Origin of the sequence: Pollutibacter soli (assembly GCA_029269725.1) — a bacterium.
Taxonomy (GTDB): Bacteria; Bacteroidota; Bacteroidia; order Chitinophagales; family Chitinophagaceae; genus Pollutibacter; species Pollutibacter soli.
In genome coordinates, this window is sequence record JARJHS010000008.1 from 248487 (window position 1) to 306157 (window position 57671).

The 57671-nt window shown below is 40.7% G+C and carries 43 protein-coding genes, 1 tRNA gene and 1 other RNA gene (1 of these 45 only partly in view); 17 read left to right on the forward strand and 28 right to left on the reverse strand.

Annotation, left to right across the window (positions count from 1 at the left end; translation table 11 throughout):
• Positions 1-533: 533 nt before the first annotated feature.
• From P2W82_RS19150 to P2W82_RS19165, 4 genes are all read right to left on the reverse strand, one after another.
• A complete protein-coding gene (locus tag P2W82_RS19150) occupies positions 534-2921 on the reverse strand; it encodes an ABC transporter permease (RefSeq protein WP_336517542.1) in 2388 nt (795 codons plus the stop codon).
• A gap of 363 nt (positions 2922-3284) precedes the next feature.
• Positions 3285-4037: a DUF481 domain-containing protein gene (locus P2W82_RS19155; RefSeq protein WP_336517543.1), complete on the reverse strand. Its 753-nt coding sequence runs from the start codon at positions 4035-4037 to the stop codon at positions 3285-3287.
• 183 nt (positions 4038-4220) lie between these two features.
• Positions 4221-4745 carry a hypothetical protein gene (locus tag P2W82_RS19160; RefSeq protein ID WP_336517544.1) on the reverse strand — a complete coding sequence of 175 codons (525 nt, stop codon included), beginning with the start codon at positions 4743-4745 and terminating at the stop codon, positions 4221-4223.
• Between the two features lie 322 nt (positions 4746-5067).
• Positions 5068-6255 carry an MFS transporter gene (locus P2W82_RS19165; protein WP_336517545.1) on the reverse strand — a complete coding sequence of 396 codons (1188 nt, stop codon included), beginning with the start codon at positions 6253-6255 and terminating at the stop codon, positions 5068-5070.
• 260 nt (positions 6256-6515) lie between these two features.
• On the opposite strand from P2W82_RS19165, the gene P2W82_RS19170 reads away from it, so the two are divergent.
• The 7 genes from P2W82_RS19170 to P2W82_RS19200 all read left to right on the forward strand — a co-directional run bounded on the left by P2W82_RS19170 (position 6516) and on the right by P2W82_RS19200 (position 14220).
• Complete coding sequence (locus tag P2W82_RS19170; protein WP_336517546.1) at positions 6516-7721, forward strand: MDR family MFS transporter; 1206 nt, start codon at positions 6516-6518, stop codon at positions 7719-7721.
• A 1056-nt stretch (positions 7722-8777) separates the two neighbouring features.
• Positions 8778-9041, forward strand: a complete 264-nt coding sequence (locus P2W82_RS19175; protein WP_336517547.1) for a hypothetical protein — start codon at positions 8778-8780, stop codon at positions 9039-9041.
• Positions 9042-9468: 427 nt separating this feature from the next.
• Positions 9469-10695: a site-specific integrase gene (locus P2W82_RS19180; protein ID WP_336517548.1), complete on the forward strand. Its 1227-nt coding sequence runs from the start codon at positions 9469-9471 to the stop codon at positions 10693-10695.
• A gap of 8 nt (positions 10696-10703) precedes the next feature.
• Positions 10704-11141, forward strand: a complete 438-nt coding sequence (locus P2W82_RS19185) for a hypothetical protein (protein ID WP_336517549.1) — start codon at positions 10704-10706, stop codon at positions 11139-11141.
• 74 nt (positions 11142-11215) lie between these two features.
• Complete coding sequence (locus P2W82_RS19190) at positions 11216-11512, forward strand: helix-turn-helix domain-containing protein (RefSeq protein WP_336517550.1); 297 nt, start codon at positions 11216-11218, stop codon at positions 11510-11512.
• Entirely contained in the window at positions 11509-13074 is a 1566-nt protein-coding gene (locus P2W82_RS19195) for a phage/plasmid replication protein, II/X family (RefSeq protein WP_336517551.1), read from the forward strand. Before P2W82_RS19190 ends, P2W82_RS19195 begins: the two co-directional genes overlap by 4 nt.
• Before the next feature lie 156 nt (positions 13075-13230).
• The gene (locus P2W82_RS19200; RefSeq protein ID WP_336517552.1) at positions 13231-14220 is read left to right on the forward strand and encodes a hypothetical protein; all 990 of its coding nucleotides are present in this window, start codon (positions 13231-13233) and stop codon (positions 14218-14220) included.
• 170 nt (positions 14221-14390) lie between these two features.
• On the opposite strand, the gene P2W82_RS19205 is transcribed toward P2W82_RS19200, so the two are convergent.
• The 7 genes from P2W82_RS19205 to P2W82_RS19235 form a co-directional block, all read right to left on the reverse strand.
• The gene (locus P2W82_RS19205) at positions 14391-15185 is read right to left on the reverse strand and encodes an HNH endonuclease (RefSeq protein WP_336517553.1); all 795 of its coding nucleotides are present in this window, start codon (positions 15183-15185) and stop codon (positions 14391-14393) included.
• A gap of 24 nt (positions 15186-15209) precedes the next feature.
• On the reverse strand, positions 15210-16433 hold the full coding sequence (locus P2W82_RS19210) for a hypothetical protein (RefSeq protein ID WP_336517554.1): 1224 nt from the start codon (positions 16431-16433) through the stop codon (positions 15210-15212).
• Positions 16434-16583: 150 nt separating this feature from the next.
• A complete protein-coding gene (locus tag P2W82_RS19215; protein ID WP_336517555.1) occupies positions 16584-17387 on the reverse strand; it encodes a hypothetical protein in 804 nt (267 codons plus the stop codon).
• A 3-nt stretch (positions 17388-17390) separates the two neighbouring features.
• Entirely contained in the window at positions 17391-18419 is a 1029-nt protein-coding gene (locus P2W82_RS19220) for a ParA family protein (protein WP_336517556.1), read from the reverse strand.
• The gene (locus P2W82_RS19225) at positions 18400-18987 is read right to left on the reverse strand and encodes a hypothetical protein (RefSeq protein ID WP_336517557.1); all 588 of its coding nucleotides are present in this window, start codon (positions 18985-18987) and stop codon (positions 18400-18402) included. Before P2W82_RS19225 ends, P2W82_RS19220 begins: the two co-directional genes overlap by 20 nt.
• Before the next feature lie 160 nt (positions 18988-19147).
• Positions 19148-19231: transfer RNA gene (locus P2W82_RS19230), tRNA-Leu, on the reverse strand.
• An 86-nt stretch (positions 19232-19317) separates the two neighbouring features.
• A complete protein-coding gene (locus P2W82_RS19235) occupies positions 19318-20985 on the reverse strand; it encodes a serine hydrolase domain-containing protein (protein WP_336517558.1) in 1668 nt (555 codons plus the stop codon).
• 486 nt (positions 20986-21471) lie between these two features.
• Between P2W82_RS19235 and P2W82_RS19240 the strand changes: the two genes are divergently transcribed.
• Entirely contained in the window at positions 21472-22461 is a 990-nt protein-coding gene (locus tag P2W82_RS19240; RefSeq protein WP_336517559.1) for a S1C family serine protease, read from the forward strand.
• A 390-nt stretch (positions 22462-22851) separates the two neighbouring features.
• On the opposite strand, the gene P2W82_RS19245 is transcribed toward P2W82_RS19240, so the two are convergent.
• From P2W82_RS19245 to P2W82_RS19270, 6 genes are all read right to left on the reverse strand, one after another.
• Positions 22852-23736 (reverse strand): alpha/beta fold hydrolase, encoded by an 885-nt coding sequence (locus P2W82_RS19245; protein WP_336517560.1) that lies wholly within the window; start codon positions 23734-23736, stop codon positions 22852-22854.
• A 277-nt stretch (positions 23737-24013) separates the two neighbouring features.
• Positions 24014-24601, reverse strand: a complete 588-nt coding sequence (locus tag P2W82_RS19250) for a hypothetical protein (RefSeq protein WP_336517561.1) — start codon at positions 24599-24601, stop codon at positions 24014-24016.
• Between the two features lie 153 nt (positions 24602-24754).
• On the reverse strand, positions 24755-25465 hold the full coding sequence (locus P2W82_RS19255; RefSeq protein ID WP_336517562.1) for a hypothetical protein: 711 nt from the start codon (positions 25463-25465) through the stop codon (positions 24755-24757).
• An 81-nt stretch (positions 25466-25546) separates the two neighbouring features.
• Complete coding sequence (locus P2W82_RS19260; RefSeq protein WP_336517563.1) at positions 25547-26347, reverse strand: hypothetical protein; 801 nt, start codon at positions 26345-26347, stop codon at positions 25547-25549.
• A 188-nt stretch (positions 26348-26535) separates the two neighbouring features.
• Positions 26536-33759: a malectin domain-containing carbohydrate-binding protein gene (locus P2W82_RS19265; protein WP_336517564.1), complete on the reverse strand. Its 7224-nt coding sequence runs from the start codon at positions 33757-33759 to the stop codon at positions 26536-26538.
• Between the two features lie 637 nt (positions 33760-34396).
• Positions 34397-35251: a hypothetical protein gene (locus P2W82_RS19270; RefSeq protein WP_336517565.1), complete on the reverse strand. Its 855-nt coding sequence runs from the start codon at positions 35249-35251 to the stop codon at positions 34397-34399.
• 166 nt (positions 35252-35417) lie between these two features.
• On the opposite strand from P2W82_RS19270, the gene P2W82_RS19275 reads away from it, so the two are divergent.
• From P2W82_RS19275 to P2W82_RS19285, 3 genes are read left to right on the forward strand one after another with little or no spacing between them, the layout of a single operon-like run.
• Entirely contained in the window at positions 35418-36458 is a 1041-nt protein-coding gene (locus P2W82_RS19275; protein ID WP_336517566.1) for a DUF3667 domain-containing protein, read from the forward strand.
• 3 nt (positions 36459-36461) lie between these two features.
• On the forward strand, positions 36462-37268 hold the full coding sequence (gene mazG / locus P2W82_RS19280) for a nucleoside triphosphate pyrophosphohydrolase (RefSeq protein WP_336517567.1): 807 nt from the start codon (positions 36462-36464) through the stop codon (positions 37266-37268).
• Complete coding sequence (locus P2W82_RS19285) at positions 37265-41038, forward strand: sensor histidine kinase (RefSeq protein ID WP_336517568.1); 3774 nt, start codon at positions 37265-37267, stop codon at positions 41036-41038. The genes mazG and P2W82_RS19285 overlap by 4 nt, the downstream gene beginning before the upstream one ends.
• Positions 41039-41147: 109 nt before the next feature.
• On the opposite strand, the gene P2W82_RS19290 is transcribed toward P2W82_RS19285, so the two are convergent.
• The 4 genes from P2W82_RS19290 to rplU all read right to left on the reverse strand — a co-directional run bounded on the left by P2W82_RS19290 (position 41148) and on the right by rplU (position 44171).
• Positions 41148-42824: a helix-hairpin-helix domain-containing protein gene (locus tag P2W82_RS19290; protein ID WP_336517569.1), complete on the reverse strand. Its 1677-nt coding sequence runs from the start codon at positions 42822-42824 to the stop codon at positions 41148-41150.
• 497 nt (positions 42825-43321) lie between these two features.
• Positions 43322-43468 (reverse strand): hypothetical protein, encoded by a 147-nt coding sequence (locus P2W82_RS19295; protein ID WP_336517570.1) that lies wholly within the window; start codon positions 43466-43468, stop codon positions 43322-43324.
• Between the two features lie 99 nt (positions 43469-43567).
• Positions 43568-43834 (reverse strand): 50S ribosomal protein L27, encoded by a 267-nt coding sequence (gene rpmA / locus P2W82_RS19300; RefSeq protein WP_336517571.1) that lies wholly within the window; start codon positions 43832-43834, stop codon positions 43568-43570.
• A gap of 34 nt (positions 43835-43868) precedes the next feature.
• On the reverse strand, positions 43869-44171 hold the full coding sequence (gene rplU / locus P2W82_RS19305; RefSeq protein WP_336517572.1) for a 50S ribosomal protein L21: 303 nt from the start codon (positions 44169-44171) through the stop codon (positions 43869-43871).
• Positions 44172-44311: 140 nt separating this feature from the next.
• Between rplU and P2W82_RS19310 the strand changes: the two genes are divergently transcribed.
• The 5 genes from P2W82_RS19310 to ssrA all read left to right on the forward strand — a co-directional run bounded on the left by P2W82_RS19310 (position 44312) and on the right by ssrA (position 50278).
• A complete protein-coding gene (locus P2W82_RS19310) occupies positions 44312-45811 on the forward strand; it encodes a GH3 auxin-responsive promoter family protein (RefSeq protein ID WP_336517573.1) in 1500 nt (499 codons plus the stop codon).
• Between the two features lie 18 nt (positions 45812-45829).
• Complete coding sequence (locus P2W82_RS19315; protein ID WP_336517574.1) at positions 45830-47038, forward strand: 1-deoxy-D-xylulose-5-phosphate reductoisomerase; 1209 nt, start codon at positions 45830-45832, stop codon at positions 47036-47038.
• Between the two features lie 49 nt (positions 47039-47087).
• Complete coding sequence (gene rseP, locus P2W82_RS19320; protein WP_336517575.1) at positions 47088-48476, forward strand: RIP metalloprotease RseP; 1389 nt, start codon at positions 47088-47090, stop codon at positions 48474-48476.
• A gap of 451 nt (positions 48477-48927) precedes the next feature.
• Positions 48928-49713 (forward strand): hypothetical protein, encoded by a 786-nt coding sequence (locus tag P2W82_RS19325; RefSeq protein ID WP_336517576.1) that lies wholly within the window; start codon positions 48928-48930, stop codon positions 49711-49713.
• 196 nt (positions 49714-49909) lie between these two features.
• Positions 49910-50278, forward strand: a transfer-messenger RNA (tmRNA) gene (gene ssrA, locus P2W82_RS19330).
• 111 nt (positions 50279-50389) lie between these two features.
• On the opposite strand, the gene P2W82_RS19335 is transcribed toward ssrA, so the two are convergent.
• The 3 genes from P2W82_RS19335 to P2W82_RS19345 form a co-directional block, all read right to left on the reverse strand.
• Complete coding sequence (locus tag P2W82_RS19335) at positions 50390-51256, reverse strand: hypothetical protein (protein WP_336517577.1); 867 nt, start codon at positions 51254-51256, stop codon at positions 50390-50392.
• A gap of 94 nt (positions 51257-51350) precedes the next feature.
• The gene (locus P2W82_RS19340) at positions 51351-51647 is read right to left on the reverse strand and encodes an antibiotic biosynthesis monooxygenase family protein (protein ID WP_336517578.1); all 297 of its coding nucleotides are present in this window, start codon (positions 51645-51647) and stop codon (positions 51351-51353) included.
• Positions 51648-51958: 311 nt separating this feature from the next.
• Positions 51959-54016 (reverse strand): sigma-54 interaction domain-containing protein, encoded by a 2058-nt coding sequence (locus P2W82_RS19345; protein ID WP_336517579.1) that lies wholly within the window; start codon positions 54014-54016, stop codon positions 51959-51961.
• A gap of 338 nt (positions 54017-54354) precedes the next feature.
• On the opposite strand from P2W82_RS19345, the gene P2W82_RS19350 reads away from it, so the two are divergent.
• Positions 54355-54606 carry a hypothetical protein gene (locus P2W82_RS19350; protein ID WP_336517580.1) on the forward strand — a complete coding sequence of 84 codons (252 nt, stop codon included), beginning with the start codon at positions 54355-54357 and terminating at the stop codon, positions 54604-54606.
• A 150-nt stretch (positions 54607-54756) separates the two neighbouring features.
• On the opposite strand, the gene P2W82_RS19355 is transcribed toward P2W82_RS19350, so the two are convergent.
• The 4 genes from P2W82_RS19355 to P2W82_RS19370 form a co-directional block, all read right to left on the reverse strand.
• Positions 54757-55368, reverse strand: a complete 612-nt coding sequence (locus P2W82_RS19355; protein ID WP_336517581.1) for a hypothetical protein — start codon at positions 55366-55368, stop codon at positions 54757-54759.
• A gap of 19 nt (positions 55369-55387) precedes the next feature.
• On the reverse strand, positions 55388-56005 hold the full coding sequence (locus P2W82_RS19360; RefSeq protein WP_336517582.1) for a DUF4136 domain-containing protein: 618 nt from the start codon (positions 56003-56005) through the stop codon (positions 55388-55390).
• A gap of 189 nt (positions 56006-56194) precedes the next feature.
• The gene (locus P2W82_RS19365) at positions 56195-57328 is read right to left on the reverse strand and encodes a hypothetical protein (RefSeq protein WP_336517583.1); all 1134 of its coding nucleotides are present in this window, start codon (positions 57326-57328) and stop codon (positions 56195-56197) included.
• A gap of 133 nt (positions 57329-57461) precedes the next feature.
• On the reverse strand, positions 57462-57671 hold the end of the coding sequence (locus P2W82_RS19370) for a DUF481 domain-containing protein (RefSeq protein ID WP_336517584.1). The gene runs 816 nt beyond the window's last position; 210 of the gene's 1026 nt are visible here — the last part of the coding sequence; its start codon lies off the right edge, out of view; it ends in the stop codon at positions 57462-57464.

The following is a 57671-nucleotide window of genomic DNA, read 5'->3' on the forward strand; positions in this document are numbered from 1 at the left end:
TACATGAGCCGAAGTAGAATCGCCTACGGCGAGTTTTACATGCAGAACGCGGAGTTCGCAGAGAAACAGCCCGCAGAGAAGTGCGGAGGAAGTTTTTATATTAGAGTGCTTTTAGAATTTCTGATAATTATTTATTGCTCTTATTTATTAGTTAACGCGAATCTCAATTGCTCAATCCACGATATTGTTTTTCTCCGAAACTCCGCGTGTATTGCTCCGCGTATCTCTGGGTGTATTTCTCCGCGTCCTTTGCGTTCCGGTTGTTCAACTCGCCGCAGGCGATTACATGAGCCGAAGTAGAATCGCCTACGGCGAGTTTTAAATGCAGAACGCGGAGTTCGCAGAGAAACAGCCCGCAGAGAAGTGCGGAGGAAGTTTTTATATTAGAATGTCTTTAGGACTAGGAATTCTTAGTAAATAAAATAATTACTAATCTCGCGAGAGTCGGCTGTTACCACTGCCCGCTACCCACTGCCTTCTGCCCAAAAATTATTTAAAACCCACAAGAGTTGGCTGTTCCTACTGTCTACCGTCTACTCTGTCCTCAACGACTCCACCGGATTCGCTACCGCCGCTCTTATCGCATGAAAACTCACCGTCGCGGCGGCAATAAACAATACCACCAATCCTGACAATATAAACACCCATCCACTCACATTGGTATGAAACGCAAAATCCTGCAGCCATTGATGCGCGAACATCCATGCCAGCGGTATCGCGATGATAATGGAAACAATTACTGGTTTTATAAAACTGACCCCAATCGTAGTAATGATCCCCGATACATCCGCTCCCAGCACTTTTCTTATTCCAATCTCCTTTCTCCTTTGCGATGCAGAAAATGCAGCAAGTCCGAATAAACCAAGACAAGCAATAAAAATGGTGATAGCAGTAAACACCGCAAAAATTTTCGCCATATTGTTTTCTGCACGATACTGTGCATCAAAAGCATCATCGACAAAATGATATTCAAATGGTGTTTGTTTATCCATCTTGTCGTAGATATTCTTTATGTCGCCGAGTAGCGTGGGAATATTTGTATTCGGACTGATCTTCACAAAAAGACAATCGCCATTATCTGCATACCAGATAGGGTTGGTATCGTGCAGAACAGTGAGACATAGCGGTTCGATTTTGTAATGGAGTGAACTGAAATTAAAATCTTTCAATACGCCTGCAACAGTCACCGTGTCTCTGCCAACGATCAATTGTTCTCCGATCGGGTTTACTGGCAATCTCATTCTGCGCGCCATGGATTCGTTGACAACAATGTGGTTCTTTGCAGTGATTTGCTGTTCATCAACGGGAGCTATCTTCCATTTCATATCGAGCATTCGAAGAAAATTATTATCGATGTACATCTGTGAGACAAAGGGATTGTCTCCGGAATTGCCATAATTCGCTGTACTCATATCAATACCGCCGAACAATGGAGCTGCGGCCATGGAAACACTCTGAACGCCCTTTGTATTTTCCACACTTCTTTTGAATGCCAGATAATGTTCACTGATGTTTTTCTGAAAAGGAATCATCACTACACGTTCACGGTTCATGCCCGTGTCCATATGTCGCAGAAAATCCATTTGCCGGTAAATCATTATACTCGAGATGATCAAGGCAACAGCTATTGAGAATTGAAGAACCGTAAAAAATTTCCTGATTATCGCCCCACCTTTTTGTGTGCTCAGCTTTCCATATAAAACCGAAACAGGATTGAACCCTGAAAGTACAAATGAAGGGTAGCTACCTGAAATAATTATCGTCAGAATAAACAGCCCAGCAAAAATGGCTAAAGCGTAAGAGCTCCTTACAAAATTTTCATCGACATTCAACTGAAGAAAATGATAAAATGCAGGTCGAAGTATGACAAAGAGGAAGGCTGCCAGTAAAAAAGCAATCACAGCATACAAAGATGATTCTGTATAAAACTGCTTCACAAAGTTTCCACGATCTGCGCCCATCACTTTTCTTACACCGACTTCCTTTGCACGGACCGTTGCACGTGCTGTTGCCAAACTCATATAATTAACAAGGGCCAGAAACAGGATCAATCCGGCGACCCAGGAAAAAAGCGTTCCATATTTTACACTCGCTTCCATGTTGTAATCGCGATGACGGTTAACGAGTGAGTTCAATGTGAAATTGAATTTTTCAAACTTGCTATCGCCATTTCCTGACAACCGTTGTAAGATGTTTGAGGTAGCTATTTTTTTATCCGTATTCTGTAATAATAGAAAAGTTCTGAACGAACCCGCATCTACTTTGCCGTTAAACAAGTCTTTATTTTCACCATCCATGCCCATGATACTTGACATAGATGCGATGAATTCATAATTCAAACTTGAATTCGATGGCGTATTTTCAACAATGCCGGTTATTTCAAAATTGTATTTATCATCGAATCTTAAAAGCTTACCTATTGGTCTCGGCTCACCGAAAAATTTCATTGCCAGCTGCTCACTGATCACAGCGGTGAAAGGTCGCGTCAGAACACTGCTTTTGTTTCCTTCCAGCAAACGGAAAGAAAAGAATTCAAAATAATTCGAGTCTGCAAGAATGACATTCTGTTGCGTAAATTTTTTCTCCGGGTCGCTTAGATTTTCTACAACCTTTCTTTCATTGAATTCCCGGATGCGTAAAAAACTTTCGACCTCCGGATCGGCTTTTTTCAGCATCGGCCCTGTTTCAAAACTCATCCTGTCCACTGACAGATTTCTATCACCAGCCTGGATATTCATTACGGGGTAAAAAATATGATTGGCCTTTTTATGAAACTGATCAAAACTCATTTCGTGCGCTACATACAACATGATCAGCATGCACATGCTTAAGCCTACAGAAAGTCCACCAATATTTATAAAACTGTACAGCTTGTTTTTTGTCAGGTTGCGCCAGGCGATGGTTAAATAATTTCTGAACATGCAGCGTGTTTTTGTTCGAATTTCTTGTGGAAATAAAAATACTTCAGGATATTAAGCGAAGGAAATGCCACCTTTGCATTAGATTGATAGTCAGCAATATATGATATGTATTGATTTGTAAATGTACGTTTCTAATACAACGAGAGTACGGAATCAGGTTTTAGATTAGAAGTGATTAGGTGATAATTTAAAGGCTGATATTGGAAGTTTAGTTATAGCATTGGGTGTGTAATCCGGTGTTTCTTCGCTAAGATCCTGGCTGTTCGTTTTGCGTTTTGTAGTTGAAAATAACTCATCATGAATCGCAATCGCCGGCTGTTCCCTACTTACCTGCCTGCCGGCAGGCTACTTACTTCTTACTACTTATCGGTACTTCTTCGTCATCCCTTCCATCCTTACCCCATACGTAATCAGCAGATTTTCCTGGTCGGTCTGACTGAACCGATTATAAATTACTGAAGTAGTAATGCTCAGCCATTTTTTCAACTGAAACGATAAAACCGTATTTGATCTGATAATATAGTCATCGCCATACTGCAAGGAATTCTGAAAAAAGTTTGTGCTCTCGAGTTTCAAAGAACTGAATATCGTCCACTTGAAACGGAGACGGAGGGAATTCCGGATTGTACTGTATTTGTCTTCCGGAGTGCCACGAAAAAGATCATCGTATTCGTAAATCAAACCTTCACTGAGATTGAGTGAGTTTTTTTCATTTTCGATAAAATTATAAGCCACGCCAGCGCCGAGCTGTACGAGGTTATTGATTTTTAAAGAAAGACTCTTTGAGTAATTCGCGAGTGCCCAGTAATAAAATTTTGATCTTCGCCTGTTGAAATCGCCATCAACAGAAGTACTGAAATCGTTATTGGTGACTGCAGTCGAAGATTGCCCGTAGACATATACCGCATTAAAATTGACACCAACATACTTGCCCTTGATGGAAAATCTTCCTGAATTATTAAGCAAATAATTTTTGTTGTTGTTAGTCTGGTTGAGAGAACCCATGGCATTGAGACGGAACTCATAAACAGTGGAGTCGAGCCTTGTTGAATCGGCTTGTTGCCCAAGGCAAACCTGTACATATAACAACAGTAAAATGAAAAGAGAAAATTTCAAAACGCAGGTACTTTTTCTTACGGTACTAAAATGATGATTAAAATAATTTGCGAAAATACCGATTGAAAAATAAACTGCAGAAACCTGTAAGAATTATTTAGTATTAGAAATGATTCTTTCTTAATTACTGGGTAATATCAGAATATCAGGTAACCGATCTTATCAAATTGATATGATCCCCGGCTATCTTTCAGGGAACAGGTACAAAAGCTCCTGAACAACCTGTTGAAATTTTTCTTTGATTTCCTGGTCGTCATAGTCATCAGTTCTGTAAATTCTGAATTTTACTATAGGGGCTTTCCGAAGTTTATCGCGCTGATCTTTAGTCAATAAATATTGCACCTGAGTACCAAACAATTTCGGTGCGGCCATTCCCATTTTTACCGCTCCTTTCATCGCGATGGCGGTTTCCATTGCTGTTAACACAACAGTTGTGTCATTGGCCAGTTTGAAAAGAAATTCCGCGCCTTTCGAAATAGAAAATCCTTCCCTGGAATTATACGCAACCTTTGCTTCCAGGTAGTAGGTAGTATCAAGCTTGGCAATCCGGACATAAATTACCGGGCCCTGCATTTTCTCGATGATCTTATTCCAGTCAGTACGCTGTACCTGGATATTTTTAAAATCATCTTTTTTGTCTTCAACGATTTTTTGTGCGGAAGCTGTATTTGCCAATAAGAGGATTAAGAGAAGGAGTGTATTTTTCATATGCTGAAAATTTCGGCTAAACTTGATCGGAAGCAGGTGGATATTTAAAGGCAACCGGTATAAGTCAAACAAGGCCGCCCGCTAACTTTTCCTTTTGTCTTTTGTATTCTGAATGTACAAAAATCCTTTGCTATCCTGGCTGATCCAATTACATATTTATTTTGAATATCTGAGTGATTCCAGGTTCGCCTATCCGATGACGGTATTTGAAAAGCCGGTGTCGTTTTGGAAGCTTTTTTTATATGCCACATGTATTCTGCGCTGTATAAAAGCCGGATGTTGAATGTAAAAAATTTATATGATTACGTATTGCAGAGACCTGTCAGACTTTTAATTGATTTAATCGTTTGGCTGAGTCTGTCTTTCTGTTCAATTCGTACACCATAAAAATTTTTATCAACAGCAAAACCCCGATGAACCAGGTTAACGAGGAATAGCTGAACCAATCGGTAAGTCTGCCAAACAACAGCGGCACAAATGTAATTCCGATATAGGCACAGGCCATCTGCAGGCCCATGATCTTTTGAGAATGCTGTTCTCCAAAATTTCGTGGAGTTTCATGTAACAGCGAGGGAAAAACAGGCGCGCAGCCCAGACCAATGAGGAAGAATGCCGGCGCTAATGTTGATCGGAATGGTATTGCCAGTACGATCAACCCGGCGATAATTAAACTCTGTCCCAAATAAACAAGTTGACGATTACTGAATTTTGCAGTCATGAATCCCGATGCAAAACGCCCGAAAGTTATACCGGCATAGTAAAGCGAAACCAGTTTTGCGGCTTCTTCCGGTGTAAAATCTTTTACGAACACCAGGTAGCTGGCTCCCCATAATCCGAACGTGGCTTCAATACTACAATAGCAAAAGAAAACAACCAATGCTTGTTTTAATCCTGGAATTTTCAAAACTGTCCTTAACGAATGGTCTTTTTCTGAAGGATCATTTGAATCCGGTCCTTTTCTATCGATGATCCATATCGGAATTGAAATTATCAAAATCAGAACGAGACTCAATTGTATCCATGCGATAGTATTGTATCCACTCGTCCAGGACTTGCCCTGGGCCAGGTATCCCGACATGATTACCGGACCTATGGCTGCACCGATGCCCCAAAAGGAGTGTAGCCAGTTCATGTGTCGGGCCTGGTAATGCAGAGCCACGTAATTATTTAAAGCTGCATCAACACAACCTGCGCCTAAGCCAAGTGGTATTGCAAGCAGGCATAGAAAAATAAAATGCGACGAGTATGAAAAACCGAGTAGTGCCAATGCCGTTATAAAAACACTGAGTGTTGTTGCAGCCGGAACTCCGAAACGTTTAATGATCCGGCTGCTGAAGAAACTAGAGACAACTGTGCCACCTGCTATGATCATCGAGATTATTCCAGCATAAAAAACAGGCACAGCCAGGCCCTGGTACATTTCCGGCCATGCTGCACCCAGCAACGAGTCCGGCAATCCGAGACTGATAAAGGCGAGATAGATCACTATCAGCAGGGTGATTTTTTTCATGCCAGGCTATTTACATTTTCGCAGTATAATTTAATTGAAAAAATTTCTTACAGTGTATACCTGTTAGAAAATGGAATAATATCATCATACGCCGGCAAACTTATTCTTTAACTTAGTTCGCATGGTTATTTATTTTTCAATACAATGGATCCGGTTATATTTTTCCAAATCTTTGCCTTCTGCAAACGGATTGCATTAATCAAAGTCAATCGAAATTGAAGTCAGTTATGACAGGACAGGATTAAACGACCAGATGAGCAATGGTTTTAAGAATTATCAATGCATATAAAGAAGCATTCAGCGGTCTGAGCAGAGAAAACTGGCTGCTGAGCCTTGTGATGCTGATCAACAGATCAGGAACTATGGCCGTGGTATTTATGAGTATCTATGTAACGCACATCTTACATAGAAGCATAGCCGATGCTGGTCTCATCATCACGCTGTTTGGTGTAGGGGCGGTGGCAGGATCTGCATCGGGGGGATATTTTACAGACAAGATTGGTTTCAGACCAGTACAGATTATTACTTCACTCATCAGTGGTATTTTATTTATTTTGTTCGGTCTTGTTTCCAGTTTTTATTTGCTTTGCGTAATCGCTGTTTTTGCGGGATGTGTTACTGATGCATTCAGACCGGCTAACTTCACCGCCATCGCGTCTTATTCTAAACCTGAAAATCTTACCAAATCATATTCATTAAATCGCCTTGCTGTTAATATCGGCTTTGGCCTCGGAAGTACAATTGGAGGTATACTTGCTGCTATTGATTATCACCTTTTGTTTTGGGTTGAAGGGATCGTTTATATAACCGTCGGGATATTGATTTTCCTATTGCTTCCCCAGCAAAAAAAATCGCCACTGGAATTCAAACCGGATAAAAATGAATTGCGAAGAATGTCTCCATGGAAAGACATTTTCTTCCTGAAATTTCTTTTCATGGTAACGGTATATATCACCTGTTTCTTCCTCGTATTTCGGTTGTTGCCGTTATTCTGGAAAGAAGTACAACATATCGGCGAGGCCCGCATTGGTTTTATCCTCGGATTGAATGGTATCATCATCGCTGTTTTTGAAATGGTGATGGTGCAGCATTTGCAAAGCAGGAAAACTCTTTCCTTTTATATCGTTGCAGGAATGTTGTTAAGTGCGGGAGGATTTGTATTGCTGCTTGTACCAGGTTTTACGCCAATGGTCATTGCGTTTCTCATCATCATTTTGCTGACCGTCGGTGAAATGCTTACGCTTCCTTTCATAAACACCATCGTTGTACAGCGGGCAAACGAGCATAACCGCGGCCGTTATGCTGCAGCCTATGCTTTAACCTGGGCCGTCGCACAGATTATCGGTCCTGCCGGTGGAGCTTTCATTGCAGAGAAGAGCAGTTATAATGTGTTATGGGTTGTGCTGATCGTGGTTTGCATCGGCGCAGCGCTGGGAGTCAGGACACTTTTCAAGGGGGTAGGGTAGCGATGTATCAAAGAGATAAAGTACCGTCAGTATTTCTGTTAGATTAAAACCGCAGTCAACCATATTATCCCGATACTAAAATGAAAAGGCGGGAATAGAAATTTCCGTCTTTCGCTATCGTGTGAAAATTTAAAGAGAGAGATAAACTTCAGATAAAAATGTAATGCCATTGATGTTAAAAAGGCCAGGTGTAAGCCCGGCCTTTACTTCTATAAGCTTTTCACAGATAATGTGAGAAGTTCTGATTGTGGTATAAAGTTATTCAGGTGCTGATCATCGGGTTTAGGGTAAAAGAAAGCATCAGCCTTGGGCCAATGCTTTCTGTGGTTGGTAGTTTCGTTCTCGGTCGGGCGCGGATCTCATACTAAATTATTACCTATGGTAAGCCGGAATAGACATTCCAGCCGGCTAGGAGTTCCAATTCCTATGAAAAACCGTTAACACTAATGTAAAATTTGTGCCATAGTAACGTAATCATACGATATGACACAAACAGCACATGCGAGTTCTTTCTTACAGATTAAAACTCGCGTAAGAGATCAGGTAGTGAGATTGCTATCCAGATTGTGCATTTGGATTATCAACTGGGGAAGTATGATTGTATAACAGGGATCGGGAAAGATCAAAATTCTTTGATCGCCCTAAATTATTAAGTGGCATACCTAAATATATTTTAGATAATAACATGCGAGGCCTGATCGTGGGAGATGAATTGTCGGACTACATTGAAAGTATTATTCAGGAGATTGAAAAACATTTTTCTTTTATTACCAGATGACGTGGCATTTAAAGATCGTTAGCTGAATTTAATCAGGATCACTTTCCCTGTTATTTTACACCACACCATATCAATTGTAGAGTGATTTCCACATTACGGAATTTTTTTACTTAACGAATGTGGATTTTGTACTTAACCCGAAGGTTCGGTTTAGGGAAGATTTTCAAATTTCTTCGGGCATCATTTTTACCAAATACATGCAGTAGAATGATTTTTCTTCTGAAACACCCCGATGCTCTGTGTTGTCACATGAGCTCGGGGCTATTTAACTTCAGTACATGGACTCGTTTAAAATTGCGGTTTTCGTCGATGGTCGGCAGAATAATTTTTTGGTTGACAGAATTGAGCTGCCGGATGTGGTTTATGTTGTGCGATCAGTAGATGGTGACGAGACTTTCAAACCGCGGAAGTTTTACGCTGACAAGGAGAATTGTACATTAAGATTTCCGATAGATGATTCATTGGATCGGCAAATTGCTTCTGCTATTGAGCACTGGTGTTTGACAAACCAGGTTTCATTGATTGAGACACTTATGAAGTAATTGATTTTTTCCGGACCTTAAAAACTTTGATCTACTCCATGGCAGTAGTAGTTTAGAGATCTGCATCTGAAGTGAAATTTACCGCTACTTTATAGTACAAAAGTTTTTCTCTTTAAGTCAATGTCATAAATAGAATCACAATTTATTTCGGCGGAGATATTAAACAGATGAGATGATCCCGTCGTTATCTACCAATAAAACACCCCGATACAATTTTGTTATATCGGGGTATTGTGCCCAGGACAGAAGTCACCAAGACCTTTTCCGCCTTAATTTCGATTTGCTTGATTTTTCTTAGTTAATTGATTTACAATATAGTTAACTACATATCTAAATTAACTGAGATAAGAATAGATTAAAATAAAACGTCCCCCAGGACGTCCCCTCGTATTGCTTTGACGATTACATTTGCGCACAAACCATCCGTATGCCGAATGCTACTTTTATTTTGAAAGAGCCGACTTCCAACACTCAAACCTTGGTGTATCTCATTTATAGATTTGATGGTCATAAGTTGAAGTATTCAACCCGACAAAAAATTCATCCTAAATTTTGGAATGAGGAGAAGCAAAGAGCAAAGGAGACCAGGCAATTTCCAGGATACGCCGAATTCAATAGTATTTTAATGAACCTTGAGTCACTGGTCAATAATCGCTTTAGAAATTTGATTAATGATAAGACCGTTCCCACACCTGAGAATTTACGGTTGCCTTTAGATGAATTCCTTTGTAAAGACAATACTAAAAGCATTAAAGACGTGGTGACTTTTGCTGAAGACTATGTTATCAATTCAAACAGAAAGCCAGGCACAAAACGTCAATTGAGGCAGGCAATTAGAAATTTAAAGGAATTCAAAAGCTACTCAAAAAGGATTCTTCATTTTGAGTCAATTGACCTGGATTTCTACGATGATTATGTAAAATACTTGATCGAGGTAAAGCAGTACGGTACTAACACCATAGGAACGCTTATCAAAAACCTTAAACTTTTCATGAATGAAGCCGTAGATCGAAAGCTAACGAACAATGTTCAATATAGAAATAGACGATTTAAAACGATGGAGGAAAGCTCTGAGAACATTTATTTAACAACAAATGATATTCAGAGGATATACGCTATCGATTTGCAAACTTTACCACGGCTTGAACGTGTTAGAGATTCTTTCATTATTGCTTGTTATACGGGATTGAGGTTTTCTGACTTGAAGCAACTAAAAACGGAAAATTTAATCGACGATTGGTCAAAAATTAGGATTAAAACAGAGAAGACAGGAGAACTTGTAATAATTCCACTTCACAGCTATGTAAAGGAAATACTCAAAAAATACGATGGTAGTCCGCCACAGATATTGAGTAATCAGAAAATGAATGAATATTTAAAAGAGGTCGGAGAGCGCGCAGGGATTGACGAGAATGTAATGATCAATTCAACTAAAGGAGGTGTCAAGGTCAATGAATCATTTAAAAAATTTGAACTAATTACGACTCATACTGCCAGAAGGTCGTTTGCTACAAATGCATTTCTGAATAATGTGCCAACAATTTCAATAATGAAGATTACTGGTCATAGGACTGAAAAGTCTTTTATGAAATACATCAAGATAAGCCAGGAAGACAACGCCAATAAATTAATTCTACACCCATTTTTTAACTAAAGTACAATATGGAAAATAAAGGAATAGACCCAATTAAACACAAGTACACAGTAGGGGATATAAGGCATTCAACTTTTGAACTCAATTTTTTCCTTAAGGATATAAATATGAGGCTGAATGACCTGGAATTTGCCCAGATAAAACCCGAGGAGAATCGTGAACTTACAAGAGCGGCAAAAATTTTATTACTTAATGAACTGGGTATAATTCAGTTTTTATTTGATAAAAAATATTCACAAAAGAATATTTCAAAGATCCTATCTACATTAATTAATGCGCACAATAGTAACATTGAAACCAATCTGACAGAACGGAATTCATCAAAAGCTTCCTTCAAATCTAGACAGAACTATCAACAAATCGTTGAAAAGATGAACCAGTTAGGTGTCAAGCCTTTGGAGCAACACTTTGAAGAAATATTAAGTTCGATGCCGGAAGATTTTTAAAAATGTAGGCTACTGCGCCCCCCTACATACATTTTTTGTTCACACAATTTTGCTGCATAATTAAAACAAACATTATGCAGCAAATTCTTTTTCTTGGTTTATCTCCAGTTGACTTCCTTTCTCGAATTGAGGAAGTGATTGACGCTCGTCTCAAAGTGCTCCCTAGTCATGCCGCAAATTCACCAGGCTATTTATCCCGGACTGAGGTTGCCGAAATTCTAAAGATTTCTTTGCCAACTTTAGCTGAATGGACAAAACAGGGATTATTGAAATCCTACAAAATTGGGAATAGGGTACTATACAAACTTGACGAGGTTGAAACCCAGGTTCAATCATTAGCTAATAACAAGTTTAAAAAAACTAAAATATGATTGATACTGTAATTCTCCGTATTCATGATATAGCTAAATATTCAACTCTAATCAAAAATCTTGATGTACAGGATAGGAACGGATTTACAACCGAATTAGGAGTTGTTGATCGAGGTGAAATGCTGAGCTTGATAAAATCTGGTTATCGTAAGCCAAAGCAATTTATAAGCATTCTAAGAATGAATAGGACTGAAGATTTCCTGGTAAAATCCAAGGTTGCAAAGCATATGAATTCTTCCAATCACTATGAGTTGACTTATTTTGTTAACTATACAAATAACTATCTCGAATTAAATTTTTCCATTCCTAAATACGTGTTCGGCACAAATATTTTAATGTTTGTGGAGCATTTTGGTGATAAGAATTATTCCTTTCATATGAATGTTAACCTTGAATATAATATTCGTCGATCTTTTAACCTGCTCCAAAAATTTCTGAAGTTTTTTTTCAAAAATGAATTCTTGTTTTGCCCGGTGGATTTTAAAGATGTCGAGATCAATAGAATTGATGTTTGCTTCAACCAAGTGTTTAAAAATCATGACGATGTTATAAAATACCTGGAGTATCAAAAGCGAATTACAAAAAAATACTCCCGAAATGAAGATGGCGAACGCGATGAATATTTTTCTGATGATGATCTTAAAAAATACACGACGACTATCATGTACAAAACGAATAGATATTCAGCAAAGATTTACATGAAGGGTGATGAGTATAAGAAAAATGATCAAAAACAACATAAAAAATACAACGAGAGGGGGAAGTCAAATTATTTTGATACTGAGAAGTTGCAGTCTTTTGCAAATAGAATTTTACGCTACGAAATAACTATTCGTAATGCGCAGCTGAATTTTTTGCATAAAAAGCACCTTTTTAGAAAGAACTGCCGTCACTTTCAACGATATTTCGAGATTTACAACGATGTTTTGAGAAAAGAACAAAGGAATGATCGATTGGCAAAAAAGATAGGCGCGGCAACTACTGATCAGCAGGAGGTAATTAGGAAAAACTACAGCTATGAAAAAATATCTCCGGAGGAACGGAAAATCAAACGCTATGTAAGTAGTCTATTTACTCAGAAAACATTTTTTATGTTGGATGTCGATAATTTGATCAACATTTATAATGAAAAAACGGTCGACTACAAATGTGATAAGGCGCCGTTCACAGAGCCATTATTACTATGGTGTATGGACATGCTTTGCGACTTTATGAGACAATTTCAAGTCAAGGAGCTTCAAACCGATGAGAAAGTCCGCCAGGCCATTCAATTTTACAATGCCAATCATTCGACAAAACTCCCCGAAACGGAAATGATCCGATTTTATCAGGATGTGAGGAGGATTGGGTCTTTTAAAGAGGTTGGTCGATTCAATTCTTTATCAAGGGCAACCTTATTCCGCTACAAAAGCAGATTCAGGAAAATTGGCATTTTTGAGAATAATTTGATTCCGCTAACACCCGATAGTATCCCTGATGCGCCTTTGGATTTACGAGAGTATCATGGGGTAACCACCTTTTCACCCCAGTTTTTAAGAAGAAATACTGTGTTCTTCGGTTAGGGGTAAAATCTCGCGTAATAGCCGATTTTGATTCACGGTGAGACGACTTGTTCTATGTTATACAGAGAACAAGTCGTTTTTTCGTAAATGACGCTATTTATATCACAGTCGTTATTTAAATTCATAACAAGAACCTACATGTAAACATCAAAAGAAATGCAACAAAATCAGAGTAATTCAGCAACGCCGCCTTCAAACACCCCCGCGCCTAGAAACGGTGAGCGACTGGAAAAGTTTAGTTGGATTGCGGGTATTATTTCAGCACCTTTTACAATAATTCTCTCAATAGTAGCTGTGATGCTTACTTGTACCTCTAATAAATTAGCGAGGGAATCAATTACGCTATCTGGTTCTGCAAATAGGCTAAGCGAGGCTTCTATGGTTCAAGCCAGAGCATTAGCTAGTCAGAGTGTGAGAATTGATAGCTTATCTGAGATATTAAAAGAGCTTGTTGAGCATAGGATAAGTCTCGAAAATATCGTGCTTGAAACAAGAGTATTAAATATTAATGCCGGCGATCAAATTTCTCAAAATTCCGATCAAATTGATAAGCTTAAAAAGTTGCTTGCAAATTCTGCGGAAAGTAATAACACATTAACTAAGGTACTTGCTAATTTAAATAAGCAATTACAGGCTGAAATGATCGCCAATCAGCCTCAATTATCTGTAGATAATCCCCAATTTAATGGCACAGATTCACATGATGCGTATTGGCATTTTAACATTATAAATACAGGAGTTCGCTCGGGAATCGTTAAGGATTTTGATTGTGCAGTTTATTATAGGACTGGACTTCCGAAAGATATTATAAAGATCGGTGGAACAAAAATTAGTTTGGGTGACGACCCGATGTCAGATAAAAATTTTGTTGTGCTAAACTCTGTTTTTGCACCAATATTACCTTCTAGGTCGAAGGATTTTAAGCTGTATTTGGACAAGGAAAAACTTCAAAAATACGGTGATATCATTACGATTTTAATAAGATATAAATTTGTCTGTTTTGATAAACCAACTCTAAATAGCATTCCTTTTGAAGAAAATATTAAGTATAAAATAGATAAGAAAAATGGTGAAATTATTGAAGTAAGTAAAATGGAACCTGCAGAATTGCATTATGTTTTAGAAAAAGAAAAACTTGAACAGTAGTTTATCCTTATAAGGTATTTAATAATCTTAGTACCAATTTAAAATGTGGTACATACATTAAAGCTTTTTGTGTTTGTGCCCAAAGTCGGTGAAAAAGACATAACCGACTTTGGTACCCACAAACGGAGGATGATTTGGTAAGATTGAAGGTCCCAGGTTTTAAGAGCTCTCTAAATTTTATTTGCTTTAAGCTTTGCTTTGAGATCTTTAAGCGAAAGAAGACTATCCTTTTTTCTATGAACCATAGAGTGACAATTAGCACAAAGAACAATTAAATCTTCCTTGGCATTAACTTTAGTTTTCTCTTGCACTGTCGATATTGGCTTTGTATGATGTACGTGAATAAATCCTTCACCCCAATCGCCATAGGCATCTTTAAAATTAAATTCACAGGCCATACATGAATATCCGTGGATTTCAACTGCTTGTTGCCTTGCAGCTGAATTTCTTTCATAATAAGACGTATAACGGAGTTTCTTCCCGCCTTCAATGTGATCTGATTGGAAACCATTTAAAAACTCCAAATCATTAAAATTTGTTTCCAGCTTTGCATCGAACTCAGCCAATTTCAAGATGCTGCTATATATTTCCTCTGTTATAGGCCGTACCCCATCTCTCCAATAGTTAGTCGCTCTTGTTGCAGGTATTGATTCGATATATTCATTTTCCTGTTTAGCTGAAACTGCTTTTTCAAATTGCTTGAATCCTAAAATATCTGTGTAGAAATCGTTTTTGTCGCTTTCGTAATCTTTGTAGTTTTTTCCGATTTCTGCAATTCCAAAATAATGGGGTATTGGAGAAAGTCTCTTGTTTTGGAATTTATTGTCTGTAATTCTTCCTTTGTAATAGACAACTTTTGTTCCAGGTTGCAGATATTTTAAGTAGCGAAATGGGAAATGATATTTTACTCCAGTTTCATCTTTCCATTCTGAAATGTCATTTTCTACTATTATTGCATAGGCCATATAAGATATTCGATATTAGAATTATTATGTAGGGAAATGAAATGACATTATTTCAGTTTGGATGTATTTGCCTTTATCATCCGGGAAGTGAAAAAGATATGAAAATGAACTTTCTCCATGGCTTCCATTTTCCCTTACGAAATAGGGATGGGTTTTTACGCTGTTATTTATTGTTGAAAGTACTTTTGAAAATTCTCTATTAGTGACAAAGAAAATAATTGCAACTTTACTGTCTCTCCATGTCAAGTATCGATCAAAAAGCTGATTGATAGTTTCGTGAAAAAGCATTTCTCCTTTCCAAAATTTACATTCAGCCACAAAAAGATTCGTATTGTCTTTGTATTTTACTAAGATATCTGTCTTTCCACCTTTGTTAAATGTTTCACCCGTAATTGTAGAGTTTAGATATCTGGTCTCAAGGATAGGCAACACATAATCACGTAGTGCTTCTTCATCTTTCGTTTTATAGATTGAAGGCTTCTTTTCTACCGATTTAAAGAAAGTATTGATAGTTTCCAGCACATCCTCGTAGAATTTATCGTCAAGTATTGGGTTATTGGCATTGTATTTTTTATTTGTTTTTTTATCAATGATTGGTTCTGGAATTTTTTTCTTTTCATCAAATGAAATTTTCAATATTGTTTCTGTAGTCCTATCTATATCTATATTTAAAGTTTCAAAGAATTTTTGCTCCTGTAAGGCACTTTCTTTTTTTTTAAGAAATTCGTTATCAAAATTTGTTCTTATTCGTAAATTGAATTCGGTAACATCTTTGTTGATATTAGGTATGTTCGCGATGATTGCATTCACTAAATCCTCTCTTAAATATTCAAATTTGTTTGCATCTTGTTCTATCAAATCAATTTTACCTGTAATAAAACCCGAATTTCCGTCGGGAATTTCAACTTGTGGGTAATTCAGATGACAAATTGATGGCTTCAGTAAAAACAAAAAGGACGAGCCAGTAAATGGAATTTTCACTTCAAAATTGTAAACTTCCCTTTCAACTTTTACTCCAAACTGTTGAATAATTGCTTTTGTTTTTCCCTTATAAACGCTATTGATTTGTTCAGGAAAAACTTCGATTGGTGTAAACTCATATTTATCAATAAAATATTTTTTCCATTCTTGCGAATCAACATTAACAACATAGTCATTCGATTTTTCATGAATCTCTGTGGTCATTTTTTGAATGAGCTGGTTAAATGTCAATCGTGCCTCCTGTTGGCCAAATAAATAAACATTCATAATTCTCTGACGCTATTTTTCAGAAGTTTCATGTGGGCTGATACGTTTGGAAAAATAGCCATTTTACATTCTATAATGTCGACGTCTAAGAATTGGGGTGAACGAAATGCTATTGTATCAATCGATTTTCGTATTTAGACTTGATTAAATTTATCGTTTTTTTACAGTTGATTTAGTACTACTTTTAGCCGCTTTGGTTTTCCGGCTAGCAGATTTTTTTGGGTTACTCTGAATGTTGATTTTATCTCCATTTCCCACAAATTCTTTGTGTGTGTTAAATATTGAATCAATCAGCCTACTACAGCTAGATGTTAAACGTGCCAAAACTTTTATTTGATTTTGACATGAAACGCTTGGTGATTTAGAAGGGTAATTTATTTGATGGTCTACTTCACCCCAAACTTCATCTGCCAATGTTCTAACTTGGATTTCACAGGTAATGCCCGTTTTTCGATTGGGTGCAATTATATAATGCACACTTGTATAGAGATTTAAATTAGGTTTACTAGCGACATTTATTCCAATGCTTTGAAAATATCTACTGGTTTCTTCATCCCATGTTTTAGCTTCAACTTCAATTATATTCCATTTTTCTTCTAAAAATATTTTTCTTAATGTCTTGTCGATTTGTTCAAATTGATGAGTAAACAAGTGGATTATTCTAAAGCCAGCAAGATCATTTACTTCTTCAAAGAGTTTTTCCTTTGTAATATTAAATGGTAATTTTTTAGCTTTTGCATCACTTTGCTTTCGAATTAGTTTTTGACGTAAATGCTCAGGATCTTTAACTCTAAATTTATATGAGTGTATTAAGTCGATGAATTGTGGGTATTTTAAAACAAAACCTTCAATTTGAGTTAAAGTCGTTTCAAAAAGGTAAAGATTAGCTTTAAAATGATCGATTAGCGAATCAAATGGTAATTTTGGTGTTGCTTTTTTTTTGCTACTGGACATATTCTAAAAAATGTCAGTTTCAGAAACAATTTTCTTTGCAATTGCAGTGAATTCTATCTTGGCGAGCCGTTTTTGATCTGGATTTCCAATTGAGACTTCGAAAAATGCTTCTCCTTCTTCCTGTGATTGTAATACGAGACTACTAAAATCTTTAACCTGCCCAAGTTTATTTGCCGTCGATGACGCGTTTGCTAAATTCTTGTCTACTTTTCTTAAAACTTGAGAAATATCTGCATATGCACTTTTTTCTAAACGCGAAGCAAAGGTGGAAAACTCACTAGCTATGACGCCGCCGTACATACGGAACCTTTGTAGAATATAACCAAGGAAAAAAGGTTTACCTGGAAGTAGGGGTACATCATCTGGTGCCAACGCAGTTATAATTTGCCACTCCGAAATCCATTTTTGAATTGTGTGACCTAAAGTTTTCAAAGCCCTCGTTGAGAATAAATCACATGCCGCAGGCACAATAAAATAATCGCAATCCATTAATACCACCCTATTAAGAGGACCGATGTTTGGACCAACATCATAGAATATAAAGTCAATCTCGTTTTCCCAAGCTAGCTCATTTACGATTTGACTAATTGCCGCGGCACCCTTAAACCCTTTGACTTTCCTTTGTAGACACTCAATCCATATATCAGATAACTCCTGTTCAAAATCTGAAAGCTTAATATCACCAGGAATTAGAAATACATTTTCTCTTCTCTCGTATGCTTTAATTTTCTTAAAATCAGAGTTGCTTTCGTAAAACGGCTTAATTGCAGACCAAATAGTTGAACCGTTTGGTTTATCTGATTCTTCCAACCATCTGTCGACGACCTCAGAATTGACTAAATAAGAAGTCAGATTACATTGTGGATCCGTATCCACTAATAAAACTTTTTTACCAATTTTTGCTAAAGCTGCAGCGATATTTACTAATAAAGTAGTTTTACCTACACCTCCTTTGTGGTTATACAATGTTAGCCTTGCTGCGGGATGTCGTGTTTCTATTTTAGCTAGCCGACTACTTGGCTTTGGAGACATTTTTGTTTGCGACTTTTTTCGGTTTTTTCCTAAATCTAATGTTAGAAAGTTCAGCCTTGGCTGCTTCCCTATCGGGAAGTGCTCTTACAAAAAGCTCTCCTGCTGCGCTTAATTGTTTACGCCCTTGCGTCGCTTGCACTAAAATTCCAGCCTTAGTTGCATTTTCCATCGAAGCAGCAGCGTTAGAAAATTTAGGTTGCGCTGCTTCTGTATTTAAAGTACTAATATCAATTGTCTTAAAATGAGGAGTGTCCCGAAAATGCGTTAGGTAATAGGCTAAGCAAGCAATTCTTTCGAAATCAGTTTTAGGAGATTTGTCCCTAAGAAACTCCTTCGGTAACGCGGAGCGATTATCAGTAAAATTACTTTCAGATGATTTTGCTATTGCAGTATTGATTGTGTTTATTAACGAACTTGAACTGGATCTGTGGGTAACCTCACTTACATCTATATTTAATAATGTTAGAACTGATTTTAAAGTTCTGATCTGAAGCTCTGAATCCAGTTCTTTTAATGCAGCAATAATTGTATTAAATGCTTCTAAGTTTACTTCGTTTTTTACTTCCATATGTTATATCTAATTACAAAATAGAGTTTTTTAAGATTATGCGATTTAGATTATTATAATTTTGAAAAATTAACCTGTATCTAACGTCCCCTTAGCAGGCCCCTGAAAATAAAAAACCCTTATAAGTCATTGACTAATAAGGGAGTGTGTTTTATCTATGTGCCCAGGACAGGATTCGAACCTGCACACCAGTTACGGCTCTACCACCTCAAAGTAGCGTGTCTACCAATTTCACCACCTGGGCTAACGGTGAACGTTTTATGTTCAGGGGTGCAAATATAGGGAGTTTGGCTTTATTTTCTGCAGCTCCCGGATGCTAATTCGGCCAGGTTATTTGCCAAAATCCACCTTTTCAAACTTCAGATGGACAACGCGGTCGGAATTGACCTCAAAACCAGTGACTTTCCCGGAAGCATCCCTTAAAAAAACAATATGATCCATCCACCAGCTGTTCAGGTCAAACTGATCCGGGGCGACGGCACGCATGATCTGGGTGGGGTATTTCCGGTGTTCCATATTCAAAAGCCCGTCTTTCAAAACAACCGTATAGAAAGCTTCGGTTTCTTTATTATAGTACCTGCCGGGAAAATCTTTTAGATCGTTCCATGGTCCTGCAGGCAAACGTTTCATTTCAATCGTTTTGTCCGGCGTCTGTAGTAAAAACGATTGTACGCTGTCTCTCACTTTTTTCGGATCGATAATCACAGCGGTGCCATTATCGGCGACAGAAAACCTGTTATCACCCGTTTTGTTCAGGAACATATCGCGGTTGGGAACGAAGGTTCCCCATTTTAATTTTCCATCCTGCCAGCGGATATTCATCAAGTCATCCCGATCCGAATAAAATCTTCCGACAAATTTTTTCTGAAAGCTGCTGTCTGTTTTTACAATTTTTGCAGCGGTTGCTGCACCTTTTTTCTGCTCTACAAGAATATCCACCAGCTTGAAAGATTTATCACCAGGATCGTTGAAATAAGAATTGGCGAACATCACCACATCAAGTCCAAGTTCAGGAAAAACTACGCCATAAGTAGCAAAGCCCGCATCACTTCCATTATGACCAACGGTTTTCCATCCTTTATACTCATTGACAACAACACCATTTGCATACAGAATTTTTCTTCCATCATTTAATATGCCCTGCACTTTCATCTTTTCGATCAGATCCTTTCCTCCAACTGCGCCTGTCGCGAAATTGTTCATCCATTTCAGCTGATCAAGTACTGTGGTCATTAAGCTTGTTGCTCCAACAGTAGAATAACTTAATACTGCATTTTCAAAACGGCCGGGCGCCTGTGAATATGAGTAAGCGCGATTGGGTACCAGCTCTTTATAATTGTCATTGAAATGCGTGTCGAGCATTCCTAATGGCTTGAAAATATTTTTATCGGTGTACTCACGTAAAGTCAGACCTGAAACTTTTTTTACGATCTCCGCCATCAATGTATAGCCGGTATTGCTGTACATGTATTCATCACCCGGCTTGAAATTTAGATCCTTCTGCATACTGATGACCTTGATGATCTGTTGCTGTGTGATCACATCATCGAGTTGCCAGCCTGCATTTGCAAGCAACTGCCATTGATCTCTGAGACCACTGGTGTGATTGATGAGATGACGTATCGTGATCTTGTATCCGAAGTCAGGTATATACTCAAGGTACTTTCTGATGTCATCATCCAGGGAAAGTTTTCCTTCTTTTTCCAGCAGGAGCATGCAAAAGGCAGTGTACTGTTTCGATATCGATGCAATATGGAAAATTGTTTTTGGCGTAATGGGGATATCGTATTCCAGGTTGGCCATGCCATATCCTTTCTGAAAAATCACTTCACCATTTTTTGAAACAGCAACCGCACAGCCTGGTGTTTTGTTATTCAGACTTTTGAAAAGCGCGTCAATCTTTTTTACTGTACTATCTGATAGTTGTGCAAAATGAATTGCTGGCAAAAATAAAAATGCAGATGTTGTTATCAGTTGATAAAATTTCATTTTTCGCATAACATGAATTTATTGCAAAAAATGGCAATTCAGATTTATGCACCAAATTGTCCCGCAGATTTTCGCAGATTGATTACACGCGGACTTTCGCAGATAGTTGCAATTGCTAAAGTTAGCTTTCAACCACGAACCAGAAACAACTTGGTGCTTGGGATTTTGCCTTCGGCGAGTTTCAAATGCATAACGCGGAGGACCTGAGAAACAGACTGCGGAGGGCGGAGAAGTTTGTTTTTTTTCGCTTTTTTCGATTGTGGTTGTTATTAGAATTTTCTCGGCGCGCTTCGTGTATTCCTTAGACGTTCTCCGCATTACAGCTGTTCCGCTCGCCGCGGGCGATGCTACTTCATGCTTCACAACCCGCACTTCGTACTTCAAAAAAATGCCTTCCTGTCTTCTTGTTTAATTCCAACACGACATTTTTGATCCGGCCCTAAAGACAAAAAGACACAAAAACCGGAATGGTCGCTAATTTGAGCAGTTGGCATCATGGAAAATAATACAATTCTAAGATTTGCTTCAGTGGATGATACTGAGCTTATCGATGCATACAGCAGAACAGTTAGCGGTGTGGCAGGGCGTGTATCTGAAGCGGTTGTACACGTGATCGTGGAAAAAGAAAACAAGGATCAGGTCCGGCGGGGACCATCACCTTCCGGTGGAAGTGGCAGCGGTTTCATTATCAGCTCCGATGGCTATATCGTAACCAACCATCATGTCGTTGAAGGAGCAACAAAAATAAAGGTGGCGTTGAACAATGGCCAGGAGTTATCAGCAGTATTGCGTGGTACTGATCCAAGTACAGATATTGCCGTCCTTAAAGCTGATATCAGTAATGCAAAGAGTCTGACGTTTGCGGATAGCAGTCATTTGCAACCTGGTCAGATCGCTATCGCTATCGGTAATCCGATGGGGTTGCAGTTCACCGTTACAGCCGGTGTCGTGAGCGCGCTTGGCAGGAGTTTACGCGCGGGAAATGGGAGACTTATCGACGATGTTATTCAAACCGATGCATCCTTAAATCCCGGCAACAGTGGAGGACCATTACTCAACAGTGCCGGACAGGTAATTGGTGTGAATACAGCGATTATCAATGGAAGCCAGGGACTCTGTTTCGCGGTAAGCAGCAATCTTGCAGCTTATGTTGCAGGAAAACTTATTCTGGAAGGAAAAGTGCGTCGCGCATACCTGGGTATTGCGGGCAGTAATGTACGTCTGACAGAACGGATGATTGCAGCAAACAAACTTGTAAATCGTTCAGGCATCTACGTTAGCGAAGTAGTTGCAGATGCTCCGGCACTGAATAGTCAACTGATGAAAGGTGATATCATCGTTGGCTTTAACGGAAAACAGGTTAACGGTATCGATGAACTGCACGGCTACCTCAGCGGTGAGATGATCGCTGAATATGTGACGATAACAGTATTGCGTGGCGGATATAAAAAGGATCTGGAAGTGATGCCGGGGGAAATGGACTAGGCAACAGGCACGGCCAGGCAAAAGGCAAACGTAAGAAGCCAGTAGGAAACGGCCAGGTGTTAGCGGATATGAAATTGTTGCAGGAGTCGCAGTGAGATCGACTTTTGTTATTGATAAAATTGATATTGGATACTAACGTAAATCCTGGAGACGTCATGCATGGCGTGTCTGCGATTTACGGAATGCATATCGAAAACTGAAAACTGAAATGCGCTTTTCCTGATTGATTGAAATCAGTCGTAGTTTTCAATCGCATTTAATTTCCCTGGTTTGACCGGATAGCCTTTATTAAAAATCTAAAACCGATTTCCTCACCTTAGGTCGGCTGTTTCCTATTGCCTATTACCTATTACCTATTACCTACTGCCTACTGCCTCTACTGTCTACCCTCTACTGCCAGACAAAAGGCTTCACATACCTCATCAATTCCTCCGTATCCATCATCAGTGTTACATGCGCTTTATTCGGAATTACCACCAATTGCGATTTTGGCTGCGGAACCATATCCGCACTGATGTTTCCTCCCAGCAAAGAATACATTTCTGTAGTGTGATGAAGATCCACGCCATCATTATCGGCTTTAATAATCAGAACAGGGCACTTGATTTTCCTGAGATTTGATTTGCCCAGATCGAAGTGGGTGGTATCGAAAGCAGCGAGTTTTTTAACAAATGGTTTCCAGTTGGCGGGATATGGAGCAAGGCTGTCGTAATACGTTTTCAACGGTGTCTTTTCAAAACATTCAGGCACAATCATTTTCAGTATCTGTCTCACATCAGGAGTCCATCCATCGTGCTTGAAAGTAGATGAGATAAACACCAGCTTTGTAACTTTTGACGGATGACGAATTGCCGTATTCAGTACTATCGTTGCTCCAAAACTGTATCCGAGGAGGATCGCACTGTCCAGCCGGAGATGATCAAGCAATCCCGCAATATCATCAGCAAGTACGTCATATGAAAAAGGGCGACCCGTGTCCGCAGTGCGACCGTGCCCCTGCAATTCAACGGCAATTACTCTATTTGTTTTGGAGAGAATCGGAATAACTTCCGAGAAATTCAATGGGATTGTCATGTAGCTTCCATGCACGAGAACAATCGGTTTACCGGTACCGTAAGTTTCATAGTACATTTTGATTCCATTCACTGGCGCGTAGCCTTTGCTTTCCGGTGGAGGCAGTTTTGTTGGTGCTTTGAATTCCTGCGCAGTAACGGTGGAGATGGAAACAGAAATAACAACTGTAACGATGATCCTGTTTATATACTTTGTCAGCATGGTAATCAATTTTAAACAAAGTTATTTTGACTGACTTTCGGTGTTGAGGTGTGATTGCGACTAATTGAATGGTTCTTGCGACAAGGAGTTTAGTGTTGAATGTTGAAAGTTAGAAATTGGAGGTGATAAGTATTAAGTTAACCTTAGCTGTTGGATAGGCATTCCAATAGTCAGCAGGTGTGGAAAAGAGTTTAAGGTTAAATGTTGAAAGCTCGCCGTAGTATGTTCCTAAGGCGGCAGTTTGGCTTCGGGCTGGAATAAACCATTACTTGATTCGTCATTGTTTTTGCAAAGTTAATTTGCCATTTACCAACGCGCCCGATTTCGGACTTCGGGAAATATAATAGCCGGAACCATTATTGTCAGTAGTAGAAAACTGAATAATCATGATGCCGACTCCATCGGAACTGTCGTCTTTTTCAGGATTGAATTGATAGTTGATCCTGAGTATATCGCTGCTGCGTATACCTGTGCCTGAAAACTGACGTGTGAAAGTTCCCTTGCCGGTTCCTGTTTTTCTAACAACTGAAACCGATCCTTCTAAGAGAACTCCACCTTCGTCTCCGGAAGCAAGCATCAATTTTATATCGTAATTGTATCCATCACTTGCCGAGTCTTTAAATCCCCGGTTGATGATATCAGCGCCCTTACCGTACCAGGTTCCGGAAAGAAATTTACCACTGAGTCGTACTGTAGATTTAACAGGTGCATCCTTTAAAAGGACAGCAGAATTCTGCGCATTGCTGGGTGAAGATTGGGCATCTACCTGAAATGAAATTGTACCACAAACAAATATCGTCAGTAAAAGATTTTTTGTGCGGGTTGCAGCACGCAGGGGTTTTTGTTGCAGAGTTTGATTGATCATGATGGTGTTTTTATTGTCTTAATGAAGTTCTCAAAACTTATGAGGGATCCGGGCTTCGGACAAATTTCACGATAGTGCGGATTTTCGCAGAAGGGTAGTGTACTAAAAGCGGTAACAATTTTCCGGAGAAAACTTATTTAATCAGATATCTGACTAATGTTTCAATTCTTTTTCTATATCCTTAATCAGTTCCCTGGCGTCTGCAATCGTGTTCGAATAATCATTCAGTGCGATATCAGCATTATACACAAGCAGATGTATGAGTGCGCCGACTTTTTGAGACGAAAGTATTTTCTTCTTGGTTTCGGTATCGCTTTTATCCAATTCAGTATCCAGTATTTTCATCTGGAGTGAATTGTTAAACACTTCACCAGCGAGTAAATCTGGGATTGTTTGCTGATAAAATACAAGAATCTTTTCTTTCAGGCTATCTGTTTCAATTGTCTCAAGTTTGCCACTGGATTTAAATCCTTCAAATCTCCCGACATTCAGATGCGTTTCCAGTATCTGGTAGCGCGTTTTGCTGTACAATGCGGAATCAGTCTGTGTGTTCAATTGTTTTTTTATGATCAGGTCATACAGAAATTCGAAATCTGAATCAACTCTGGCAAGAATGGCTTTGTTTTCTTCCAGCAGGTCGATGTCTTTTGTAAGATCTTCTCTCAGGCCGGTAAGAAATTTTTTTACCTGCTTCTGTTCATGACGATGCTCGGACCAGCTGTGCAGCCAGATAGAAAGTGTAACTGCAAAAACAATGATGAGAATTTCAATAGTGACTTCCTTCAGTTTTTCTCCGAAACTGTGTTCTTTGTTCTTGAGCTCTTTAAAAATTTTGCGGGTATGTTTATTGACCTCCTCCTGCATTCCCCGTAAATTAAGCTCTTCCGGGAAATTTAATGCAGGAATGTTGAGAAAGATCCGGGTAAGTCTTACGTCCGGGAAACGTTATTTCGAATCAGCGTCTACAATTTCCAGTTCAACCGACTCCGTTTTCTTGAAACGATCAATTTTTAATTGAATGGTTTTTGATGATTTCGGACTGAAACTTTCATTGAGGGTATATTCTTTTGTAGCGATGGTTTGCTGGTTTTTGTCGAGATAAGTTACTTTCAATACTGCATCTTTATAGGTTGTGGAAACCGCTTTGTTTTTTACAATACAATCCAGTTTGAGTTTGCTTCCCCAGAGATTGCCTTTGTATGTCCCGGCAGCAGAAAGATATTCCGATGGTTTCAGTTTTTCGTTCTCATCTGACGTTTTTGATTTTTTAGCTTCTGTTTTTACTTCAGCTGTTTTATCTTTTTCTGCAAAAGAAGTGGTTTTTGCTATTTCCTTTCCCTGGTTCTTCTGATTTGGTTTGCTGTTCGCAGGGCCCTCTTTGGTGATCATTGCAAGGCCTCCCATCACGATTATAATCAGCATTACCCCGATAGAAAGAACTCTCTTTATTCTTGCACCACGACGTTTACGCTGTACGGTTAGCAGTCGGTTGGCAGAATTGAGTGAACCCGGGTCGTCAGATAAAAATCCTGTGGCAATTGTTTTAATTTCTTCAGGAGAAAGATTTTCAGCCTCGTCCAGGATCAGGTCTTTTGGGTCTATGATAATTCTTCCGTTGGACAGCTTTACAACATACCTGAACTGCTCATTCAGGACAAATCCGCTATAGGAGCCGATTTCCTTGTTGAAAAGGCGCAGCTTCTGAAGGAAGACTATTATTTCTTTTTCACCATATTTAGCTTGCATCTGTCCCGTTTTTATAAGGTCTTGATTATACTGAAAATCAAATGAGTATAATTTTCCTCTTGAATACAGTACCCCCTAAAACGGAGAAATCCCCGGGAATGTTGCAGTCGCGGACTTCAAAATATTAACCTGCTGGGGAATAAAAAAGGCCGCTGGATCCAGCGGCCTTTGACTGAGATAAGCATCCGTTATTGAATTACAAGACGGTTGTGATAGGTCTTGCCATTGGCCTGGATTTCAAGGAAGTAAATTCCTTTTGCAATTGCCGTTGGCAGTTTTATCCTGATCAGCACATGACTTGTTCTTTGAACTTCCGGATTAGATGAAATCACCTTTCCATTGATATCCATCAACCTGACAGAGATTTTTTCCTTGTCCTGTCTGCCGAGTTCTGCGAATACGACGCCAGTCAGATTCGGATTCGGATAGATCATCAACCCGTACAATCTCGGTGCAATGTTGACGGTGCGCACATTACTGTAGGCGACTGCACCCGAGCTGTTGCTGAACCTCAGGCGATAATAATTCACACCTGTTGAAGGCGACAGATCGGTATAGTTTCCGGCCTTTCCGTTCTTCAGATTCGCTGCCAGTTCAGTGATGGCCTGGTAATGAACACCATCCACGGAACGTTCAATTTCAACTGTCTCTGCGTTTGCCTTTTCACCAAAATTGTATGTCCAGTTCAATCTTGCAGTGGTATCCAGCGCAGTCGCATCAAGCTGACTTGTGATTGCTACGCGATGGTCATCGTCATCATCGTTATTATTATTGCCTTTATCCCTTACTTCAAGCACCTCGATACCGGATACCAGAGCGTTTTCCTTAATACCCTCAAAGCTGATATCAAGATATCCATCGCTGACTGTTATGTTCCTGAAGGACTCTTTTGTGGCAGCGAAGCTCCTCTTTGCTTCTTTTATGATATCATATTTGTTCAGTTTGCCCTGGCCGTTTTCGATGCTGACATTGAATTCCCGACCACCTTTATAGTTGAGGCTTACTTCAACAAAGTGAAGTACGACATCATATTTACCTTTCGCAACAGGAATACGATAAGAGAAGTTTTTACCAAAGCGCATATCCTGGTACATAGCATCTTTATCCGTGCTGCTGATCGGCAACCAGACCTTATAGCTCTGTCCGCCTACATAGCTTGCATCTCCTATCCATTCTTCACTACCAAACTGCAATTTGCTGCCGCCCGAATTGATCCTGTATTCTTTTGGCTGACCCTGGTTCGTCTGGCCTATCTCTACTTTGAATTCATCTTCCGCAAAGAATCCAAGAAGGTCTGTTGCACGCAGACGTATAACCGAAGTTCCTGTCTGGTTTTTCCTGAACTTCATTTCAAGCTCACCGATGCCATTACGATCACCCTTGTTCTTGTCTTTTTCATCTTTAAGTTTAGTCTCAACAAGTTTGGAATTGCTGTTGGCGAGTATGCTGTATTCCAATCCTTCTTCTCCCTGGTCGTCAGAGAAATAATCGCTGAGCTTTATCTTCTTATCCGATGAATTGGTCTGATACCATTGGTCAGGTATCGGTTTAACCGTCGGGTACAGGTTTACGATGCTTACCGGGATAATTTCAATTCCACCCACCACTGCATCATCGGTTCCCTTGTCAAATTCTAGATTGAGTCGTCCATCTTCAACTTTGATATTTGTGAAAGTTTCGACGATGGCTTTATCTACACCGCCGGCTTTGCCCGCTATATCATAGTTCTTCAGCACTCCCTGGTTCTTTTCGATGTTGACATTGAAATATCGTTTCCACAAAAGGCGCTGACTGAATTCTGCAAAGTGAAGCCTGACAGTGTAAGTACCATTCGGTACCGGTATCGAATAATCGAAATCGCCTTCCCTGAAGGTTTGATACAATGCATCATTCGTTGTATTCGTTACATTGTCCCTTTCTGTTTTCGATTTACCATCGTCGTAGAAATAGTCTTTCAGCCATGTACGACCTTCCAGAACAATCTGCGGACCTCCGCTATTGATCAGGATACTGTTGAATCCTACATTCACTGCAAACTCATCAACAGCGCTCAACCCATCATTGTCTGTAGCCTGTACCCTGATTATCGTTGTGCCCACAGCATTCGCAACCGGAGTCAACAGCAGTGTTGTGCCTGTCAGGTTTGTCGTGATTACTCCCGCGTTGCTGTTGGAAGTAACCAGGTATTTCAGGTTAGCCGCACCTTTATCATCATTGAACACCTGCGAGATATTCAATGTGATCTTATCCGCGTTAACAAATGTGAACTGGTCAGCAATCGGTTTTACAACTGTTGGTGCGACGGCCGGTGCCAATACTTTCACTCTGAAATATTCTTCTACTGACATTCCATCAGCATCGGTTGCTCTTATGGTGATTATACCTTCGCCAATCTTAACCGGATTGAATCCAAGTCTTAAAGTAGAACCGCCAATGATTACTGGTTTGAGCAGACTAGGATTAGTATTCGAAATGACCACATGTTTCAGTTGTGAAACCGGCTTGTCATCAGCGTACACTTTTGTAAGGTCGATATACCTGTCCGGTGCATTCATGTAAACTGTTACGTCCGGAATTGGTGCAATCACTTTCGGAGCAATGGGTCCGTTTACAGTTACATAGAAATATTCGTCTACATACAATCCATCTGCGTCTGTCGCCCTGATCCTGATTGTGGCTTTGCCCCACTTGCCTTTTACAAAACGAAGCGTGATCTTGTCTTTCAGGATGGTTGCGGTAACGAGACCAGGATTGGTGTTTTGGGTAATGGTATGTTTCAGTTCCGAAATCGGTTTGTCATCACTGTATGTTTTTGCCAGATCGACGATAACATCCGGAGCGTTCATATTTACCACGACGTCTTTCACCGGAGATACCAGTACGGGTGCTTTCGCTGGCGAAACTATGTACCTGAAATATTCGTCGACGTATAATCCATCAGCATCGGTAGCGCGCAGGCGCACAATACCACTGCCGCTCTTATTTCTCGCAAAAACAAGTTTCAGCGAAGTACCAGCAACGGTTACAGAAGGCAGCAGCTCTTTGTTGGTTACCTCTGTAATAGTATGTTTCAGCTGGGTTGTTGGCTTATCATCGCCATAAACTCTCAGCAGATCAATTGTAACCGGAGCAGGATTGATTGTAAGGCTCAGGTCCACAATGGGTGCAACAATATAGGGTGCCTTTGGCTGGGTTGTGCCCAATACTGTCACTTTGAATTCATCTTCAACATATAATCCTGCTGCATTTGTTGCTCTCAGTTTCAAAATTGCAATGCCGCTCTTGTTAGCTGCAATCACCAGGTTCAAAGTCGTACCTGTAAAGCTGGTGGTCAGCAACGCAGCATTTGAATTTGAACTGATGCTGAATTTCAGATTTGCAGTTCCTCTTGCATCAGAGAATACATCCGAGATATCAATTTTCTGTGTACCAGGATTGATATAGTATGTCAGATCCTGTAACGGTTTTGCAACTGTTGGCGGACCTGGCGGTACAACAGGATCGCTTACGGTGATTTTGAATGCATCATTTTCAAACAAACCACCTTCATCAGTTGCTGTGATGGTAATGATTGCCTCGCCGGTTTTATCCCTTGCGAATTTCAATGTCAGCACATTGCCCGAGATCAATGCTGAAGTTACCAATCCGGTATTGGTATTGCCGGCTACTGAAATTTTCAGTTTGTCAACCGACTGATCGTCCGTAAATACTCCGGTAAGGTCGATCTGCTTGTCTGCGGAATTGGAATTCACTTTAAGATCAGGTAACGCTTTCGCTACTACTGGTTTAGTATTTGGCGGTGGTGGGTTGACTACAGTAATTTTAAACTCATCTTCCACAGTCAGTCCGTCAACATCGGTTGCTTTGATTTTGATATCAGCGCTTCCAATCATGCCAGCAGTTATACCAAGCGTTAAGGTAGTGCCCGAGATGGTAGCTGTCTTGATGAGGGCAGGGTTTGTATTGCCACTGACCGTCAACGCTAGTCCTGCTGTTCCTCCATTACCGGAGAACACATTTGCCAGTGCCACTGTTTTGGTCGCAGTATTGATATTGACTTCAATATCAGGTAATGCATTAACTACGATAGGTGGAGTTACAGGTATTATTTCTATTCCGGAAACTTTTGCGTTGTCGCTTACGGAAAGGAAACTGATATCCATAAATCCGTCAGTAACGCTGATATTTTTAAACTCTTCAGCCAGCGCAGTATTCATTCCTCCGGCTTTAGTGAAGATGTCATAATTGGTCAGTGTTCCTTTTCCATTTTCAATATCAACATTAAACAAACGGTGCCCTGGTTCGGTCCAGTACAATTCCACAAAATGAAGGACCACTTTGTAATTACCATTGGGTACAGGCACTTTGTATTTGAAATCACCCCAGCGTTCGTCCTGGTACATGATATCGTTAACTGTCCCTTCGATCGGAACCCATTCTGCGTAGGTTTCTCCGCCTTCAAAATACTGATCAGCAATCCAGCCGCCCATGCTGAGCGCAGGTCCGCCGTTGTTGATACGGATCGATGAAGCAGGCGGTGGAGCTACCACATTTACTTCGAACTCTTCTTCCACCCAATAGCCATCGCCATCTGTTGCACGCACCTTGATTTTTGCAGTACCGGTTTTATTCGCGGCAAATGCAAGCGTCAGATTCTTTCCTGAGAATGTTGCTGATGTAATCAAAGTTGGATTAGTGTTACCAACAACACTCAGTGTTATATTGGCGGCACCCTTATCATCATCGAATGTATTTGTAAGATTGAGTACTTTATTCGGCGGACTTACATTCAGTTCGATATCTTCTAAAGGTATTACTACCAGCGGCGCCGGAGCGACAACATTCAGATAATCATATCGTGCTGAAAAACTCGCCGCTGTTCCCGATGTTGCCATCAGTCCCAATGCAACTGCATTTGCTGATTGCAGTTTTGTAAGCAATGGTCCGCTTACAACAATGTCAGCTTCTACCGTCTTCCATGTTGGATCGACATCAGTATTGTACTTAACTGTGACTCTGCCTGTCGTTGGATTTACAAACAGGGAAAGCTGTATCGTTCCTGCATCTATAATTCCTGCCACAGGAACGAAACTGTTCTTTGTAAGTGTTCCTCCATTTTCTATTCGGATACGTATACCCGGAGTTGCGCCGCCACTCGCTCCGGACAATGCAGCCATCAGGTAATTGTCCTGTTCGCCTGTGCCGATATAAATGCCCTGCACATGATTCTGATTCAGTTGTGAGGCATTCAATCCATTGAAGAATGGAGCTAACATCTGAGCCTGAACTTCAAATGATGGAGCACCATTTCCGGTTTTATACCCAAACTGAAAACCATTCTTCTGTGTATTGGTAGTAGCAGTACCCTGGTCAGCAGGGAAACTTGCCAGACCAACCGCACCGCCCATAACTAAACCTGGATTTGAAATATCAAATAGATGATCAGGATCAGTATTGCCATCACTCATCAGACCAGTAAAGCCCAAACCAAATAAACCTGTACCAGGATTGTTGTTCAGGAACGGATACTGTAAAGTGGTTGCCGTTGCCTGTCCGTTTTTTGCATCGCGATAAAATGCGTCTGCAACATCGGGTATACCATCATTATCATCATCATTATCGTTTTTGTCAGATATCTTATCGTTATCAAAATCCGCGGGTTTACTTACGGGGTTGCAAGGATCTGTTCCGTTATCAGCTTCGTCTTTATTGCTGTAACCATCGCCATCATCATCAAGCGTTGTACTGGTGTTATTACCAGAACAAACAATTGCACCAGCATCAGGAGTGAAGATGTAAATTTTGCTTGCCGTGTAATCACATGCCCACACGGTTCCGTCGAAAACTTCGCCATTACCTTGTGTCGTTATATCGAGAGCTATTTCACCAAAGCCACTTGCAAAAACTTCTTTGCTCACTACCTGTGTACCATCTGCACTTAACTTAAGGCGCCATATTTTTCCAAAGAAATCTGCAGTGAGAATATCTCCCGTAAGTTGCCCGTTGAAATAATTTGTGGATGTATACTCAGCCATTCCGTTGGTGGATGTCTCAAAAGTGGTGAGTGCATTATCATTCACGCCGGGCATCAGGAAATTACCTTCTGCTGGATTGGCCTGCGCTACCGGAACCGGTGGCCAGTCTACAGGTAATTGAGCAGGAGTTGTCAGAAATGATCCCGATGTCCCATCATGAACAAACAACCCGGCTCCTGCCGGATTTGCCCGGATGGGGTTTGGATGACCACCATAAATTGGCGTCATACCTGGTTTCGAAACCAGGTGGAGATTGTCCAGGTTATTTATTGCAGGAAGATTTCCCGAAGGTGCTGTTGATCCGGGTTCCAGCGGATCATAATCGTTGTTCACACCGGGGGTTCCGACATTTTTCGGATAACCTCCCCAACCATCATTGGCACCATTATCGATCGTATATAAAAAGCCGGCTCTGCTGCCGGTTTTCATGATGAGCAGATCGTATGAATTGCGATAACCCGGAGAATAAATACTCACCGGTCCGCCGACAACAATTTTCGCCTGGTTCATTCCATCATTTCCCCCAAATGGATCGTTCTGATCGATGGTCTGTGGAGATCCCGGAAGTGATGCATTGTAATCCGGGTTGGTAATATCCGGACGGGTTGGGTCATTCAGTGTTGGCAGGTCATATACATATTTGTTATTTCCTGTACCACGAACCGGCAGACTGTTGATAACATTCAGATTGATTTTTAATATCGCAGCGGAATAAGCATATTCAGTAAGAAATGCAAAATTGTTTGAAGGCGCTCCTGCATTGGTGATACCCCCGACAGCGAGATAAAGGCTGTTGGTAGCCTTATCGAGCTGCAGTCCGTTTACAGAGTGGTTTTCTTCAGAGCGGGGCAGACCTCGTACGATATCTACTTTCTCCCAGGCAGAACCATTCCATGTAAGTCTGGAAATGATACCTGAATTTGTATCCAGATTCAGATCGCCGGCGGTGCCGCCACCACCAACACGCGGATCACTGGAACTTACATAGATAACCGGGTTGGCTGCAGTGCCTGTAACCAGGAGTCCTGTAACCTGTCTTGTTTCGAATATAAAAGTGTAAAGTGATCCGTCATCATTATGATTTGGAATCTGTGCAACAAGATAGATCACCTGCGTATTGGTGATCGCATAAGAATTGGTTCCTGTTTTGCTGACGGTACAAACAAATAAACGGCCACCTTCAGTGCCGACATAGAGCTTCCCATCAGGACCAAACTGCAGTGTTGTCGGGTTCTTCAACTGGTCATGCAGTCCTGTGAGATTGCTCACGCTAAAATTCAGCTGAGCTGAAGCGGTATGCATGATCAGCATACCCATGAATGTTAAAAAAACAGTTTTCAAGCCATTAAATAATGACATGGATAATCGGGTAGACATGATGCATTCTTTTGTGGGTTATGGTATGGAAATAAAATGCCGTTACAAGCGTATTGAATCTACGCTGCAGACTTTCGAAGGAATGGAATCTTGAAATGGTAAGTCAGTAGGAACTAAGGAATAGAGGTTTCAGGCAATTGGAGGAGGTTGTTTTCAGATATATTGGGTTGGACGAATGTATGGAAATTCAATCGAATGATAATTTTTTTTTATGCTGATTTATCTGGACTGAGGGAATCAATATTGGGGATAAAATGGTTAAGTAAAAGTCCCCGGGATATTAGTAAAATTACCAGGAAAAGAAGTTCACAGCGCATTGTTCATAGTTTGAACAACAAGGCCGCGGGCAGCAGATCGATGTAGACAGGTTGAAAAACGGAAAACAGAATCAGGGAAGAATAAATACAGGATACAGAATACGGAATACAGAATATTGGAAAAACTGAAAACTGGAACTGTCTCAAAATACCATGACCGCTATTCGATCAGCCTGATTTCACCTGTTCTGACAACCGACAACGCAAACAGAAAACAGAAAATGGAATACAGAATACAGGAAGAATAGGTCACAGATAGCTTATACTTATTACTAACTACTAAATTTCCTGCCTCCATTCTCCAGCCCTCCGCCTGCTATCTACCGTCTGTACTCATACACATACACCAATCTCCCCACCAGCTTCTTGAGCTTATTGAAACATTGTTCTTCTTTTTTCAGCCCATCGGGATTATAGAGATATTTCCAGATCAGGTAATCCGATCCGCCGTTCTGAACGGTTGTCATCTCAGCGAGTTGCTTTTGTTCATTGTAATTGAAGAAATAATCCGGCAGCAGTTTTCCTACGCGATCGTTGAAGCGTACTATGTCAGACAGCTGTTGCTGATCATTGTAATAGTAATATGTCTTTTCGCCCGCCACATTTCTATGATAGGATTGTTCTTCTATGATCTTTCCCTCTTCGTCTTTTTTGAACAGGTAAACTGTAGTATCCGATTTGTCTTTTATACGAAACATTTTCTCCGGAGCACCAGAGGCGTCATAGCTCCAGTCGTGCGTTTCAGTTACCCGTGTCCGTTCGCCGATCACATTCGAATTGCTCGTAATCTGTACAAGACGATTCAGTGAATCATACCGGTAATCATATTGCGTGAATGAAGCATCACTGCTGTCAGTGGTGCGGTAAAGCAGACCCGCAGAGTTATAGTAGTTTGTCATGGCAGACTTACCTGACAAAGGTGCCGAAGTCTGCGTCTTGACCTGGGAATAGGAACTATTCACCGTTTGCATGAAAATAAAATCGGCTGTGGGCTCGCCGGTCGCTTCATAGCTTTCCCCCCTGATCGAGCTCACCTTATTCTTTTTCAACAGCTGGTAATGGGAATTATTAGCCTGGTTGCTTAAAAGATCGGAATAGTAGAATTGTGCCTCGCACACTCTGCCGAATATGACCGTCAGAATCAAAGATAAAATAACACGTGGTTTCAGCTTCATAACTGGCAAAGTTCAGACTTAAAAGGAAATATTTCAGTTAACGTTTTGCTTTAGTTCATTGATATACAATCGAGCAGGATTCTTCCTTATTTTTAACAAAATAATTGATCTGTCACACGGCAAGGAAAGAAAAGAAAAAAACTGTCTGAACTGCGGACATACGGTCTTGGGTCGGTATTGTCAGCACTGCGGGCAGGAGAATATCGAACCTGATATATCTGTAAAAGGATTGATTCAGCATTTCATCAACGACATTACTCATTTCGACGGGAAATACTTTGAGACGGTAAAATATCTGTTTAAGAAGCCAGGATTTCTCAGCCGTGAATACCTGAGTGGAAGGCGGGCACACTACCTTGATCCGGCCCGTATGTACATTTTCACATCCGCGTTTTTCTTTCTCTTGTTTTATAGTTTTTTCTTTAATATCTCGGAAAGAGAGATGTCTAAAAACTATGAGCTGATCAGTAAGCTCCAGCTGGTGGATTCTTCAGATAATGAGTACACCCTGACGCCAAATTACCTGCTAAAAAATAAAAAAGAGGTAGTTCTGAGGTTTGATGATAAAGAAAAAAAGAACCGGTTCATTGACAGTCTTAACGGAATTCTGAAAGCAAACCCGGAGCTGGCGAAAAGAAAATCACCCAGTTTTTCCGATTCGACATACAGAACAAGAGAAGAATATGATTCAATGCAGCTTGCACTACCCAAAGCCCAAAGAGATCCCTGGTACAAACGTATTGGAAACTATCGCCAGATCATGATCAATGATGAGTACAATGGCGATGTGGGCAGATATTTTATTTCGCTGCTGGATAGGTTTATCCATAGTTTTCCTACACTGCTGTTTATTTCTTTGCCATTGCTTGCATTGTTGCTGCGTTTGCTTTATCTGAAACGAAAAAAGACCAATGTTGCACACCACGGCATCTTTCTGATCCATGTTTATATATTCAGTTTCCTCGTAATGATTATATATTTTTTGCTGGGGAAGGTGCAGGATGTTTCTGGCTGGGGTTGGATCTTTTGGCTGAAGCTTCTTGTTGTTCTTGGAATATTAAACTATTTCTATCGCGCCATGCTTGGATTTTATATGCAGAGTAAAGGCAAAACCTTTGTTAAGTATATTCTTTTTTTGCTGGGTTCGTCTGTGATATTACTGCTCATATTTGCCATTTACTTCACCTTTGTGCTTTTGAAAGGATAGATTATGAAAGAGAAACTGGCCGAAGCATTTCTTGGATTAACGGATATCATGAATGACCTCAGGGAAAAATGTCCCTGGGACAGAAAGCAAACCATCATGAGTCTACGTCAGCTCACCATCGAAGAGACTTATGAGCTCGCCGATGCGATTAGTGAAGAAGACTGGAAAGGAATTAAAGAAGAATTGGGTGATCTGCTTTTACATATCGTCTTTTATGCAAAAATTGGTACTGAACAAAAACAGTTCACTCTGGAAGAAGTGATTTCGGGCATCAATCAAAAATTGATTTCAAGACATCCGCACATCTATGGAGACGTGAAAGTGAATAATGAAGAGGACGTAAAACAGAACTGGGAAAAACTGAAACTCAAGGAAGGTAAGACGTCAGTGCTCAGCGGTGTTCCTTCATCGTTACCTTCCGTAGTGAAGGCAATGCGATTGCAGGAAAAAGCAAAGCAGGTCGGTTTTGAGTGGGATACTGCAGAACAGGTTTGGGAGAAAGTGAAAGAAGAAATGGTGGAGCTGCAGGAAGAAGTAAAATTAAAAGATGCTTCTGAAGAAGCTTTAAAAAAACAACAGGAAAAGATAGAAGGCGAATTTGGCGATGTTTTGTTCTCGCTGATAAATTACGCCCGCTTTTTGCATATCGACGCTGAACATGCACTCGAAAAGACCAACAAAAAATTCATATCCCGGTTCACTGCAATGGAGAAAAATGCTGCCACTCACGGAAAGAATCTTCAGGATATGACACTGGAAGAAATGGACGCGATCTGGGTGAGCATAAAAAAGCAAAGTAAAGGCCATTGAAAAACTTTTTAAAAGATACCATTTACAGAAATGCTTATTACCTCATAGGGGCTGCCTGGCTCTTTACATTGTCATTCATTTTCAGCAATTACTGGTCGTACACATCATCTCCGCAGGGAGTAAAAAAGTCGCTTGAACAATACCTTCACAAACACGAAAAGGATTTTAATGAGTTCCTGGCAGACTCAACCCTGATACGCAGATTGGTGAAGAGCGAAGAAACAGAACCGGAAGTACTGGCTGTTACTGGAAAACCATATGGAATATTTATTTATTCTCTTGAGGATTATGGACCCATAAATCTGAAATACTGGTCGACACAGTTGACGATCCCTACTGACGACATGATCACGAGGGCCGAAGGAGAATTCCTGGAGACAATGCCTAACGGCAAATTTGAATTCATTAAAAGAAAGATCAAGGGTCCGGAAAATACCAATCTTTTGATTTGTGCAATGATTCCTATTCGCTGGAATTTTTTTATTGAGAATGATTACCTGAAGAATGGATTTGTAGACCATCCGAATATCGAGAAGAATTACCGTATTGCAGATAATTACAACGGTATTCCTGTCGTGAACAGTTTTGGAAAGACGCTTTTTACACTGGAAAAAAAGCTTACAGAGAAGGGTGCCAGTAGTGACTGGATCACCATTCTCCTTCGATTGGTGGGAATGTTGCTTTTCTTTTTCTATGTACACATGGTGGCGCAGGGACTTTCGCGACATTTTGGTGCAGGATATGGCATCGTGTTTCTTGTGCTGATAGTTTTCATCGTCAGGCTGATCAGTTATATACTTCCGTTCCCGATCAACTTCCAGGAGTTTGAATTGTTTGATCCCAGAATTTATGGATCGAATATTATTCTTAAAACTTTGGGTGATCTGTTGATAAACGCGTTACTGTTTGTATGGCTTGTGCTCTTCGCACGCGCACAGATCAACAAATATGATTTTACACTCAGCGTTGATCAGAGCAGTATTCGTTTGATCGTTGGTGCTCTTCTTTCATTTTTACTGGTGGGTCTTACCTTGCTTTGCGGAAATATCATCCGTAGTCTTGTTGCCGACTCGCAGATTTCATATGACGTCACGAACTTCTCAAGTCTCACGCTGTACAGTGTCATCGGATTTATTGTGTTGTGTTGTATTTCACTTGGATTTTTTATTTCAAGTCTGATCCTGCTCAAGTTTCTTGATGAAGTTATTGGCTCACGTTTTTACCACAAAGCACTTTATATCGCAGTAATAGGTCTTTTAATAATGACCGCGCGTATGAATGTGGCAGCTGTCGGATTTGAACTTGGCGTATTGTTGTGGCTGATATTTTATGTCTTTCTTTTTAATAGTACAGATATCCGCATAGCGAAGCATATCGCCGGTAGCAGCCTTGTTTTCTGGCTGGTACTCTTTTCTGCGTCGATATCGATTATTATTATCACACAAAACAGGATCAGAGAAGAAAAGCAAAGGCTGGCTGCTGCCGCAAAGCTGGGTATTCAAAAAGATCCATCAAGTGAGGTGCTGCTCAGCATTGCTGTAAACTCGCTCAGCAACGACTTTCTCCTTAATAATCTTCCGAGATTCAGGAACGACTATACCAGTCAGCGACTGAAGGACAGCATCATCAACGCAAATTTTCAGGGGTACAGTAATAAGTTTGATACACAACTATATTTATTCGATGCTGCGGGACATCCGTTTTCTGCAACGGACCGATTGACTTTTGACACGTTGAACACAATTTATTCGATGCAGGGAAAACGTACCTCCATCCCTGATCTGAAATATTATGAAACAGATTTCACCAATATCAGCTATATCTATCAGAAGTCAGTGGTAGATACATCCAGGCAGGTGATTGCAAGATTATTTATGTTTTCTGATCCAAGAAAAATTTATAAGAATGATGCTTCCCTGTATCCTGAACTGATTAAACAAACGGAGGAATTTGCTTTTGAACGTTTCCCCAATTATGCATTTGCTGTTTATGATAGTCTGGAGCTGATATTTAACCAGAATGATTATCCTTTCCCCAGCAGATTGGATGCGTCGCAGGTGCCGGCAGAGGAGTATGGCTTTGTGAATAAAGACAATTACCAGGAATTGTGGTACAATATCGGAGGGGACAGGATAGTGGTGATCACCAGGAAAACAAATCTTGTTCTGGAGGCGATCACATTGTTCTCTTATATCTTTTGCGTTTTTCTGTTCCTTGTCGGTTTGTTTCAACTGGCCAATCTCATAGTTCGTTCAGGTTTTCAGATCGGCGTCCAAAGTGATATCTGGAAGATGAGTATACGCAACCAGATTTATAGCACTATTATATTCATCAGTATATTTTCATTTTTTGTGATCGGTGGAGCTACCATTATTTTCTTTATTCAGCGATACAACAGAAACAACAAGGAAAGACTCACCCGCACTATCCAGGTAATGTCCAGCGACCTGAATAACAAGATGAGTGCATTTATCAGCCAGAAAAGTTTAAGAAATCTGTCGGATACCGCTACACTTTCCAAGCTGCAGGAGGAGATAACCAATATTTCGGAAATTCACAATGCTGATATCAATCTGTACAATACAAATGGAGAACTGGTAGTATCGAGTAACTCATTGGTATATAACAGAGGCATTCTCAGCCGCCAGATGGATCCCGTGGCTTATTTTGAGATGAAGCGCATGCGCATGATTCAGTTTGTACAGGATGAACGATATGGGCGACTGAATTACCTGAGTATCTACGTACCGGTGCGGGATTCTGAAAACCAGATCAAAGGATACCTGAACATTCCGAATTTTACTTCTTCGCGCGATCTTAATCAGGAAATTTCCAACTTCCTTATTGCGATCATCAACCTGAATGCTTTTATATTCCTGATCGCTGGTGTGATTGCTGTATTTATCACCAACAGGATCACGCAGTCTTTCAGCTGGATTGGTGAAAAGATGCGTGAAATCAATCTTGGTAAGCACAACGAGGTGATCACCTGGGGGCGGAATGATGAGATCGGGTATCTCGTGAAAGAGTATAATATCATGGTGAAGAAACTTGAAGACAGTGCGGTAGGACTGGCAAAAACGGAAAGAGAAGGTGCCTGGCGTGAAATGGCCAGGCAGGTTGCTCATGAAATCAAGAATCCGCTTACACCAATGAAATTGTCGATTCAGTACCTGCAAAAAGCGATTGACAATAATGCACCGAACGTAAAAGAGCTGTCTGCAAATGTTGCAAAAACACTGATCGAACAAATTGAGCACTTGTCAAAAATTGCCGCGGAGTTTTCTCAGTTCGCGAACATCGGTAATACTAAAAACGAAGAATTCGATCTGCATGAAACATTATACTCGCTGGTTTCTCTCCTGGGCATGAATGAAAATGTACAGATCAGCTGGAATCCCCTGGGAGAAGTGCTGATGATTGAAGCTGATAAAACACAGATCAATCGACTGTTCACCAACCTGCTTCAGAATGCAATCGAAGCAATTCCGGACAATACCAATGGATTGATCATTATTGAAGAGGAGGTCAAAGGTGATCAGATTCTGATAAGTATTAAAGACAATGGTGCAGGCATACCTGAAGAAACACAAGGCAAAATCTTTACGCCCAATTTCACCACAAAAACATCGGGTACTGGTTTAGGGCTGGCAATGTGCAAGGGAATTGTAGAAAAAGCAAAAGGTGAAATCTGGTTCGAAACGAAAGTAGGGGAGGGCACTATTTTTTATGTGTTGCTACCTTTGTTTAAAAAGACTGTCACCAACTGATGTCGCAGGATCTTTCCGCAGATTTTCGCGGCTCAGATACACGCAGAAACGCAGAAAAAATCAGCTCCCCTGATGATCTGCAGGAAAAATAAAATTGAGATGCAGTATATCAAATTCCCCTGGCAGCCTTTCTTTTTTCCAGATATTCTTCCAGTTCACTTCGGGAAAAACTACTCAGGTTTTTGTCAGGAGTCAGCAATGATTTTTGTGCCGCATAAACTCCATACCGGATATCATCATATCCATCTATTGAATGCGCATCAGGATCAATCGAAATCATCGCACCTTTTTCCAGCGCTTTATTGATCCATGTCCAATCGATATCCAATCTTCGTGGATGCGCGTTGAGTTCGATCACCACTTTGTTTTCCACACAAGCATCAATGATTGCATCATGATCAACGGGATATCCGTTTCGACTTAACAACAACCGGCCCGTCATATGACCGAGGATCGTTGTGTTTGGATTTTCAATGGCACGGAGCAAGCGCATCATTGCTTTATCCAGGCTCATTTTCAGATTAGAATGCACGGATGCAATCACCAAATCAAAACTCCTGAGGACGGGTTCTGAATAATCAAGTGAACCGTCATTCAGTATATCACTTTCAATACTTTTAAAAATACGGAACGGCGCAAGTGTTTTATTCAATTCATCAATCTGCATATGCTGCTCACGGATTCTTTCTTCTGAAAGTCCCTTTGCATAAAATGCAGTCTTACTATGATCACTGATCACGAGGTATTCAAAACCTTTGCTGATACACGCTTTCGCCATTTCTTCCAGCGAGTTGCTTCCGTCGCTCCAGGTGCTGTGCGAGTGAATGATTCCTTTGATATCTTCCGGTTGTATCGGATCAGGAAGCGTCGTTGAAGTGATGATATTGAAGATGCCAGTATCTTCGCGTCGGTAAGACGGGATAAATTTCAGTCCTGCTGATTCAAATATTTTTTCTTCATTGCTGAAATCAATTTTACTTCCTGCTGTCCTGAGTTGCCATTCATCGAAGAAAACAACGGACGAACTTTGCTGAAATAACTGCTGATGAAATGCTTCAGGTGTTGTATGTGTGAAGTACAGATTGATATTGTCGGAGGATTTGTGATGTGAACTTGTCGGGGTTGATTCAATTTCGCTGAATCCATTCTGTACCAGCTTTTCCTTTAATGCTGATGGTGTTACAGTAGTTATCCATTCTGCACGTCCGATCACCGGCAGCTGTCTCCTCAACGCGCCGGATATTTCCACAAGTTCCCCAGGAAAATTTTCTTTCAGAAAGGATGTAAAATGATTGGCGATGGAAATGATTTCTGCATATAAAAAATGTCCCTGGCTTCTCATGTAGAAATCTATTGCATCGGCTACATTGTTCTGCGTTTTTTCGCCAAAACCTTTGTAGAGCATCAATCTGTTTTCCTGGCAAGCATAAAGCAATTCACCCAGGCTTTCTATTTCCATTTCTTTCCAGATTAAAGAAATCTTCTTAGGTCCAAGACCTTTGATGTTCAGCATTTCCATTATCCCGGCAGGTGTTTTGGAAATGAGTTCATCGAGTACTTTTATTTTACCTGTATCCAGGATTTCAATAATTTTTTTTCCGGTTGAATCGCCGATTCCTTTCAGTCCGGCAATTTTCTCTCGCGGAATCGCATTGAGTTGTGTAGGTAGTTGTTCAATATTGTATGCAGCAATGGAATAAGATTTTGATTTGAAGGAATTTTCTCCGTGTATGTCCATCACTTTCGATAACAGGCTGAATTGATCGGCTATGGCGTAGTTGTCCATATGGGGAAGGTTGCATTTTTGCGGTAAGTTACTAAGAAGTGGGGAGGCAGGTAAGGAAGCAGGAGACTGAATGGTTAGATTTTAGTAGCAAGGTTCAGGCGCAATGTTCGGCTCTTACTGTTCTTTGTTTCTGTTTTTCTGTTTCTTATTCAGACAGGAGATGTATTGATTTAATTGCAGTAACAAACCTGGGAAAACTGCTTCCTGTTATCAGTTGTCAGGAAGGTGCAGTCACTTCGATGAGCAGAGTTCACTTTGATGTCCAGTGGTTTTCTGATTTCAATTTCTGATTAAGTCTTCCTGTATTCTTAATTCTGCATTTCTTTCTCGTTTGGAAACCAGGAAAAACCAAAGCCTGTCCCTTAAATCTCTCTACTATATCTCCTGCCTCCCGACTCCTGCCATGCATTTCATCTCAGCCTATGGCCATAAAAAAAGTCCCGCATCGCTGCGGGACTGTATTCAGTGTAAGTTGTACGCCTGCGGCGCAGACGTTACTACTTTTTAGCTGCTTTCTTAGCTGCCTTTTTAGGAGCTTTTTTTGCTGCTTTCTTTGCTGCTTTTTTAGGAGCCGCTTTTTTTGCTGCTTTTTTAGGAGCTGCTTTCTTTGCTGCTTTTTTAGCAGCTTTTTTTGCAGTTGCCATGTGTTTCGAATTTAATGGTTTAGTAAATAAATAACCATATAAAAATAGAAACACTTTTGTTTTCTACAAAAAAATTTTTTTTTAGTAGAGAATTTTTAATTATCCGGCCGCTTCAACAGAAGAAACTGAAACAACAGTTTTGTTGCTTTTTGTCTTTCTGAATTCAACAACACCATCTGCAAGTGCAAACAATGTAAAGTCTTTACCAACGCCAACATTTTTACCGGGATGATAAACCGTTCCGCGTTGGCGAACGAGTATGTTTCCTGTGATTGCAGACTGACCGCCATAAATTTTTACACCGAGTCTTTTGCTCTGTGAATCGCGACCGTTCTTTACACTGCCTTCACCTTTCTTATGTGCCATGACGAATGAAGTTTAAATATTGTTGGAAATAAGCTTAAGCTATTTTTCCGATTTTGATTTGAGTATACAATGTGCGGTGACCTGTTTTTTTACGGAAACCTTTTCTTCTTTTCATTTTAAACGCGATCACTTTATCACCTTTAACTTCGCCGATGATTTCTGCATTTACTTTTACAGTCACATCATTGCCAAGCGCGAGTTTACCGTCGCTGTCAGAAAGAAGAACATCACTGAATTCCAATTTATCGCCGGATTTACCATCGAGATGTGGTACATAGAGCTCCTGGCCTTCACTGACGCGGAACTGCTGACCGGCTATTTTTACAACTGCAAACATAATATGCCAAAATTTAGGAGTGCAAAGGTAAGGGGAAAAAGGTGTAAACCAAAGATTCCGGCCAAAAAAAGTTAGTTAAACGATGCCCCCGTTTGAGCAGGCAAAATTATCTTTGCAACCTATAACAATTGCCATATTCCATGAAATTGAAATCATTCCTTGCCCGGCCTTTTGCAAGCTATATATATAAACAGGTGCGCAGAGGAATGTCCACAGCCGTGGAAGACCAGAAAAAGATATTTAAAGATCTGATCAAAACGGGCAACCAGGTGGAATTTGGCGCGGACCATCATTTTAAAGATATCGATGGTTATGAGAGCTTTAAAGAGGCCGTGCCCATCCGTGATTACGAGAAGATCAAACCTTATATAGATAAGATCAAGGAAGGTAAACACAATGTTCTCTGGAAAGGTCAGCCTATTTACCTCGCTAAAACTTCCGGTACCACCAGCGGGGTCAAGTATATTCCTATTACAAAGCAATCCATTCCCAATCATATCAATTCAGCCCGCAATGCGCTGCTTTGTTATATCGCAGAGTCTGGTAATCACCAGTTTACGGATGGAAAAATGATTTTCCTGTCGGGTTCCCCGGAGCTGGAAAGAGTTGGAGGGATCCCAACCGGCAGGTTAAGCGGTATCGTGAATCACCATATTCCTAATTACCTGAGAACTAACCAGCTGCCCACGTATGAGACGAATTGCATTGAAGACTGGGAAACCAAGCTGGACAAAATCGTCGAGGAAACTTACGGCAAGAATATGTCGCTGATCAGCGGCATCCCACCGTGGATGCAGATGTATTTCGACCGGCTTCGGGAGAAATCGGGCAAGCCAGTGGGAGAACTGTTCCCGAATTTCAGTGTACTCGTTCATGGGGGAGTTAATTTTGAACCTTACAGAGAAAAGCTGATGGACACTATCGGCCGCAGGGTGGATAGTATCGAAACATTTCCTGCATCAGAAGGATTTTTTGCCTTCCAGGATTCACAAAAAGCAGAAGGATTACTGCTTAATTCAGATTCCGGCATATTTTATGAGTTTATTCCAGCCCAGGAAATCTTTAATGACAGACCGACTCGTATATCGCTGAAAGATGTTAAGGTGGGCGAGAACTATGCGATGATCGTAAACAGTAATGCAGGACTCTGGGGCTACAATCTGGGTGATACTGTCAAATTTGTTTCCACGGATCCGTACAGGTTGATCGTAACAGGCAGAATAAAACATTTTATTTCTGCTTTTGGTGAACACGTAATAGGAGAGGAAGTGGAATACAGCCTTATGAAGGCGGCGTCAGAACTGGGGCTGAAGATCGTGGAATTTACAGTGGCGCCGATGGTGCAAAAAGGAGAGGGGCGATCCTATCACGAGTGGTTTGTGGAATTTGAAGATCAACCTGAAGATTTAAAAGAATTTGCGCGGGTTGTTGACAATAATCTGCGTAAGAAAAACATTTATTACGATGATCTTATCCGTGGAAATATTTTAGATCCTCTGGTGATCAGGCCGTTAAAGCGTAATGCATTTATCGGTTATATGAAATCGATAGGTAAACTTGGTGGTCAGAACAAAGTCCCCAGATTGAGTAATGACCGAAAGCTTGCTGAAGCCCTGACCCCCTATTCCTTTGTGGAATAAAGAACCTATTTTTAAAACATGAACTCTGCAACACAACAAAAGCCTGCAGCAGCACCAACTTCTGCAGACGGAAACCGCAAGCGTATTGGTCTTTTTGGCTCTACTGGTTCAATAGGAACACAGGCGCTTGAAGTTATTGCCGCTAACCCGGATAAGTTTGCAGTGACCGTACTGACAGCCAATTCCAATTTTGAATTACTGATCGAGCAGGCGAAAAAATTCAGGCCCCAAACCGTCGTGATAGGTGATGAATCCAAATTCCAGACAGTAAAACAAGCGCTCGCAGGGACAGGCGCAGAAGTGATGGCGGGAGATCAGTCCCTGGTCGATGCAGCATCACTGGAACATTATGACATGATGCTTGCGGCAATTGTCGGGTTTGCGGGATTGCGGCCAACCTTGCGTGCAATTGAAAACGGCAAATCAATTGCCCTTGCAAATAAAGAAACATTGGTTGTTGCGGGTGATATTGTAATGCAGCAGGCAGTGGAGAAACGCGTGCCGGTTATCCCCGTGGATTCTGAACATTCAGCAATATTTCAATGCCTTATCGGGGAAACCCGCAATCGGATTGAAAAGGTAGTACTCACTGCATCCGGTGGACCATTCCTCGGAAAAAAGCCGAACTATCTCGTCAACGTAAAACGCGAACACGCTCTTCAGCATCCCAATTGGAACATGGGTGCAAAGATCAGTGTAGACTCTGCAACATTAATGAATAAAGGACTCGAGATGATTGAAGCTAAATGGCTTTTCAATCTTCGCCCGGAACAGATCCAGGTAGTGATCCATCCGCAGAGCATCGTCCATTCATTTGTTCAGTTTGAAGACAGCAGTATAAAAGCGCAGATGGGGCTGCCTGATATGAAGCTCCCTATCCAGTATGCTATGGCTTTCCCCCAAAGAATAGCCAATGCTTTTCCACGCTTTGATTTTTCGAAATCAGCACAGCTTACTTTCGAACCACCTGATATTAAGACATTCAGAAATTTAGGTCTGGCAATGGAAGCATTATACAAAGGCGGAAATCTGCCTTGTGTGCTGAATGCAGCAAATGAAATTGCCGTTTATGGATTTTTGCGCAATCGCATCGGATTTTTGGATATGACCGAAGTGATTGAGCAAACCATGAAGAAGATACATTTTATACCGAAGCCCACTCTTGAACAATATTTTGAAAGCGATGGAGAGGCCCGTAGCTTCGCGGCTTCACTTATGAATCTCTAGTCCCGTAATAATTAACCTTTCATTTCTCAAAAATTTCGGAACGTAGCGCATGAATTTTTTGTTTGTATTAGCGGCGATCAACTGGCAGGCAGTAGGCCTGCAGGCCGGACAGCTCATTCTCTCCCTCAGCATATTGGTGATCATGCACGAACTCGGGCATTTTATCCCGGCAAAATGGTTTAAGTGTCGCGTAGAAAAATTCTATCTCTTTTTTGATCCCTGGTTTTCACTTTTTAAAAAGAAAGTAGGGGAAACTGAATACGGCGTAGGTTGGTTACCGTTAGGGGGCTATGTGAAGATTTCCGGAATGATCGATGAAAGCATGGACAAAGAACAAATGAAAAAACCTGCTGAATCATGGGAATTCCGTAGTAAACCAGCCTGGCAGCGATTGATCATCATGATCGGTGGCGTTACCGTCAATGTGCTCCTCGCATTTTTTATTTATGCGATGATTTTGTTCACCTGGGGAGAAACAAAACTTCCAACCAAAAACATGACCGATGGTGTTTGGTGTGTTGATAGTCTTGCAACAAATATTGGTTTACAAACAGGCGATAAAATTCTGGCTGTGAATGGTAAACCCGTAACCTATTTTGAAGACGCAAACGCAGAATTGCTTCTCGGTGAAAAAATTACGGTTGAGCGTGACGGTCAGGTTAAAGAAATTGTGATTCCGGTGAATTTTATCGGCCAGCTGGTGGAGACGGGGAAAAGAACTGCGCTCATTATGCCCCGTATTCCTGCAATTGTTGCAGAAGTCAGTGATTCATCTTATGCCAGGAAAGCTGGTTTAAAAGCAAAAGACAGAATTATCGGCATTAACGGAACTGACGTAAAATATTTTGATCAGATAAAGCCGCTGCTTGCAGGCAAAGAAAATGATACAATCAATCTTAAAGTACTGCGTGATGATAAACCGGTAGAATTGAAAACTGTATTGAGTAGTACTGCAAGCATCGGATTCTACCCTTTACTTTTGGGACTTGATGATCTGAAAAATCTGAAAGTCTATGAGTTTCAGTCGAGGGAGTACGGATTCTTTGAATCATTTCCTGCTGGTGTAAAAATGGCGATCAAGAAACTGGAATCTTATGTCGCGCAGTTTAAGAAGATCCTGAATCCGTCTACCGGTGCATATAAAGGTCTTGGAGGTTTCAAGGCCATGGGTTCCATATTCCCCAAATATGAATGGAACTGGGAAGCCTTCTGGACCATCACTGCATTCTTTTCTATTGCGCTCGCATTTATGAATCTCCTGCCAATTCCCGCACTGGACGGAGGGCATGTGTTATTTACTTTATATGAAATGGTCTCAGGCAGAAAGCCGAGCGAGAAATTTCTGGAATATGCACAGATCGTCGGCATGGTCCTGCTTTTCGGTCTGCTGATTTATGCCAATGGCAACGACTGGTTTGGCTGGGGTCGAAGTAAATAGTGGAGACGGGTACCCAAAACACATTTTGAAAATGCGAAAAGATAATTTTTGAAAAACTTTAATGTAGTGCTAATAAGCAATTCGTATGATAGCTAATTCGTATAAGTTGGTCAGAATGAATGGCTAATCGTAGAATCCATATACGTGTTTTTACCAAGCAGTAAAAAAAATTACTGTAAAATCGGGCCATGTATTAAAATGTTGAAAATTGTATATTATTTTTAGGATAACAAATAAACGAAGCTTAACCTACTTCGATTCAGTTTCACAAATCCAATCTTAGTAAGTACCATCCACCATCCTCTACTTCCAATTGAAAATGATTTACTGGAAATTTTCCAATGTTGTTCGTTAATGAATTGTGCATTTGCCGGAACATTTTGACACTTGGAGAACCACACGCTGAATTTTTTCGGTAACAACCCAATTATTTCAACACACTAACCCCTATATGTGGCCAGGTAATCAGTCACTGCAAAAAAAAGGTAAGCCCCTGCGCATAAAGCGTAATGGCAATCAGGATGCTGTTGCAGAACAGCACCAGATCAGGCTCAATCCGAACAAGATAACCCTGATCCTGGGAGTAATTGCTGCTACAATAGTTGGCCTGGGCCTTGTGCTCCAGATCATGTATTATACCACTGATCTTGACAACTACCTGTTGTACCTGGATTTTCTTTTCAATGTGGACGATGAGTTGAATATCCCTTCTTATTTCTCGTCAGTTATTCTGCTGTTTGCAGCAATTTTATTAACAGCAATCACTTATTTGAAAGTTAACGCGAAAGATAAATTCCGCAGACACTGGATGTTACTGATGATCGGTTTTTATGTTCTTGCCGCTGATGAGATGATCACTTTGCATGAGCACCTCAACAAACCTTTCAAACAACTGATGGGAAACAATACTTCCGGAATATTCACCTTTGCATGGGTTATTCCGGGAATGATTATCGTTGCCGCACTTGGTTTAACATTCATCCGCTTTCTTTCTAAACTTCCAAAGAGTACGAGGATGGGATTTATGCTCGGAGGATTTTTCTATGTCGGCGGAGCGCTTGGTGTTGAAATGCTCGGTGCAAATTATGCAACTACCCACGGAATGCTGAACATGAATTACGCTTTGTTCACGATTGTTGAAGAGAGCTCTGAAATGCTTGGTGTAATCATCTTTATTCACGCATTACTTTGTTACATCAAAAACAGTTACCGCGAACTCACGCTTGATTTCAAATAGCTTGTTGTATAGCCCAACTTTGTGAAGCGATTGCAATAACAGTCGTTTTCGCTTTCTCTGACCCTCTTCATATATCGAGGCTGAACGTTATACGCTGAATGTTAAACGTCAAACGTTCAGCGTTAAACCTCTCTGCTCTCAGGATTTTCCGTAACTTTACAAACCCATAACAGTTTGCAACTGCATGGGAACCCCGGGGGCTGACCGGTTTTGACAGCATAGATCTTTGTATGTAAGCATGCAGTGCTTTGGGTATTCAGCACTTAAATCCGGATACTCAAACAATAAATGGCGAATCTAACTACGCCATGGCTGCCTAATCAGAGATTAGCGTAGTCATTATAGCCGCATAGCAGGCCTGTCTTTGCCGAGCTATCCCGCTGAATCAAAAAAAACAAGACTGCTGCAACAGAAGGCTGTGACTGTTGCTCAAGACCATTCAGCTAAGGTGTTCGTTGGTTCGTCCTGTTCCTGCGAAAACCCGACAAACAATCCAGGAATAAGCATGTAGAAGGCATATGGCGAATATGTTTGGACGCGGGTTCGACTCCCGCCAGCTCCACCAGATGACGTTGAACGTGTTGCTATTTTATAAAATGGCAAGACAATCGATGGCAGCATTTTTATGCTGAGTTTTATTTTCCATCGGTAGTAAATGAAGCGGTTTACAACAGCCTTATAAAGCCGCGCGCGATTTGGTTATTTCATTCAGAATGTCCTTATTCGCACTCCATTCTTTTATTCTTCTGACAACAAGACTACAGATCTCGTCCTGTATCCGGAATGGACTGGTTTGGGAAATTTCATGTTCATAAACATCAGACCATACCAAACGGTAGGTGGCTGTTTCCACCAATTGAATATTTACCCTGATGGTATCATTAATCATTTGTGCTCCGCCAGTGATCAGGTGACTGAACCCCAAAACTGTACCCATTTCTCGATAATCAGGATGGGCAAGAACGAGGTTTTTTAAGGCCTGGTAAGCAATGATTGAAAGATGGCAGGTATTGGTCAGCGTGGATCCCAGCTGCATACAGAGTCCATCTGCAAATGACCTTAGATTATGGTCTTCCTGGTCGCAGATAAATGGTACAACCGCTAAAGAAGTGAAGCCGGGAAACCCTGTAAAAGTAAATCCATTGTTTTTTTCGTCCGAAAGGTTTGATGAAATACCTGTTGGCCGATTGGTAAAAACAGGCACATATTTACCCTTAGGAATTGAAATGATGATTGGGTCGTTAAAGCCGAGACCTTCATAATACTTGGATAAAGTGCGTCGGAGCCGGCCGGCATGTATCCGTACGATTCCATTTTCCTGCGGGTTGAAGCTGGCTGGTTTATCCAGCACATGCATAGCGATGGTGTATTCCTTCAGGCAATGCGAACGGCCGACAATGGTTTCCTGAACAATAAAAGACAGAAATTTCCGGAGAATTTTCGATTCTGTAAATAAAGGATCATGATAGATCTTTTCGAGCTGCTCTTCTACGGCGCCAACGCTGAAAAGCATCTCCTGGTCATAAGCGATTTCACTGGACATAAGGAGGTATTTTTGGTTTAACAGCATCCATTCTTTGCCCAGGTCAGGCAAACAAAATGGCAGTTCTCAAAATGTCAGGACAGACTAATCAGTCTTAGGCATGGAATATTGGTACTTCATCTCTCCTTCCCTGTTGTGTTTCAATAATTTTACCCAGGTGTGAGAAAGCGGTTGTCAGGATAATGTATGCGGAGGATTTTTTAAATCTTTCCAGGTCTTCAATAGAGTTCCAGTACGTAAAGAAACGGTAGGTGTCCAAATCAGACTTATCTCTGAAAAACCCATGGCTGATGCAACCCAGTGGTATCTGTGTTGAAACCAATGACGCAGTTCCTTCAAACTCGCTTTGTTTCAGCGTTGGAATTTTGCCACTCAGGGTCAGGTAGAACATCTGTTTGGTTTACGGGGAATCTTAATGTCGGATTCCAAGACTTATGCCAGATTGTATTTTTTAAGAATATATTTCGTAAGAATATGATTTGCAATATATTACGATTGGTTTTTTTCTTACCTGTTTTACTTCTTATTTCACAGGGATAGTGAAATTTCAATATGCTCGCGATATTTCGATACCGACTTTTCGAGATTTTAATTAAGCCTTTCGAATTTGAAATTGAAAGGCAGCTATATCCCGGAAAAAGCTGCGTTTGAATCGCCCGGAAATTTCTAACCAACAGCGATGCACCTTAAATACCAGTCATCTTATACCCGATCGATCTGAAGCTTTTTAAGACGCGAACGAAGCGTACTCGGGTTTAAACCTAATCTCTCAGCTGCTCCGTCTTTGCCATTTATCCTTCCATTACATTCACTAAGTACTTTTAAAATGTGCCTCCTTTCGACATTCTCCATCGATATCATCTCCGAATCAATTGTAGCGGGTTCACTGCCATCATTCAGCCATGCAAGCTGCAGGGTTTTGCCGGTACTCAGAATCACCGATCTTTCGATCAGGTTCCGTAGTTCCCGGATATTGCCTGGCCATGAATAACCTGATAATCGAAGTAAGTCAGCTTTTGAAACTTCGAAAACGTCCTTATTCATTTCAGTTGCGTACTTTCTCACAAAGTGAGCAATCAGTAATGGGATATCGCCTGGCCGGTTTCTCAACGGAGGGATTGAAATCGGGAAAACGCTCAAACGATAATATAGATCGTCGCGGAATTTGCCGGACTTAACTTCCTGCTGAAGGTTGCGGTTGGTAGCTGCAATTACCCGGACATCGACCTTGACAACCTGTGATCCGCCAATTCTTTCAAACTCACCAAACTGTAGCACCCGTAATAACTTTGCCTGTAGCGAAAGTGGTAGTTCACCGATTTCGTCAAGAAAAATCGTACTGCCATCGGCAAGTTCAAACTTTCCTTTACGGCTGGAGGAAGCTCCGGTAAATGCACCTTTTTCGTGTCCAAAAAGTTCACTTTCTATTAAATCAGATGGAAGGGCCGCGCAATTGACACGAATCATCGGATGCTGATTCCTGAAACTATTCCGGTGTATCAGTTCGGCAAATAGTTCTTTCCCGGATCCGGTTTCACCCAGCAATAATACTCCGGCATTCGTGGCCGCAACCTGTTTCGATTTCTGAATTGATTGCAATAGCTGATCACTTGTTCCGATCAGATCAGATTCTGTTTGATCAGGTGATATCTCGGCTTTAAGTAAAAGGTTTTCTTTTTCCAGTTGATTTTTCAGCAACTCAATCTCTTCGAAATATTTTATCTGCGCAGTATTGTCAACCCCTATTTTCATCATCACTTTTTCTGATTTGTCCGCGTTGTACACAATTACGTTTGTCCAGTTGATGGAAAGCAACTGATGATCAGCACTGCGGATATTTTCATGTGATGTAGATGAGACTGGTGTACTTTCATCGGTGATAAGCGTTTGGTAGTATTTCCTCGCCTGTTCTGCAGGAATATTCGTCGGGAATATAGCAAACCAATCCTCGTTAATCATGCTGGTATTGCCTGTGAAACCTAATTTCTGAATCGCATATGGATTTGCGTATTTAACAATCCCACTACGGTCAAGTTCTACCACGAGGAGTTCCATATTTTTAACCAGCAGATTCCATCGTGAATCTCTCCAGCTGAGAACTTTTTCCAACCTGTTTTTTTCAAGAAGATTTGCAGTAAGTCTGATGCTCATGATTACAGTAAAGGAAATCATGTGCAGGTGAGAAGTAAGAAAAGGGATTTTTGTCACCCAGGTTCCATAAATGTCGTGGTTGATTTTGTCGATGATCGATAAAATCCAGACAACGCCATAAATGACCATAGCTGCGGATAGCCACCGGCTTTCATTTATGCGGCCGGACATCCTTTGTTTTTCTGCAGAAAGTATTCCCTGTAAAAGAATAAGACCTAATGCAACTCTTGAGATATAAAACCAAAGTGTAAGATCATCAGACTCCATGAACATTATTCCATAGGATATCGCAAGTAGTGCGGCGATAACCCAGGTAATTTTTCTGTTTTTATAACCACTGTAATATTCAAGGAACCACGGGAGGAGTGCATAATAACTCCAGATGAAAATTCTTTTAAATTTTATTACGTCGGAATAGGGGGCAACATCCTGTACAATGAAACCAACGGGAGGAAGTACGATAAAGATGAAACCGCAAAGAGAAAGCATGCCAAAAACCAATTCAGCTTTTTGTCCACGGGAGTAAAGACCTGCAAAGAGATTTATCATTCCTGACAGCAACAGGATACCTGCTGTAATCAGGCCGAAAACGTGTTGAAATTCCTGCATAAGAGCTCATTAAAGCTACTTCTCAGAGTGGAGGATTTACAGGGACGGGTTACACCAATTCAGAAAATGGGTTAATGAAATTACCCGCACAATTTAAAGAAAGTTCCGCGTTAGTGCCTGTAGTACTTTAAACGACAGGAACCCATAAAGTACCAATGTACTTTTTGACATTTTACGGCTTGAAATTTCACCGCAATCCGACTAAAGGTTAACCGTTAAATCGCATTTTCAGGTCTTTTAAACAAGTCTTGATTGTACTTTAGTGAAGACTGAATGAGGCGAAATTTGCCTCAGAAATCCTGTAAACCTTGTTATCAAATAAAAACCCGAAGGAAGGCATGGAAGCTAAGAATTTCCAATTGCAGGCAGTGAAAGAAAGGTTCCCGAAACAGGAAAATGACATCACTACCCTTTATTACCACGATCTAGAATTCAGGGCTATCTGTGAGGATTATTATTTGTGCATGTATTACCTGAGTAAGTTCAGAAAGGAAACCAATGAAACTACTCAAACGGTCGAAGAATATGAGAACATGAAGCAGGAACTTGAATCTGAACTAATGGACCGGCTGAAATCGCGTATCAGATAATCGGTTATTGTATACTGTTACTTTAACACCCCATGGCTCCGGCAAATAAAAAAGCAGGAAACGACAATTGGTTCCTGCTTTTATATTTAACCAAAACAACTGCTAAGAAAACTTTATCTGTAAAAACTTTATTTGTAAAAAAACTTGTTTCTAGTAGCGGTTGGTGAACATAAAACCGATAGTAATTCCAAAATTGGAGAAACTATTACTATTGATCAGATCTGTTTTGTTAGTTGCGAAACTATAACCCAGGGCTATATTGGCACCGAATCCGCTATTTTCTCCAAACATTACGAACGCGCCAACTTCAGGCCTGGCAACAAATCCCCAGTTATCATCATCGCTCACATAAACATTGTAATACAGCGATTGTTGTAATGACTGCCCGCCGAGAGCAACACCTGCATATGGTCTGAGCAGTTTCCCTTTCTTGAAATAGTAATGGAATGTAGCTGTGATAGGCACCTGGTAAGCCTGTGCGATATAGTCAGATGTGATTGCTCCGTTACCATCTGGTTTTTCAATGGTACGGCGATTGAAATATTCTTCGTAAGATGCCCAGCTCCAGGCGAGGCCCACCGAAAATTTTTCCTTGATCACATACCTGTATTCCAGTTTGCCACCGGCAAAACTGGTTTGCTTAATATAGTTAGATGTTGTGGGGAAATTGATTTCCCAGTTGGCTGTGAATATGTGCGTCTGACCGTTGGCGATAGTGGTAAAGGCGGTGAACACCAACAGGCCTATGATTAATTTTTTCATGTGTTTAGATTTAGTCAGGTTAATTGGTCTTCAGATAAGGTGATTGATCGAATGACTGGTTAATGGCTTCGATACCCAGGGCTAAGTCGTCAGACGTGTTGCCCAGTCCGCCGGACATTACGGAAGTCCATTGAACTGTCAGCCTTTCTTCCTGCTCAGCATTTTTCAGATCGATAAAATCCAGAATTAAAGTACCTGTAGGAATACTATAAAGACTGTAATATGGGTAGTACGGAGGATAGTAACAATACCAATAGCATCCCCAGTAGCCCCACCACCACCAGCCAGAGTAAATAACTCCGATATTCAGATCTTTCACCGCATTTAAGGCAAGACCAACGTCAGGATTGCTTCCTTTGGCAACCAGTGTATAGCCTCGTGCCTGCATTTGTGCTTTCACCGCATCAATGAGTTGCTTTGCATCAGCATCAAACCAAAGCGTATCGTTCGGGTTCGTGGTTCTCAGAGCAATAGTGTCAGAAATGAAATAAGTTTTGTAACTGCCGAAATTGGCAGTAGAGGCTTTGGAGGTCTGCACTACAAATTCATTCGAAAGTTTGTCATAGTCCGGCTGTTTCCGGCATTGTGAAAAAATGACAATACAAGACGCCAGTACAGGCAAAACGTATTTTTTCATTGTATTAATTTTTATGGTCCTCGAAAAATATCCTTGCTGTGGCAAAAGTAGCCACACACGAACTTGCGTTTGATGCCTTCCGTGTATTTTACAGTGTGCCTGAATCGATTATACAGTAAAACAGGTGCATAAAGCAGCTATTTTCAGATTCGTCGAATCGAAGCAAAATCAACTACAATCAGTGGGGAGCTAAAAATCAAAGCGATACTGAAGACCCGCAATCAATTGCTGGCGGGAACTCAGGAAACCATATTCCACGCGCAGCATCCAGCTTCTGTTAAGCTGATATTGCGTTCCTATCAGGAAATTCCATTTGTCTTTCGGGCGTTTGCTCAGGGAATATTGTATTGATGCATCATCTGCGCCTGCTACTACCTGTGAGGCGCCATTTAAAAAACCACCGTATCGTGCCAACGCTGCATTACCCACCTCGTGTTTTGCAACATTTACAGGGTTTCTTTGTTCAGCTGGTGTAAGACCATTCCACCATGCATCAAGATTGTTTTGTTTTGTCTCCAGGTTCTGGTATCCGTTGTCAATTTTCTGTTCCCATTGATCGATTGGAAATAGTTCGGATGCAGTGAGATTTCCGTTGGTCTGGGTGCCCATTTTTACCCGGAAGCCACCCACCCAGACAGCAATATTCTGATTGGTTTTTTTAAACGCGAAGTTTTTTCCCAGCCTGGGTCCAACGATAAAAACAAAAGCAGGATCATCGAGCGCATCAATGTCGGACCAGGTCACGTTCATATCCAGCGCAAAAAAGAAACCGCCGATGCCCGCTGTCGGTGTCATGCCAAATCCGAAAGTAGTAGCATTAAATTCAGCTTTTGTTTTAAGTTGAGCGACCTCACTCCAGCCATCTCCTCCCGGAAGCCAAACACCGGCATCAATGGCAGTGCTTGTTTTCGATTTGGCAAGGATTCCATAAATATTCAGGAAGGGAAATAACCATACATCCGGACGAATATTTAAACCATTACTTGTAGCTACCGAACTGTTAAACCGGATAACGTCCTGTAAAGAATACATGGGTCCGTTATTGAATCCCACCTGCAGATTTTCAATGATGATGTCGGACTGCTGGTATAAATACTGGGCACTTATCCCGGCAGATTTCGGCAGGTTAAAACCTTTTGCCACAACTTTTTTCCCCCATATAGGAAGCAGGTAGGGATACTCGTATTTCTTAAGACTGTCCGCCAGGGCATGGTGTTTTACACCTACAACCTTGTCAGAAGTGTATTGTGCATTGGTAATGGATATGGTTGAAAAAATCAACAGTAAACACGATAATATTTTTGATCGGATTGCCACGGACATGTGTATGATTTTTATTTCTCGGATAGTTGGCTATAGTTCCTGTAAAAAAAGGTGCCTGGCTTGATTTAAATTTCAAACTGCTCCAGGAACATCGACTGGTCAGCTCTGACTAATATACTATTGAACAAAGAACTTAAAAAATATAACTCAACCCAAATATCACACCCAAATCAGTGTTCCGTCCTTGTTCGCCCGGTGGCTTACTGTCGAAGTTGTGATAAAAACTGAGGTTGAGTTTGAAATCTGTAAATACTTTCCATGTTATCGTTGATTCTCCATCGCTCCTGAATCTTCCCTTTTGTGAAAGACTGTAATAAAAACTCTGAATAATCTGAAAAGAAAT

Excerpts from the sequence above, each read along its gene's own strand:
- rplU (WP_336517572.1), bottom strand. The coding sequence starts at position 44,171 with ATGTTTGCAGTTGTAAAAATAGCCGGTCAGCAGTTCCGCGTCAGTGAA.
- P2W82_RS19340 (WP_336517578.1), bottom strand. The coding sequence starts at position 51,647 with ATGTTCTACCTGACCCTGAGTGGCAAAATTCCAACGCTGAAACAAAGC.
- P2W82_RS19355 (WP_336517581.1), bottom strand. The coding sequence starts at position 55,368 with ATGAAAAAATTAATCATAGGCCTGTTGGTGTTCACCGCCTTTACCACT.
- P2W82_RS19290 (WP_336517569.1), bottom strand. The coding sequence starts at position 42,824 with ATGGACAACTACGCCATAGCCGATCAATTCAGCCTGTTATCGAAAGTG.
- P2W82_RS19315 (WP_336517574.1), top strand. The coding sequence starts at position 45,830 with ATGAACTCTGCAACACAACAAAAGCCTGCAGCAGCACCAACTTCTGCA.
- P2W82_RS19265 (WP_336517564.1), bottom strand. The coding sequence starts at position 33,759 with ATGTCTACCCGATTATCCATGTCATTATTTAATGGCTTGAAAACTGTT.
- rpmA (WP_336517571.1), bottom strand. The coding sequence starts at position 43,834 with ATGGCACATAAGAAAGGTGAAGGCAGTGTAAAGAACGGTCGCGATTCA.
- P2W82_RS19360 (WP_336517582.1), bottom strand. The coding sequence starts at position 56,005 with ATGAAAAAATACGTTTTGCCTGTACTGGCGTCTTGTATTGTCATTTTT.
- P2W82_RS19180 (WP_336517548.1), top strand. The coding sequence starts at position 9,469 with ATGCCGAATGCTACTTTTATTTTGAAAGAGCCGACTTCCAACACTCAA.
- P2W82_RS19175 (WP_336517547.1), top strand. The coding sequence starts at position 8,778 with ATGGACTCGTTTAAAATTGCGGTTTTCGTCGATGGTCGGCAGAATAAT.
- P2W82_RS19170 (WP_336517546.1), top strand. The coding sequence starts at position 6,516 with ATGGTTTTAAGAATTATCAATGCATATAAAGAAGCATTCAGCGGTCTG.
- P2W82_RS19185 (WP_336517549.1), top strand. The coding sequence starts at position 10,704 with ATGGAAAATAAAGGAATAGACCCAATTAAACACAAGTACACAGTAGGG.
- P2W82_RS19160 (WP_336517544.1), bottom strand. The coding sequence starts at position 4,745 with ATGAAAAATACACTCCTTCTCTTAATCCTCTTATTGGCAAATACAGCT.
- P2W82_RS19270 (WP_336517565.1), bottom strand. The coding sequence starts at position 35,251 with ATGAAGCTGAAACCACGTGTTATTTTATCTTTGATTCTGACGGTCATA.
- P2W82_RS19165 (WP_336517545.1), bottom strand. The coding sequence starts at position 6,255 with ATGAAAAAAATCACCCTGCTGATAGTGATCTATCTCGCCTTTATCAGT.
- P2W82_RS19220 (WP_336517556.1), bottom strand. The coding sequence starts at position 18,419 with ATGTCTCCAAAGCCAAGTAGTCGGCTAGCTAAAATAGAAACACGACAT.
- P2W82_RS19365 (WP_336517583.1), bottom strand. The coding sequence starts at position 57,328 with ATGTCCGTGGCAATCCGATCAAAAATATTATCGTGTTTACTGTTGATT.
- P2W82_RS19345 (WP_336517579.1), bottom strand. The coding sequence starts at position 54,016 with ATGCAGGAATTTCAACACGTTTTCGGCCTGATTACAGCAGGTATCCTG.
- P2W82_RS19310 (WP_336517573.1), top strand. The coding sequence starts at position 44,312 with ATGAAATTGAAATCATTCCTTGCCCGGCCTTTTGCAAGCTATATATAT.
- P2W82_RS19245 (WP_336517560.1), bottom strand. The coding sequence starts at position 23,736 with ATGCTGACAAAGTATATAAACAGGATCATCGTTACAGTTGTTATTTCT.
- rseP (WP_336517575.1), top strand. The coding sequence starts at position 47,088 with ATGAATTTTTTGTTTGTATTAGCGGCGATCAACTGGCAGGCAGTAGGC.
- P2W82_RS19205 (WP_336517553.1), bottom strand. The coding sequence starts at position 15,185 with ATGGCCTATGCAATAATAGTAGAAAATGACATTTCAGAATGGAAAGAT.
- P2W82_RS19325 (WP_336517576.1), top strand. The coding sequence starts at position 48,928 with ATGTGGCCAGGTAATCAGTCACTGCAAAAAAAAGGTAAGCCCCTGCGC.
- P2W82_RS19200 (WP_336517552.1), top strand. The coding sequence starts at position 13,231 with ATGCAACAAAATCAGAGTAATTCAGCAACGCCGCCTTCAAACACCCCC.
- P2W82_RS19255 (WP_336517562.1), bottom strand. The coding sequence starts at position 25,465 with ATGCAGGAGGAGGTCAATAAACATACCCGCAAAATTTTTAAAGAGCTC.
- P2W82_RS19295 (WP_336517570.1), bottom strand. The coding sequence starts at position 43,468 with ATGGCAACTGCAAAAAAAGCTGCTAAAAAAGCAGCAAAGAAAGCAGCT.
- P2W82_RS19225 (WP_336517557.1), bottom strand. The coding sequence starts at position 18,987 with ATGGAAGTAAAAAACGAAGTAAACTTAGAAGCATTTAATACAATTATT.
- P2W82_RS19335 (WP_336517577.1), bottom strand. The coding sequence starts at position 51,256 with ATGTCCAGTGAAATCGCTTATGACCAGGAGATGCTTTTCAGCGTTGGC.
- P2W82_RS19240 (WP_336517559.1), top strand. The coding sequence starts at position 21,472 with ATGGAAAATAATACAATTCTAAGATTTGCTTCAGTGGATGATACTGAG.
- P2W82_RS19190 (WP_336517550.1), top strand. The coding sequence starts at position 11,216 with ATGCAGCAAATTCTTTTTCTTGGTTTATCTCCAGTTGACTTCCTTTCT.
- P2W82_RS19195 (WP_336517551.1), top strand. The coding sequence starts at position 11,509 with ATGATTGATACTGTAATTCTCCGTATTCATGATATAGCTAAATATTCA.
- P2W82_RS19260 (WP_336517563.1), bottom strand. The coding sequence starts at position 26,347 with ATGCAAGCTAAATATGGTGAAAAAGAAATAATAGTCTTCCTTCAGAAG.
- P2W82_RS19215 (WP_336517555.1), bottom strand. The coding sequence starts at position 17,387 with ATGTCCAGTAGCAAAAAAAAAGCAACACCAAAATTACCATTTGATTCG.
- P2W82_RS19250 (WP_336517561.1), bottom strand. The coding sequence starts at position 24,601 with ATGATCAATCAAACTCTGCAACAAAAACCCCTGCGTGCTGCAACCCGC.
- P2W82_RS19210 (WP_336517554.1), bottom strand. The coding sequence starts at position 16,433 with ATGAATGTTTATTTATTTGGCCAACAGGAGGCACGATTGACATTTAAC.
- P2W82_RS19350 (WP_336517580.1), top strand. The coding sequence starts at position 54,355 with ATGGAAGCTAAGAATTTCCAATTGCAGGCAGTGAAAGAAAGGTTCCCG.
- P2W82_RS19150 (WP_336517542.1), bottom strand. The coding sequence starts at position 2,921 with ATGTTCAGAAATTATTTAACCATCGCCTGGCGCAACCTGACAAAAAAC.
- mazG (WP_336517567.1), top strand. The coding sequence starts at position 36,462 with ATGAAAGAGAAACTGGCCGAAGCATTTCTTGGATTAACGGATATCATG.
- P2W82_RS19235 (WP_336517558.1), bottom strand. The coding sequence starts at position 20,985 with ATGCGAAAAATGAAATTTTATCAACTGATAACAACATCTGCATTTTTA.